This window comes from Campylobacter sp. BCW_4332, assembly GCF_001763175.1.
GTDB classification, from domain to species: Bacteria; Campylobacterota; Campylobacteria; order Campylobacterales; family Campylobacteraceae; genus Campylobacter_D; species Campylobacter_D jejuni.
In genome coordinates this window covers 1-53,729 of sequence record NZ_MJYF01000046.1, presented here as the reverse complement: position 1 = coordinate 53,729, position 53,729 = coordinate 1, and the positions used below count along the sequence as shown (strand labels likewise).

53 protein-coding genes, 2 tRNA genes and 1 pseudogene are annotated in these 53,729 nt (G+C 30.4%); 18 read left to right on the top strand and 38 right to left on the bottom strand.

Translation table 11 applies throughout. The features are described from left to right. Window positions 1-388: 388 nt before the first annotated feature. The 13 genes from hypA to AJN64_RS05060 all read right to left on the bottom strand — a co-directional run bounded on the left by hypA (window position 389) and on the right by AJN64_RS05060 (window position 13,371). Complete coding sequence (hypA, locus tag AJN64_RS05120) at window positions 389-733, bottom strand: hydrogenase maturation nickel metallochaperone HypA (protein WP_002864538.1); 345 nt, start codon at window positions 731-733, stop codon at window positions 389-391. Beyond that, window positions 733-1,707 (bottom strand): hydrogenase expression/formation protein HypE, encoded by a 975-nt coding sequence (gene hypE / locus AJN64_RS05115; protein ID WP_002872365.1) that lies wholly within the window; start codon window positions 1,705-1,707, stop codon window positions 733-735. The genes hypA and hypE overlap by 1 nt, the downstream gene beginning before the upstream one ends. Beyond that, window positions 1,704-2,795, bottom strand: a complete 1,092-nt coding sequence (gene hypD / locus AJN64_RS05110) for a hydrogenase formation protein HypD (protein ID WP_002799859.1) — start codon at window positions 2,793-2,795, stop codon at window positions 1,704-1,706. The genes hypE and hypD overlap by 4 nt, the downstream gene beginning before the upstream one ends. Further along, on the bottom strand, window positions 2,779-3,060 hold the full coding sequence (locus AJN64_RS05105; protein WP_002776342.1) for a HypC/HybG/HupF family hydrogenase formation chaperone: 282 nt from the start codon (window positions 3,058-3,060) through the stop codon (window positions 2,779-2,781). The genes hypD and AJN64_RS05105 overlap by 17 nt, the downstream gene beginning before the upstream one ends. Continuing rightward, complete coding sequence (gene hypB / locus AJN64_RS05100) at window positions 3,060-3,803, bottom strand: hydrogenase nickel incorporation protein HypB (protein WP_053872554.1); 744 nt, start codon at window positions 3,801-3,803, stop codon at window positions 3,060-3,062. The genes AJN64_RS05105 and hypB overlap by 1 nt, the downstream gene beginning before the upstream one ends. 76 nt (window positions 3,804-3,879) lie before the next feature. Beyond that, window positions 3,880-6,069: a carbamoyltransferase HypF gene (gene hypF / locus AJN64_RS05095; RefSeq protein WP_070292764.1), complete on the bottom strand. Its 2,190-nt coding sequence runs from the start codon at window positions 6,067-6,069 to the stop codon at window positions 3,880-3,882. Next, on the bottom strand, window positions 6,050-7,570 hold the full coding sequence (locus AJN64_RS05090; protein WP_053872556.1) for a hypothetical protein: 1,521 nt from the start codon (window positions 7,568-7,570) through the stop codon (window positions 6,050-6,052). The genes hypF and AJN64_RS05090 overlap by 20 nt, the downstream gene beginning before the upstream one ends. A 41-nt stretch (window positions 7,571-7,611) precedes the next feature. Continuing rightward, window positions 7,612-8,259 (bottom strand): M48 family metallopeptidase, encoded by a 648-nt coding sequence (locus AJN64_RS05085; protein ID WP_053872557.1) that lies wholly within the window; start codon window positions 8,257-8,259, stop codon window positions 7,612-7,614. Next, on the bottom strand, window positions 8,235-9,551 hold the full coding sequence (locus AJN64_RS05080; RefSeq protein WP_053872558.1) for an MATE family efflux transporter: 1,317 nt from the start codon (window positions 9,549-9,551) through the stop codon (window positions 8,235-8,237). The genes AJN64_RS05085 and AJN64_RS05080 overlap by 25 nt, the downstream gene beginning before the upstream one ends. Before the next feature lie 78 nt (window positions 9,552-9,629). Then, window positions 9,630-10,370: a phosphate ABC transporter ATP-binding protein PstB gene (pstB, locus tag AJN64_RS05075; RefSeq protein WP_053872559.1), complete on the bottom strand. Its 741-nt coding sequence runs from the start codon at window positions 10,368-10,370 to the stop codon at window positions 9,630-9,632. Further along, window positions 10,367-11,455: a phosphate ABC transporter permease PstA gene (gene pstA, locus AJN64_RS05070; RefSeq protein ID WP_044780021.1), complete on the bottom strand. Its 1,089-nt coding sequence runs from the start codon at window positions 11,453-11,455 to the stop codon at window positions 10,367-10,369. Before pstA ends, pstB begins: the two co-directional genes overlap by 4 nt. Further along, complete coding sequence (pstC, locus tag AJN64_RS05065; protein WP_053872560.1) at window positions 11,452-12,366, bottom strand: phosphate ABC transporter permease subunit PstC; 915 nt, start codon at window positions 12,364-12,366, stop codon at window positions 11,452-11,454. The genes pstA and pstC overlap by 4 nt, the downstream gene beginning before the upstream one ends. Window positions 12,367-12,375: 9 nt before the next feature. Further along, window positions 12,376-13,371 (bottom strand): substrate-binding domain-containing protein, encoded by a 996-nt coding sequence (locus AJN64_RS05060; RefSeq protein WP_070209859.1) that lies wholly within the window; start codon window positions 13,369-13,371, stop codon window positions 12,376-12,378. Window positions 13,372-13,551: 180 nt separating this feature from the next. On the opposite strand from AJN64_RS05060, the gene ctf reads away from it, so the two are divergent. Genes ctf through AJN64_RS05040 form a run of 4 tightly spaced genes read left to right on the top strand, consistent with a single transcriptional unit; the run spans window position 13,552 to window position 17,650 of the window. Continuing rightward, the gene (gene ctf / locus AJN64_RS05055; RefSeq protein WP_002825034.1) at window positions 13,552-14,055 is read left to right on the top strand and encodes a non-heme ferritin; all 504 of its coding nucleotides are present in this window, start codon (window positions 13,552-13,554) and stop codon (window positions 14,053-14,055) included. Between the two features lie 42 nt (window positions 14,056-14,097). After that, window positions 14,098-15,474 carry an MBOAT family O-acyltransferase gene (locus AJN64_RS05050; protein WP_070292763.1) on the top strand — a complete coding sequence of 459 codons (1,377 nt, stop codon included), beginning with the start codon at window positions 14,098-14,100 and terminating at the stop codon, window positions 15,472-15,474. Further along, window positions 15,475-16,485: a DUF459 domain-containing protein gene (locus tag AJN64_RS05045; RefSeq protein WP_044780017.1), complete on the top strand. Its 1,011-nt coding sequence runs from the start codon at window positions 15,475-15,477 to the stop codon at window positions 16,483-16,485. Next, a complete protein-coding gene (locus AJN64_RS05040) occupies window positions 16,472-17,650 on the top strand; it encodes an SGNH/GDSL hydrolase family protein (RefSeq protein ID WP_070292762.1) in 1,179 nt (392 codons plus the stop codon). The genes AJN64_RS05045 and AJN64_RS05040 overlap by 14 nt, the downstream gene beginning before the upstream one ends. Before the next feature lie 2 nt (window positions 17,651-17,652). Here the strand turns inward: AJN64_RS05040 and AJN64_RS05035 are convergent, their stop codons facing one another. The 5 genes from AJN64_RS05035 to ppk2 form a co-directional block, all read right to left on the bottom strand. Further along, window positions 17,653-19,023, bottom strand: coding sequence for a TolC family protein (locus AJN64_RS05035; protein WP_053872565.1), 1,371 nt, complete (start codon window positions 19,021-19,023; stop codon window positions 17,653-17,655). A gap of 1 nt (window position 19,024) precedes the next feature. Next, window positions 19,025-20,950, bottom strand: coding sequence for an ABC transporter permease (locus AJN64_RS05030; RefSeq protein WP_053872566.1), 1,926 nt, complete (start codon window positions 20,948-20,950; stop codon window positions 19,025-19,027). Beyond that, window positions 20,950-22,122 carry an efflux RND transporter periplasmic adaptor subunit gene (locus AJN64_RS05025; protein ID WP_002871376.1) on the bottom strand — a complete coding sequence of 391 codons (1,173 nt, stop codon included), beginning with the start codon at window positions 22,120-22,122 and terminating at the stop codon, window positions 20,950-20,952. Before AJN64_RS05025 ends, AJN64_RS05030 begins: the two co-directional genes overlap by 1 nt. A 78-nt stretch (window positions 22,123-22,200) precedes the next feature. Further along, a complete protein-coding gene (locus tag AJN64_RS05020) occupies window positions 22,201-23,391 on the bottom strand; it encodes a M20 family metallopeptidase (protein WP_053872583.1) in 1,191 nt (396 codons plus the stop codon). An 8-nt stretch (window positions 23,392-23,399) separates the two neighbouring features. Then, window positions 23,400-24,281, bottom strand: coding sequence for a polyphosphate kinase 2 (gene ppk2, locus AJN64_RS05015; RefSeq protein ID WP_053872584.1), 882 nt, complete (start codon window positions 24,279-24,281; stop codon window positions 23,400-23,402). Window positions 24,282-24,374: 93 nt separating this feature from the next. On the opposite strand from ppk2, the gene AJN64_RS05010 reads away from it, so the two are divergent. The 3 genes from AJN64_RS05010 to AJN64_RS05000 are packed head-to-tail and all read left to right on the top strand — an operon-like array spanning window position 24,375 to window position 28,137. Next, window positions 24,375-26,078 (top strand): protein-disulfide reductase DsbD family protein, encoded by a 1,704-nt coding sequence (locus tag AJN64_RS05010; protein ID WP_070209854.1) that lies wholly within the window; start codon window positions 24,375-24,377, stop codon window positions 26,076-26,078. Then, entirely contained in the window at window positions 26,075-26,743 is a 669-nt protein-coding gene (locus AJN64_RS05005) for an MOSC domain-containing protein (RefSeq protein WP_070209853.1), read from the top strand. Before AJN64_RS05010 ends, AJN64_RS05005 begins: the two co-directional genes overlap by 4 nt. 50 nt (window positions 26,744-26,793) lie before the next feature. Then, the gene (locus tag AJN64_RS05000; RefSeq protein ID WP_070209852.1) at window positions 26,794-28,137 is read left to right on the top strand and encodes a sodium-dependent transporter; all 1,344 of its coding nucleotides are present in this window, start codon (window positions 26,794-26,796) and stop codon (window positions 28,135-28,137) included. Here AJN64_RS05000 and AJN64_RS04995 read toward each other — a convergent pair. From AJN64_RS04995 to peb4, 5 genes are all read right to left on the bottom strand, one after another. Further along, the gene (locus tag AJN64_RS04995) at window positions 28,129-29,004 is read right to left on the bottom strand and encodes a 1-aminocyclopropane-1-carboxylate deaminase/D-cysteine desulfhydrase (protein WP_053872869.1); all 876 of its coding nucleotides are present in this window, start codon (window positions 29,002-29,004) and stop codon (window positions 28,129-28,131) included. The genes AJN64_RS05000 and AJN64_RS04995 overlap by 9 nt on opposite strands. After that, window positions 28,991-29,944: an OmpA family protein gene (locus tag AJN64_RS04990; protein ID WP_002852313.1), complete on the bottom strand. Its 954-nt coding sequence runs from the start codon at window positions 29,942-29,944 to the stop codon at window positions 28,991-28,993. The genes AJN64_RS04995 and AJN64_RS04990 overlap by 14 nt, the downstream gene beginning before the upstream one ends. Next, the gene (locus AJN64_RS04985) at window positions 29,941-31,383 is read right to left on the bottom strand and encodes a MotA/TolQ/ExbB proton channel family protein (protein WP_053872868.1); all 1,443 of its coding nucleotides are present in this window, start codon (window positions 31,381-31,383) and stop codon (window positions 29,941-29,943) included. Before AJN64_RS04985 ends, AJN64_RS04990 begins: the two co-directional genes overlap by 4 nt. 94 nt (window positions 31,384-31,477) lie before the next feature. Then, window positions 31,478-32,542: a class II fructose-bisphosphate aldolase gene (fbaA, locus tag AJN64_RS04980; RefSeq protein ID WP_053872867.1), complete on the bottom strand. Its 1,065-nt coding sequence runs from the start codon at window positions 32,540-32,542 to the stop codon at window positions 31,478-31,480. Beyond that, window positions 32,542-33,363, bottom strand: coding sequence for a peptidylprolyl isomerase PEB4 (gene peb4 / locus AJN64_RS04975; RefSeq protein WP_002931939.1), 822 nt, complete (start codon window positions 33,361-33,363; stop codon window positions 32,542-32,544). The genes fbaA and peb4 overlap by 1 nt, the downstream gene beginning before the upstream one ends. Window positions 33,364-33,443: 80 nt before the next feature. On the opposite strand from peb4, the gene nth reads away from it, so the two are divergent. Genes nth through AJN64_RS04950 form a run of 5 tightly spaced genes read left to right on the top strand, consistent with a single transcriptional unit; the run spans window position 33,444 to window position 36,071 of the window. Continuing rightward, window positions 33,444-34,070, top strand: a complete 627-nt coding sequence (nth, locus tag AJN64_RS04970; protein WP_044779333.1) for an endonuclease III — start codon at window positions 33,444-33,446, stop codon at window positions 34,068-34,070. Then, on the top strand, window positions 34,067-34,717 hold the full coding sequence (locus AJN64_RS04965; protein ID WP_044780003.1) for a DNA/RNA non-specific endonuclease: 651 nt from the start codon (window positions 34,067-34,069) through the stop codon (window positions 34,715-34,717). The genes nth and AJN64_RS04965 overlap by 4 nt, the downstream gene beginning before the upstream one ends. Before the next feature lie 10 nt (window positions 34,718-34,727). After that, window positions 34,728-35,360 (top strand): trimeric intracellular cation channel family protein, encoded by a 633-nt coding sequence (locus AJN64_RS04960; protein WP_002861298.1) that lies wholly within the window; start codon window positions 34,728-34,730, stop codon window positions 35,358-35,360. Window positions 35,361-35,418: 58 nt separating this feature from the next. Next, entirely contained in the window at window positions 35,419-35,859 is a 441-nt protein-coding gene (locus AJN64_RS04955) for an EexN family lipoprotein (RefSeq protein ID WP_070277248.1), read from the top strand. Then, on the top strand, window positions 35,850-36,071 hold the full coding sequence (locus AJN64_RS04950) for an EexN family lipoprotein (RefSeq protein ID WP_083271918.1): 222 nt from the start codon (window positions 35,850-35,852) through the stop codon (window positions 36,069-36,071). Before AJN64_RS04955 ends, AJN64_RS04950 begins: the two co-directional genes overlap by 10 nt. Here AJN64_RS04950 and cmoA read toward each other — a convergent pair. From cmoA to AJN64_RS04900, 10 genes are read right to left on the bottom strand one after another with little or no spacing between them, the layout of a single operon-like run. Then, window positions 36,061-36,771 carry a carboxy-S-adenosyl-L-methionine synthase CmoA gene (gene cmoA / locus AJN64_RS04945; protein WP_083271917.1) on the bottom strand — a complete coding sequence of 237 codons (711 nt, stop codon included), beginning with the start codon at window positions 36,769-36,771 and terminating at the stop codon, window positions 36,061-36,063. The genes AJN64_RS04950 and cmoA overlap by 11 nt on opposite strands. Further along, window positions 36,758-37,612 carry a bifunctional riboflavin kinase/FAD synthetase gene (locus tag AJN64_RS04940; protein WP_070292759.1) on the bottom strand — a complete coding sequence of 285 codons (855 nt, stop codon included), beginning with the start codon at window positions 37,610-37,612 and terminating at the stop codon, window positions 36,758-36,760. Before AJN64_RS04940 ends, cmoA begins: the two co-directional genes overlap by 14 nt. After that, complete coding sequence (locus AJN64_RS04935; protein ID WP_070292758.1) at window positions 37,578-38,339, bottom strand: TlyA family RNA methyltransferase; 762 nt, start codon at window positions 38,337-38,339, stop codon at window positions 37,578-37,580. Before AJN64_RS04935 ends, AJN64_RS04940 begins: the two co-directional genes overlap by 35 nt. Beyond that, entirely contained in the window at window positions 38,336-39,340 is a 1,005-nt protein-coding gene (locus tag AJN64_RS04930; protein WP_083271919.1) for a hypothetical protein, read from the bottom strand. Before AJN64_RS04930 ends, AJN64_RS04935 begins: the two co-directional genes overlap by 4 nt. Further along, the gene (gene ligA, locus AJN64_RS04925) at window positions 39,321-41,264 is read right to left on the bottom strand and encodes an NAD-dependent DNA ligase LigA (RefSeq protein ID WP_070292756.1); all 1,944 of its coding nucleotides are present in this window, start codon (window positions 41,262-41,264) and stop codon (window positions 39,321-39,323) included. The genes AJN64_RS04930 and ligA overlap by 20 nt, the downstream gene beginning before the upstream one ends. Beyond that, window positions 41,265-42,407 carry a dihydropteroate synthase gene (gene folP / locus AJN64_RS04920; RefSeq protein WP_070292755.1) on the bottom strand — a complete coding sequence of 381 codons (1,143 nt, stop codon included), beginning with the start codon at window positions 42,405-42,407 and terminating at the stop codon, window positions 41,265-41,267. A 1-nt stretch (window position 42,408) separates the two neighbouring features. After that, on the bottom strand, window positions 42,409-43,008 hold the full coding sequence (locus AJN64_RS04915) for a DNA polymerase III subunit delta' (RefSeq protein ID WP_002855117.1): 600 nt from the start codon (window positions 43,006-43,008) through the stop codon (window positions 42,409-42,411). Between the two features lie 5 nt (window positions 43,009-43,013). Further along, window positions 43,014-43,550 carry a HobA family DNA replication regulator gene (locus AJN64_RS04910; protein WP_002861289.1) on the bottom strand — a complete coding sequence of 179 codons (537 nt, stop codon included), beginning with the start codon at window positions 43,548-43,550 and terminating at the stop codon, window positions 43,014-43,016. Then, window positions 43,551-44,753, bottom strand: a complete 1,203-nt coding sequence (locus AJN64_RS04905; RefSeq protein ID WP_002854935.1) for an aspartate kinase — start codon at window positions 44,751-44,753, stop codon at window positions 43,551-43,553. Between the two features lies 1 nt (window position 44,754). Beyond that, window positions 44,755-45,225, bottom strand: a complete 471-nt coding sequence (locus AJN64_RS04900) for an RNA pyrophosphohydrolase (RefSeq protein ID WP_002861288.1) — start codon at window positions 45,223-45,225, stop codon at window positions 44,755-44,757. Window positions 45,226-45,325: 100 nt separating this feature from the next. Between AJN64_RS04900 and hemW the strand changes: the two genes are divergently transcribed. From hemW to queA, 4 genes and pseudogenes are all read left to right on the top strand, one after another. Continuing rightward, on the top strand, window positions 45,326-46,393 hold the full coding sequence (gene hemW, locus AJN64_RS04895; protein WP_002861287.1) for a radical SAM family heme chaperone HemW: 1,068 nt from the start codon (window positions 45,326-45,328) through the stop codon (window positions 46,391-46,393). Between the two features lie 58 nt (window positions 46,394-46,451). Then, window positions 46,452-46,867, top strand: a pseudogene (gene tatB / locus AJN64_RS04890) (Sec-independent protein translocase protein TatB). Continuing rightward, window positions 46,860-47,597: a twin-arginine translocase subunit TatC gene (gene tatC / locus AJN64_RS04885; protein WP_002861286.1), complete on the top strand. Its 738-nt coding sequence runs from the start codon at window positions 46,860-46,862 to the stop codon at window positions 47,595-47,597. The pseudogene tatB and the gene tatC overlap by 8 nt, the downstream one beginning before the upstream one ends. Further along, window positions 47,590-48,618 carry a tRNA preQ1(34) S-adenosylmethionine ribosyltransferase-isomerase QueA gene (gene queA / locus AJN64_RS04880; RefSeq protein ID WP_002861285.1) on the top strand — a complete coding sequence of 343 codons (1,029 nt, stop codon included), beginning with the start codon at window positions 47,590-47,592 and terminating at the stop codon, window positions 48,616-48,618. The genes tatC and queA overlap by 8 nt, the downstream gene beginning before the upstream one ends. Here the strand turns inward: queA and lpxD are convergent. From lpxD to AJN64_RS04855, 5 genes are read right to left on the bottom strand one after another with little or no spacing between them, the layout of a single operon-like run. Continuing rightward, the gene (lpxD, locus tag AJN64_RS04875) at window positions 48,607-49,572 is read right to left on the bottom strand and encodes a UDP-3-O-(3-hydroxymyristoyl)glucosamine N-acyltransferase (protein WP_044779344.1); all 966 of its coding nucleotides are present in this window, start codon (window positions 49,570-49,572) and stop codon (window positions 48,607-48,609) included. The genes queA and lpxD overlap by 12 nt on opposite strands. After that, entirely contained in the window at window positions 49,569-50,033 is a 465-nt protein-coding gene (gene ilvN, locus AJN64_RS04870) for an acetolactate synthase small subunit (RefSeq protein WP_070292754.1), read from the bottom strand. The genes lpxD and ilvN overlap by 4 nt, the downstream gene beginning before the upstream one ends. After that, the gene (locus tag AJN64_RS04865) at window positions 50,030-51,730 is read right to left on the bottom strand and encodes an acetolactate synthase large subunit (RefSeq protein WP_002881862.1); all 1,701 of its coding nucleotides are present in this window, start codon (window positions 51,728-51,730) and stop codon (window positions 50,030-50,032) included. The genes ilvN and AJN64_RS04865 overlap by 4 nt, the downstream gene beginning before the upstream one ends. 17 nt (window positions 51,731-51,747) lie before the next feature. Then, complete coding sequence (locus AJN64_RS04860) at window positions 51,748-52,191, bottom strand: GatB/YqeY domain-containing protein (protein ID WP_070209841.1); 444 nt, start codon at window positions 52,189-52,191, stop codon at window positions 51,748-51,750. 11 nt (window positions 52,192-52,202) lie between these two features. After that, complete coding sequence (locus AJN64_RS04855) at window positions 52,203-53,222, bottom strand: bifunctional 3,4-dihydroxy-2-butanone 4-phosphate synthase/GTP cyclohydrolase II (RefSeq protein ID WP_070292753.1); 1,020 nt, start codon at window positions 53,220-53,222, stop codon at window positions 52,203-52,205. Between the two features lie 92 nt (window positions 53,223-53,314). On the opposite strand from AJN64_RS04855, the gene AJN64_RS04850 reads away from it, so the two are divergent. Beyond that, window positions 53,315-53,389, top strand: a tRNA-Gln gene (locus AJN64_RS04850). Window positions 53,390-53,422: 33 nt separating this feature from the next. Next, window positions 53,423-53,498, top strand: a tRNA-Met gene (locus tag AJN64_RS04845). The last annotated feature ends 231 nt before the right edge of the window (window positions 53,499-53,729 follow it).

Below are 53,729 nucleotides of genomic sequence, written 5' to 3'. Positions count from 1 at the left end.
AAATAATATTTTTACTCAAATATTTTTCTCCTTCCTTATTTAAAATGATTTATTTTGAAATTAATTTCATATTATTTATTTTTTAATAATAATATAAAATATAAAAATAAAATAGCGGAATAATAAAATATTTGAACTTAAAGTATAATTAAATACTGATTATTATATAATTATAAAATTTCAATTTAAATTTTATTTTATAAAAAAATTTATTTAATGAGAGTAAATTTATATGAAATATTGTAAATATTTTTGTATTTATAAATTTTTATTTAAAATTATCATCTTTGGTTTTTATATTCTAGATAAAAATTTAAAATTTTTGATTTTGTATTTTTTAGATATTTTATCTATAGGTTAACCATACTTAATCAAGTATCACAATATATTATTTCATCACAAGTCGCATAAGGTGTAAGTCCTCACCTTGTATGATTTTGTATTCTATACTTTGACATTTAGGACACTTAAAAACATTTTCTTCTAAAATACTTGTTTGATCGCATTTTAAGCATAAAATTTCAAGCGGAGCAAGCTCTATAAAAAGTTTAGCATTTTTGCAAATATTTGAGTTTTCTTTAAAAGTTTCAAAACAACGCTTAAAAAGATCCACTTCTATACCGCTTAAACGCCCGATTTTTACATAAATTTCTTGCACATTGTAAGCCTTATTGTTTAAGGCATTTTCTTCGCAAAGTTCGATTAAAGATTCTACTATACTTAATTCGTGCATTAGCAAATTCTTGGTAAAAGTTCGCCTTTAGGACTTTCTAAAAAGCGTTTTGCTCCATAAGCGTTTTGTAAGATCACGCGTGCTTTTTTCTCTTCTAAAACTTCTCCTATAATACTCGCATTTACATTGTATTTTTTTAGAATTTCCAAGGCTTTTAACTCATCTTCTTTTTCCACACAAAGTATGAAAGTACCTTCATTTGCAAGCTCATAAGCTTCATAACCAAAAAGCTCGCAAAGTCCTAAAACCTCATCTTGAACGATGATTTTTTCTTCAAAGATCAAAAGATCATTTCCACTTTGCTTTGCCCACTCATTTAAAACCGCACTAAGCCCCCCGCGAGTAGCATCTCTCATTGCTACAACCTTTATATCTTTTTCTAAAAGCTCTAAAACCTCTTTATCTAAAGCCTTGCAATCACTTTTAATATCAGCTTCTAGCTCATTTCTTTTGATTAAAACACTAGCTCCATGCCTTCCTATATCGCCTGAAAGAAGTATACTAAGCCCTGCTTTGATATTTTTACTTTCTTTTTTAGAAATAATTTCACCTAAGGCCGTAGTGTTGATATAAATTTCATCTGCCTTACCCTTAGGAACGACTTTAGTATCGCCACAAACTAACATAACTCCACATTTTTCACATTCTTCTTTAATGCTTTTTAAAATGCGTTCTAGTTTTTCTAGCTCAAAACCTTCTTCTAAGATAAGTCCTAAGCTTAGATATTTTGGCTTAGCACCCACCATCAAAACATCGTTAATAGAACCACAAACACAAAGTTTGCCTATATTAACCTCTTCATCTAAAAAAATCGGACTTAAAACAAAAGAATCCGTGCTTAAAGCCAAATTTCCCAAAATCGCCGCATCATTATTTGCGTTTAAAATTTCATTATCAAAGATCTTAAAAAGCTTAGTTAAAAGCTCATTCATCTCTTCTCCGCCACCTCCGTGGGCTAAGGAAATATTTTTCATGCATTCACCTTTGAGTATTTATAATACGCCGCACAAGCACCCTCGCCAGAAACCATACAACTTCCTATAGGACTTCTTGGCGTACAAGCCTTACCAAAAACCTTACAATCATAAGGCTTGGCCAAACCTCTTAAAATTTGCCCACAAATACAGGCTTTGCTTTCATTTTTACTTTGCACCGCACAATCAAATTTTTTACTTGCATCATAGGCGCTAAATTCTTCTTTTAGCTCCAAACCCCCATCTTTAATAAGTCCTAAGCCACGAAATTCAAAATCACACACTCTAAAGTATTTTTTTACTAAATTTTGCGCTTTAACATTGCCTTCTTTGCTTACGGCTCTTTTGTATTGATTATACACTTTAAAAGTGCCTTCATTGCTTTGTTTTATGATATTTAATACACTTTCTAAAATATCAACTGGCTCAAAACCACTCACCGCTATAGGGGTTTTAAACTTTGCTGCCAAAGGCTCATAAATACCATAACCTGTTATCACACTCACATGAGAAGGGCCTAAAAAAGCATTGATTTTTACATTTTCATCATTCATGATCGCTTCTACAGGTGCTGGAACTGTGATATGATTGATATGAAAAAAGACATTATTTATTTTTTCTTCTATAACCTTTTGAAGAAGTAAAGCACTCATAGGCGTAGTAGTTTCAAAACCTATAGCAAAAAAGATGATATTTTTGTTTAAATTTTGCTTAGCAATTTCCAAAACTTCAAGTGGAGAATAAAGTGCTCTAACATCAGCCCCTTTAGCTCTTAAATCAAGCAGAGAAATTTCACTTCCAGGCACTCTTAAAAGATCTCCTAAAGTACAAAAAATCGTATCTTTCATGGAGGCTAACTTGATAGCTGTATCAATGCGAACTCTTGGCATAACACAAACAGGACATCCTGGTCCATGGATGAAGTTAATTTCTTTTGGCAAAATAGAAGGCAGGGCATATTTCATAATACTATGTGTATGCCCACCGCAAATTTCCATGATGTTAATAGGATTTTTAAGTTCTTGTTCTATGAGTTTTTTTAAAGCTAAAATGCTTTCTTTATCTCTAAATTCATCGATGAAATTCATTTAAACCCAAATCTCCCTCATCGCTTTTTATCTCTCCGCTATTCATTTTTTCTACTATTTCTTGATAGGTTTTAATGCTTTCTAGTGCAGCTTCTTTATCGATTTTTTCCATAGCAACTCCTACATGGATTAATACATAATCGCCTTGTTTTAAAGGCTCATCAATCAAATCCAAATTAACTTTTCTTTTCACACCTAAAGTTTGTACTAAAGCATTATTTAACTCATCGATTTCTAAAATTTCAGAAGGTATGGATAAACACATTAAAAAAGCTCCTTTTTAAGTTTAAGCACCTTATACCAAAGCTCCATATTGGTGCCATTTTTTGCATCAAGAGTGATAATATCTGCTCTAGGATTTAATTCTTTAATCAACCTAGTCGCCTCTTTAACATCAAAATCAAAATGATGAGCTAAATCTGCCTTTGTGATTAAAACTATATCAGCCTTTTTGAACATCACAGGATATTTTTGCGGTTTATCACTTCCTTCAGTTACCGAAAGCAAAACCACATTTAAATGCTCTCCTAAATCATAGCTTGCAGGACAAACTAAATTTCCAACATTTTCTATAAAAAGCAAATCCACATCATCAATTGCCAAATGATGCAAAGCCTCATGCACCATAAAAGCATCCAAATGGCAGCTTTGCCCTGTAGTGATTTGATATGCCAAAGCTCCGGCATTTTTTACTCTTAGAGCGTCATTATTGGTTTCTAAATCCCCTTCAATCACAGCGATTTTAAGCTCATTTTTCAAAGCCTTGATCGTACTTTCTAAAAGCGTGGTTTTTCCACTACCTGGAGAACTCATTAAATTGATACAAAGCGTGTTAGCTTCATTAAAATGCGCTCTATTGTGCTTAGCTTCTTCGTCGTTTTTGCTTAAAATTTTAGAAATCACTTCTATGGTTTTACTCTCTTTTAAGCTTGGATTTTCATGGTGGTGATCGTGATGATGATCGTGCGTATGGCTTGAATTTATAGAACAGCCGCAATCTTTACACATTTTCTTTCCTTATATATTTTTTGTTTCATTTTAACCTTAAAAGCATTAAAAAATTATGAGTTTTTGAATATTTGCTTTATTTTTCTAAATTTAAAAAATGCACCATTTGTCCTAAGGCTATGGAGCTATCATTGCAAGGATATTTTAAAGGTACAAAAAAATCAAAATTTTTAGCTTTTAAAATTTCAAGTAAGGTTTTGTTTTGAAAAACTCCTCCACTTAAAAGCACTTTTAAATCATAATCTTTGCTAAAATCTATGATAAAATTTGCTAAGGCATTAAACATACCTGTAATTGCCTTAGTTTTTTCATCTTGTAAAGCCCCTAGGATTAAATTTTTAAAATTAACCTGCCCTTTTTCTACAAAAAGCTTATAAGAAAAATCAAGATTCTTATCATAAAAAGCTTCACACATCAAGCCAACTTGAGCTTCATAAGAACTTTTTTCTAAGTTAAAAACAATACTTCCAAAAGCATCGATAATGCGTCCTAAAGAGCTTGTTTGCAAGTTAGAATGTGAATAAATTTTTTTAAGATTTTCAAGTTTGATTTTTGGAATTTTTGTTAAAAAATCCTTAGCCTTATCTTCTAAATCATAATGAAAAATAAGACTTAGAGCCAAATTTTGTATATTTTTAATATCACTATTTATAAGAGTGAAATTTTCAAAATGTGCAATTCTTTCATATTCTTTTAAATTTCCTACAAAAACTTCTCCACCCCAAATTTTGCCATCTTCGCCATAACCTGTTCCATCACAAATAAAAGCTAAAGCCTTTTCATCTTTTGCAAAATTTTCTTCGTATTCAAAATAAGTCGCACAAAAATGCGCATAATGATGAGAAATTTTAATCCTTTCTTCAAATTCTTTTGCATAGCTAAAATGCGGGTGTTTATCGCACAAAATCGCATCAAATTTCAAATCATAATTTTGTTTAAAAAATTCTAAAAGTTTAAAAAATCTCTCATGTACATCAAGACTTTTCAAATCCCCTATATAAGGAGAAATTAAAAGTTTATTTTCATAAAAAATCACAAATTCATTTTTAAGCTCCGCTCCCAAAGCTAAAAAAGTGCCTTTTTTATTAAAATTTCTTTCCAAATAAAAAGGATTTAAACCCCTTGAAGTACGCAAAAACATAGTTTTACCATTTACCACTTGAGCTATGCTATCATCACTTGCGTTGATAATTTCTCTATCATAATCCAAATAAAAATCAAAAACTTTATCAAGTTTTTGACACAAATTAAACTCATCTTTAATGATACTTTCTCCGCTTAAATTTGCACTTGTTGCCACAAGACTTCCTTTAAAATACTCAAAAAGCAAAAGATGTAAAGGCGTATAAGCTAGCATAATACCGATTTTATCAACATCAGGTGCGATTAAAGAAAAGGCTTTTTTTGCCTTTAAAATCACAATAGGAGCTAAAACCCCACCAAGCAAAGCCTCTTCTTTTTCATCTATAAAGGCAAGTTCTTTAGAACTTTGTAAATCTTTACACATCAAAGCAAAGGGTTTTTTAGGGCGATTTTTTCTAAGTCTTAGAGTTTTTAAAGCTTCTTCATTAAAAGCATCGCACATGAGATGAAAACCGCCCATGCCTTTTATGGCTAAAATTTTACCTTCCTTTAAAAACTTCGCACTTTGCATAAAAGCTTCTTGATCTTTGGCTAAAATTTCACCCTTTGGATTTTTAAGAAAAACATTGATTTTGCATTTAGGACAACTAATAGGCTGAGCATGAAAACGCCTATTTTTAGGATCTTCGTATTCACTTTTGCAAAACTCACACATCAATAATTCTTGCATGGAAGTATTAATCCTATCATAAGGAAGACTTTTTATAATACTAAAGCGTGGCCCACAATGCGTGCAAGTGATAAAAGGATATAAAAAGCGTGGATTTTTTTCATCAAAAAATTCTTTTTTACACTCCTTACAAAGCGCAAAATCACTTAACATAGGCGTGCTTTTTGTATTCTCTAAAGAAGGAGTAATGCTAAAATTCTCATAGTTTGAAATAGAAATTTGCGTCATTATAAGCTTATCTATTCTTGCTAAAGGTGGAAGATGATTTTTTAAATTTTCTATGAAATTTTCACATTCTTTTTGAGCACAAGCAAGGATGATTTCTACCCCAAAACCATCATTTCTTACCTCTCCAAAAAGCTTTGATTTCAAAGCTAGTTCATAAACTAAAGGGCGAAAACCCACCCCTTGAACTAGACCTGAAATTTTGATCTTATATCCTAAGTGGCACATCGCTTAACTGACAATTTTTAAGATGTTTTAAGGTATTTTTAAGTAAAGATTTATGTTCAAACAAAGATCCACTTATAAGCGCTAAATCACTTTGCTTTTTCTCTCTTAATCCATCATAAGTATCACGCAAGAAATAAGCCAAACTCTCAACCGCTCCATAAGCGATATTAGCACTATCTACACCTGCTAACATAAAACTCATAGTAGATCTTAAAGTTCTTGTATAATCAAAACTTTTATCTTCTTTCAAGCGATAATCAATCTTTACTCCACGAGGCATTTTTGACTCATCAGCAATTTTTAAAAGCTCACTAGCACTCTCTTGTAAATTTTTACCTAAATTTAGCACTCTGCCTACCAAGCCAAGCAAGGAATAAAAATTGTTTTGAAGCTCAAAATTTTCATCTAAAAGAGGAAATTCCTTGCTAAAATTTTCTAAAAGCCTTGCACCAATTTCATCTTTTTTAATCTCTTCATAAAGCTCTTTGCTGTGTTTTGGTAAAGAAAGTTTAAGCAAATTAAGCTCTTTGTTAATAAGCAAAATATCTTCATAATCTTTGCTAAGCTCTAAAATAAAAGCTTTTTCTTTATAACGGCTTACAAGATAAGAAATTCTTGCCATATTTTTATCTTCTTTAGAAAAAATAAGCTCTCTTGCCTTAGCATTGATAAATTCAAAGCCTTCCAAAACCACCACTTGCTCATCTAAAGCACTGATATAAAAATCTTTTTGGTATTCTTCTATTTTTTTTACGCTTAAAAATTTATATTCATTTTCAAAAAGTTTTAAACCTAAAGCAAAGCAAAACAAATCTCTAGCAAGTCTGATTTTAAAATCATTAAAATCAAGATTGTGATTTTTTCTAAACATGGCATTAAGTCTTAGCTTCATCAAAGGTTTTTCTAAACTTGCAAGAAGTTTTAAATTTTCATTTGAACAAACAAAAACTGAATTTATAGCCTTAATATCACAAGGAAGCAAAAAATCTCCTATAAATTCGTTCTTAAACAAAGAAAATTCATAAATGCCATTTTTATCTTTTAAAAAAATCTTTTTTTCTTGACTTAACAAATCAAAAGCAAGATTTAAAAAAGTATTGAAATTTTCTTCATTGATTTTTTCAAATTCTGATAAATTGCTTGAAAATTCACACTCACAAAACACGCCCCATTCGTTTTTGTTTAAAAGTTTTTTTTCTTGATAGGCATTAGAATTTAAATGAGTAATATAAGAAAATTTCGAAAATTCTTTATCTTCTGGTATACAAGGGTTAAAACCCTGCCCCACTTTTACATCAAATTTTTTCAAAAAAACACTATGACTCATGAAATTTAAAGAATCACAAAAAGTCTTTAAATTTTCTTCATCTGCATCAATAGAAAAATGATAGGTATTTTCTTCTTTACTAAGGGTGTAGTTATAATTTTTCGCATAAAAACGCAATAAATATTCAAAAATATCATTATCCGCATTATAAATAAAATCAAAATCCAAAGTCATATTATGCCTTTTTTGAAAAATAAACTATAAATATAACATTTCTAACTTAAAAATTCTTTCTCTCTTTGTCTAAAATCACTCATAAAATGCTCCATAAAAGAGTAAAATTCTTTGCTGTGATTGGGGAATTTTAAGTGGCTTATTTCATGCAAAATCACATATTCAATAGCCCTTAAACTCTTTTGAATGAGTTTTAAATTTAAGTTAATATAAGCTTTATTGTGATTACATGAACCCCAACGCGTTTTCATATTTTTAATACTTAAATGCGTGTAAAATAAACCTGTTTTTTGGCTCCATTTTTTAAGATAAAAAGTAAAAATCTTTTTGGCATTTTGTCTTAAAAATAAATCTAATTTTGCTTTATTTTGACAAAGAATTTTATCTTTATCAAAATAAGTTTTTTTAGCATTTTCATCAAATATAATTTTATATTTTTTAGCTAAAAAGATTAATTCATCATCTTTTAAAACTTTTTTTTCAAATCTTTTTTTTGCCTCATTTATCCAAGAACTTGATTTATCTAAAAACTCATAAACACTTTTAAAAGTGCAAAAATAAGGAATGCTAAGAACAAATTCACCCCTTTCATTTAGCCTTAATCTTAAAGTTTTTATGCGTTTTTTAGAATAAAAATAACACTCATCTTTATAAGTAAATGATTTTAAACTAGAGCTTTGCCTTGCCATTTTTTACTTTTCCATCTGTATGAATTTACCATTCCACGCAAAAACTCATCTGCACAAAATCCTATCCAAACCCCTAAAATTCCAAGATTAAAATGAAAACAAAGCACATAACCCACAGGCAAAGATACCCCCATCATAAAAACAAGTCCGCTAAAAAATGGAAACTTAGCATCGCCACTTGCACGTAAGGAATTAACCATGACTATATTGAAAGTTCGTGAAATTTCAAGAAAGATTGAAAGGGCAAATAAAGGTATCATTAAATTTTTTAACTCTTCTTTAAGTCCTAAAATTTGCATAGTAAAATCTTGGCAAAGATAATTCAAAAGTGCCACTAAAGCACTTGCCACCACACTAAAATACAAAGCACGCCAAGCATGTTTATAAGCGATATTTTCATATCTAGCACCGACTAATTTACCTACTATGATTTCATTAGCTATGCTTGTAGCTTGTCCTATAAGCATGATAAGCATTGAAATTTGAAAATAAATCGTTTGCACACTCAAACTTGCTTCGCCTAAGCTTGCTACAAAAGCAAAAGCTATAGTGTATTGGACTATCCACAAAAGATTTTCCCCTGCTGAAAATCCACCTATATTTAAAACCTTTTTTAATACCTCTTTTTCAAGTTTTATCATTTCTTTGATTTTAAGATGGATTTTAAGCTTATAAAAAAGTATCACAAGTAAAGCCGCTATAGCAACAATACGAGCAAAAATATTGCTAAGCCCTACTCCAAAAAGTTCTGATTTTGTATAATGCAAAACATAATAATTTCCACAAATCACCACTATATCCATCAAAAAGCCTATAAGCATGACCCAATAAGCCATATTATAAACCCTTACAATAGCAGCTAAAACAATTCCTATGGCATCAAAAAACAAACAAATTGCAAGCATATGCAAGTAAATTTCGCTATCTTTGAGCAATTCTTGTGGGATTTTTAAAAGATAAAGCAAATACTTCCCATGCCATAAAATAAGCGCGCCACACACAAAGCCTAAAAGTGCATTTAAAAACAAACTTTGATGAATCACTTTTCTTGCTAAAACATGATCTTTTGCACCAATAGCCTGAGCTATCACCACACTACAACCCACACTTAAAAATGAAAAAATAGTGATAAAAAGATCTAAAATTTGATTTCCAGCCCCCATAGCACCGACAAGAAAATTAGAATAATGCGACACCATAGCGGTATTGATAATCACGGTTAAATACTTAGAAAGCAAGTCCCAAAATATAGGAAAACTAAGCCTTGTTAAAGAGAGTTGTTTTTTTGCCATAATTAATGCCTTACAAAGATAAAAGGCAAATTTTAACAAATTTTTCTTAAAATAAAAAACCGCTAAAAAGCGGCTTTATTATCCAAAAGCACCGCTTAGATAAGCCTTGGTTTTTTCTTGTTTTGGATTTTCAAAAAATTCTTTACTTTCACCAAATTCTATAAGCTCACCTAGGTGAAAAAATGCAGTATAATCAGCCACGCGTTTACCTTGTTGCATATTATGCGTAACCATGATCATAGAAAGATTATGACTTAGCTCTTTTAAGAGCTCTTCTATAACACCTGAGCTAATAGGATCAAGTGCGGAAGTTGGCTCATCTAAAAGCAAGAGCTTAGGTTTTATTGCTAAAGCTCTTGCGATACAAAGGCGTTGTTGTTGTCCGCCTGAAAGAGCTAGAGCATTTTGCCTTAATTTATCTTTAACCTCTTCAAAAAGTCCTACTTTTTGCAAACAATCCACCACCAAAGCTTCTTCTTCATCTTTATTTTTAATCATACCATGAAGTTTTGGTGCATAAGAGATATTTTCATAAATGTTTTTTACAAAAACATTAGGTTGTTGAAAAACCATGCCTACATTTTTACGCAAAGCTACTACATCTTGATTTTTAACATCTTTTCCTTCAATTTCTACCAAACCATCGATTTTTGCGATTTTATCATTCATTCTGTTAAAACAACGCAAAAAAGTGGATTTACCGCATCCTGAAGCACCGATGAGTGCGGTAATTTTGTTTTGCTCTATTTGCATATTGATATCAAATAAAGCTTGTTTTTTTCCATAAAATAAATTTAAATTTGTTGTTTTTGCTATCACTTTAATTTTCCTTGAAAATATTTTCTTAATAATATCGCACTAAGATTTAACACGACTAAAAGTCCTAAAAGCACAATAATACCCGCTGCTGTTCTTTCTAAAAATGCACGCTCTGGCATAGCTGACCATGAGTAAATTTGAGCAGGCAAAACGCTAGTTGGATCAAAAATCGAACTAGCTACATCAGGGATAAATGCTATCATACCGATAATCATCAAAGGTGCAGTCTCGCCTATAGCCCCAGCTAAAGTCAAAATAGAACCTGTTAAAATCATAGGCATAGCCAAAGGCAACATAATACCTTTTACCATTTGAACCTTTGTCATACCTAAGGCATAAGCAGCATTTTTCATGTTAATGTCCACACTTTTTAAAGCCGCTTTGGTTGAAACAATGATAATAGGTAAACTCATGATCGCCAAAGTAAGCCCACCCACTAAAGCACTTGATCGAGGCATTCCAAAAAGATTGATAAACACTCCAAGTCCTAAAAGTCCAAACAAGATACTTGGAATACTTGCAAGGTTGTTAATACACACTTCTATAAAATGTGTAAGGATATTTTGTGGCGCAAATTCTTCTAAATAAATTGCTGCTGCAACGCCTATAGGAACACTCACAACCATACAAACAAGCATAACAAGCAAAGTCCCTACAACTGAAGATAAAATTCCTGAATTTTCAGGAGATTTTGAGTCCCCATTTAAAAAGAAATTGCTATTAAATTTAAGCTCTATATCGCCTTTTTGCACAAGATCATCGACTAAAGTTCTTTGTTTTTCACTAAGGCGATTATATTTTTGCTTCATATATTGATCCACTTCTGAATTTGCCAAAAGCCAAGTTTTTTCAGTGATTTGCCCTGTTCTTATTTTTCTTTGCTCAGCACGAGATAAAAGATCATAAACAGGAGAATTTCTATTAGCCTCTACAAAAATATAAGTTTGCTTAAAAGCTCCAATTCCAAGATAACCCACACTTCCTAAAAAGATACAAAGAAAAATTAAATTAATATAAAGCCCCATTTTACAAAGTCTTTTAAAAGACTTTGAAGCTTTTTGTCTTTTTTTAAAAAGTTTTTTCATAAATTTTTCCTTTTGTGAAAGCGATTAATGAGATAAACGCTAAACATATTGATGATTAAAGTGATGATAAAAAGCACCAAACCTAAAGAAAAAGCACTCAAAGCTAAAGAACTATCAAAAGCTTGATCTCCGCTTAAAGCTTCTACGATTTTTACCGTTACTGTTGTCATATCTTCTAAAAAATTCATCGTTAAATTTGGACGCAAAGAAGCTGCCATTACCACTATCATAGTTTCGCCTAAGGCTCTTGAAAGTCCTAAAAGACAAGCTGCAACTATACCAGGAATAGCCTCAGGTAAAATCACAGCAAAAACCACTTCTTTTTTTGTCATACCTAAAGCATAAGCGCCATTAATCCTTTTCTCGCTTACTGCTTCAATGCAATCTTGAGATAACGAAGCCACTATAGGCACTATCATGATCCCCATGATAAAACCTGCGCCTAAAGCACTTTGAAAACTTGCTTGTATGCCAAATAAAGAAAAAAACCACACTATAAAAGGCGCTACGACTATAGCTGCAAAAAATCCAAAAACAACAGTAGGAATCCCTGCAATGATTTCTAAAATAGGTTTTAAGTAATTTTTAGATTTTTTGCCAGCAAAAACACCTAAATATATAGCACACATAACCCCTAAAGGTAAAGCCGTTAGCATAGCAATCAATGAAATATAAAAAGTTCCCCAAAAAAGCGATAGCGCTCCAAAAACACCTTGTTTGCTCGTGCCATCTGCATTCATAAAAGCTGCATCAGCTGCCCACTGACTTGAGAATAAAAAGGTAGCAACACTTTCTTTTTGAAAGAATTTTAAAGCTTCAATTAAAATTGTAAGCATGATAGCAAAGCTTACTATCACGCTTACAAAAGCACATAAAAAAAGTGCAAATTTGATTATTTTTTCTTTTAGCAAAGTTTTTCCTTAAAAAACTTTTCCAGCTTTTACAAGCTCATCATTTAAAATTTTTCTATCTTCTATATGTTTTTGAGAAGCTTTTAATTTATCATCGCTTAAAGGAACAAGTCCTATTTTTTCAAGTTCTCCGCCACTTTTTGCCAAATCATCACTCATGTAAATTTTTGCAAAATCAAAGGCTTCTTTTGGATTTTTCTTAGCATTGATATAAATAAACAAGCTTCTTGCAAGTTCGTATTTTTCATCTGCAATATTTTCTTCACTTGGTGTAACACCATCGATAGTAGCGACATTGATTTTATCTGAGTTGCTCACTAAAAAGCTATAACCAAAAATTCCAAAAGCATCTTTATCAATAGTAAGTTTTGAAACGATTAGATTATCATTTTCACCGCTTGGGATATAAGCACCATCTTGACGCAAAGTTTTATACTCGCCTTTATACTCAGGAATTTTTTTAGACACATCACTCATAACAAGCTCTTCTATAGTATCTCTTGTTCCTGAACTTGATGGTGGACCATAAACACTAATTTTACGATTTGGTAAATTTTTATTGATTTGATTCCAGTTTGTATAAGGATTTGGTATAAGTTTTCCATTTTGTGGAATTTCTTTTGCCAATGCTAAGAAAAGTTCTTTTTTTGTGATATTTAATGGAGCATTGGTTTTATTTTGAGCTAAAACTATACCATCATAACCTATCATAATCCCTACTATATCAGTTACTCCTGCTTTTTTGCAAGTTTCAAATTCACTTAATTTCATAGGTCTTGAAGCATTGGAAATATCAGTAGTTCCTTCACAAAATACCTTAAATCCACCCCCTGTTCCCAAGCTCTCTACTATAGGAGTTTTTGTATTTTTGATCGAAGCATATTCTTCAGCTACAAAAGAAGTAAAAGGATACACAGTCGATGAACCTGCGATTTTTAAATCTGCTGCATTTAAAGCACCACAAAGTGCAAGACTTGCCACACTTAAAGATAGAATTTTTTTCATTTTTTCTCCTTAACTTTAAAAAAAGTAATGGAAGTTTAAAAAAACTTGGAAACATTTTGGAAACATTTTTTATTTTGTGTTTTTCTTAAATATAATTTTTAACTATCAAAAAATTTAGCTTGTTTTTAAAAAAATAATATATCATTACAAAACATTTTAAATTTTAATAAGGAGATAAGAATGCTTTCTAAAGAAGTTATAAAATTACTCAATGAACAAATAAACAAAGAAATGTATGCAGCAAACTTATATCTTAGTATGAGTTCTTGGTGTTATGAAAACAGTCTTGATGGAGCTGGAGCCTTCTTGTTTGCACATGCAAGCGAAGAAAGCGATCATGCTAAAAAGCTTATCACTTATCTTAATGAAACAGATTCTCATGTAGAGCTTCAAGAAGTAAAACAGCCTGAACAAAATTTCAAATCTTTACTTGATGTTTTTGAAAAAACCTATGAACATGAGCAATTTATCACAAAGTCAATCAATACTTTAGTTGAACACATGCTAACACATAAAGACTATTCTACTTTTAATTTCTTACAATGGTATGTAAGCGAACAACACGAAGAAGAAGCACTTTTCCGCGGCATAGTTGACAAGATTAAATTAATCGGAGAACACGGAAATGGACTTTATTTAGCTGATCAATACATCAAAAATATTGCATTAAGTAGAAAAAAATAATCTTTGCCCTATTATGGGCAAATCTCGCTTTGGATTGAAGGTATGACTTATTTTTCTCTAGAATTTAGTATTTTAATGATAGCTTTTTTTGCTATTTATTGGACTTTTAAAAATGATTATAAAATACAAAATATTTTAATTTTAATTTTCTCTTATATTATTTATATTTTAATCAATCCTTATTTCGCCTTAGTTTTATTTATATATACCTTTTTTATACACTATTTTGCCTTGCTTATTTTTGTGCGTCGCAAGCGTTATATTTTCGCTACTTGTATGGCTTTTATTGTTTTAAATTTATGTTTTTTTAAATACTTTCCTAGCATCAAAGGAAGTATTGATGAGATATTAGATTTTTTCGGTTTAGAATTTTTAAATATTGATTTAGTATTTCCAATAGGAATTAGTTTTTATACCTTTACTTCTATCACTTATCTTGTAGAAGTTTACCAAAAACGCCGTTTAGAAAGCTTTTTAAATTTAGCAACCTTCTTATCATTTTTTCCAACACTACTTTCAGGGCCTATTATGCGAAGTTCTTTTTTCTTTGAACAAGCCTATCAAAAACGCGAATTTAAACATGCAAATTTAATCATCATCTTGCTTGTTTTTGGTATAGTTAAAAAAGTTTTAATAGCCAATTACCTTGGAATTTATGCTAAAAGTATTTTAGACTTTCCACAATCTTATAATTTCATACAACTTTTAAGCGCAATTTACGCCTATGCGATTCAAATATACTGCGATTTTAGCGGATATGTTGATTTAGTTTGTGCTTTTGCTTTAATGTTAGGTTTTACCCTTCCACTTAACTTTAACATGCCTTATCTTGCAAAAAATCTAAAAGATTTTTGGGCTAGATGGCATATCAGTCTTTCAACCTTTATAAGAGATTATATCTATATACCTTTAGGGGGCAATAGAAAAGGAATGCCACGCACTATAGTTAATATACTCATCGCTTTTATACTTTCAGGTATGTGGCATGGTAATACACTTGCTTTTATTGTTTGGGGTTTATTGCATGGTATTGGCATAGTTTTTATACATTTGCTAGCTTTAAGCAAATTTAGTTTACAAAAAATTCCAGCTTTAGGAAGATTTTTAACCTTTCAATTTATATGTTTTACTTGGATTTTCTTTTACTATAGCAAAAATCTAGAAGATGCAATAGAATATTTTAAAGCTTGTTATTATAATTTCTTCCAAATTCCATCTTATAATGATATTTATATGTTGGTTGCTTTTGGGGTTCTTTTTATGATCTATCCTTTATTTATTAATTTTAAAGAATATTGCATTAAGATTTTAAACCTTACTCCATTTTTACTAAAACCTTTTATCATAGCTTTTATTTTACTTTTGGTTTTTGCTTTTATGCCAGATGGAATTCCTGATTTTATTTATTCGAGTTTTTAGATGAGTGCAGTTAGATTTTTCTTCATTTTGATTATAGTGCTTGGCTTGGTTGTTGTAGTTATGAATCAGAGCATTAGCTCTTATATAGAACAAAAATATCACTTTGCATTCTATCCCCATAATGATCTTTTAAAAGAAGCCAATGGCTTCAAAATTAAATTAGAACAAATTCGTGCAATTTTAAGCAACGAACCCTTGCCTCAAACCAATGAAGAAGATACAAATCAAGAAAGTAAATCAACAGATGAAAACTTAAGTAAAATAGATAAAGTTTTAAACACTTTAGAAAATGATGAAAACACTTCTCATAAAGAAACAAATCTAACCTTAATCCAAGATGCAAATATTAGTTTTATCGACAATACCAAATTAGAGCTACAAAATGGAGATGAGTTTTTATTTATCGGAGATTCTTTAATGCAAGGTGTTGCAATAGCCTTAAATAGAGATTTAAGAAATTTAAATCTTAAGGTAACCGATCTTAGTAAACAAAATACAGGCCTTTCTTATAAATCCTATTTTAACTGGTCAAAAGCAACCAATGAAGCTTTTGTTAAAAACTCAAATATTAAATATCTTGTTGTTCTTCTTGGTGCTAATGATCCTTGGGATATTAAAAAAGGAGGAAATTACCATCGTTTTGGCTCCCCTTCTTGGATAGATATTTATACAAATCGTGTAGATGAAATCATTAAAATCGCTAAAAAACATAAAGCCAAAGTTTTTTGGTTTGAAATCCCTCCTGTAAAAAAAGAAGATTTGAACAAAAAAATACAAGTGCTCAATAAAATTTACAGCAATGAAATTCTTAAAAATAAAGAAATTTTTATCAACACTAAACTATTTTTTAGTGTCAATGATGAATACTCAGCTTATATAAAAGATGAAAACAATAGAAGTATAAAAGTAAGAACAGATGATGGGATTCACTTTACCCCAAGTGGTGCAAGAGAAATGTCTAAACTTTTATTAGAACACATAAAACTTAAGGAAGAAAATGCTAGTAAATAAATTTAAAATTATCTTATTGTTTTTTATTATTTTTACTAGCTCTTATGCACAAAATTTAAATACAAATGACACAATAGATTCCATACTCAATCAAAACAAAAATCACTCTGCTTTAACAAGTTATGTATCAAAAAAAGATCTTAAAAATCTAGAAAAAAAATTAGAAAAAAATCAAAACATAGGAATTAGAATTTATGGAGATTCTCATATGGCGGCTGATTTCTTTCCGCGTGTCATAAGAGGATATTTAATCCGCTCTAACTCTATAGGTTTTGCCTATCCTTTACAGCCCAAATATCAACAAAATCTTAATCTTGTTTATTCTTATAAAAACTTTGAAATTTTAAACTCAAGAAATCCTACTAATGCTGGACATAATTTTCCACTAGGTGGGATAATAGCCAAAGCAAAAATCAAAGGTGCAAAAATCAACCTTGATACAACCTTAGATAAAAAAAAATTCAAGATAGGATTTTTATTTAAAACCAAGCAAAATACCAATGCTTTTAGCATCAAAGATGCAAAAAACCAAAGCTATGAGTTAAGAACTACACAAATTAACAAATGGTCTTATAAAGAACTAGAACTTGATCTTCCTTTGCAAATTTCAGCCTTACAAAAGGATGCTGAGCTAGGAGGATATTTCATCACAAATAAAGATAATAATATTTTCTTAGATACCATTGCAATCAATGGTGCCAAAAGTGATTTATGGCTCTCTTGGAATCAAGCAGTTGTAAAAAAAGAACTAGAACTTTTACACAATGATTTAATTATTCTTGCCTATGGTTCTAATGATGCACTCTTTAAAGGGTTTGAAAAACAAAAATTCAAAAATAATTTAAAAAAATGGATTAGCATTTTAAAAACTTACAATAAAAACGCTGTTATCATGCTAATCTCTCCACCAACCGTAGTTCAAAAACAGGGTAAAAACTATAAGCTTGCTCCTGATTTTTTTACCATACGCAAAGCATTATATGAAGTTGCTAAAGAAGAAAAAACTCTTATCTTTGATATGCATCAGTTTATGCAAGATAGTGGGGGAAAAAACAAATGGATAGAACAAAAGCTTTCGCTCAATGATGTACATCTTACTATAAAAGGCTATGAGCTGATGGCTAAAAAGTTACTCGAGGATTTAAAAAATATCATCGATTATTAAATTTAATACTTAGGAAATTCTAAGTTTTCATCATTAAAACTTAAAGCTGTGATTTGATAGTAAGAATTAATAGTTTTTAAAAGATTAAATCTAGCTCTTAAAAATTCTTGCTGGGTAGAATTTAAAGTATTATTTGCATCCAAATAATCTTTTAATTCGCTTTTTCCTAAAATATATTTTTCATAATACGCCTTAGCGATAAGCTCTTGTTTAATGTTAATATTTTGCAAATTTTGCAAAAGCAAGGTGTCGCCTTGATAATCTTTATAATTCAATGCAAATTCATTCATCGCACTTTGTAAAGCTTGCTCATAAGAAATTAAAAGTTGCTCATAAGTAAATTGAGAAATTTTGATATTTTGCTTTACCCTACCATAATCTAAGAAAGGTAAAGAAATCTTAACATTGCCACTTAAAATTTCAAATTTAAAACTATCATCGATTTTTTTATCCCTTCCGCTTAATGCTCCACCTAAAGAAATACTAGGCACAATAGATTTTTGCATGGAAGAATAATCCTTAAAGGCTGATTTTAAGCTATTGAGTTTAGACCTCACATCTGCACGGTACGCTAAAGCTTTTAAAGGTATATTAAAATCAGGACTTAAGGTTTTAAAATCATTTAAAGATAAAGTTTTAAAATACTCTATGTAAGCAAAACCTTCTTGCTTTGCCAATAAATCTTGTAAATTTTTTATGAGTAAATTACGATTTTGATCATTGCTTAATAAATTTTGTTTAGCTCTTAATAAGCTTTGTTCTATGTTTAAAAGATCTAATTCTTCTATTTTTCCAAGCTTGTATTTATAACTATAAAGCTCTTTCATTTGTTCTAAATTTGAAAGATAGACTCGAAGCAATTTATCTACATCGTTAAAATAAGCCAGCTCAAACACATCATTTAAAGCTGTATTGATCATACTTATTTTTAAATTTTCAAGATCATAAGCACTTGCTTTTGCACTAAATTCACTCGCACTTGCGCTATCTCTTAATTTGCCATAAATATCAAGTTCATAGCTTAAATTTAAAGAATTATTGAAATTTTTACTTTGTTTGCCTGAATTTAAATCTTTATCCACACCAAAACCCAAATTTCCACTTAAAGTCGGATATAAATCATAATCAATCAAATCAGCTCTAGCCAAAGCTGAAAGCAAAGTTTTTCTAGCAATATTAATATCACTATTATTCAATAAAACAAAATTTAGAAATTCATTTAATTTTGCATTATCATAAGATCTATACCAATCATAAGTGAGATTTAAATCTTTCATTTGTTCTTGAGTTAAATCAACTTCTTTAGGCAAGCTAAGTTTTGCACCACAAGCGCTCAAGAAAAATGCTAAAAAAATGCTAAGTATTATTTTCACTTTATTCCTTTGATAATGCACTAATAGGATTTAAATTTGCTGCATTTCTTGCAGGGAAAAAACCAAAAATCACACCGATAAACATAGAACTTAAAAGTCCTAAAAGCACAGAATAGGCATTTAAAATCATAGGAAAATCTGTACTTAAAGTATTAAAAGCAAAAATAACAAAAATCGATAAAATCACACCTAAAATCGCCCCTATGGTACAAATCATAACTGCTTCGATTAAAAACTGCATCATAATATCTTCTCTTCTAGCCCCAATAGCCATTCGTATGCCAATTTCTCTCGTTCTTTCGCTTACAGAAACAAGCATGATATTCATCACTCCTATACCCCCAACAATCAAAGCAATCACAGCCACACAAGCAGTAAGTATGGTTGTAGTGCGTTTATTTGCTGTAATAGCTTGCTTAAAGGTATCAGAATTAAAAGTAAAAAAATCCTTTTGTCCGCGTTTAATTTCTAAAATTCTTATAATAGCATTTTCAGCCAAAGTTGAACTCACATCATCTTTAACCTTAACTATGATTTCACGCAAATTTCTATCTCCTGTAAGCTTATTCATCAGTGTTGTATAGGGTATATAAAGACGCACTACATTATCTTCTATAGGTTTGTCTGTATCTTTTTGTAAAACTCCTATGATCTTAAAAGGTTGAGAATTAAAAAGTACCACACGACCTAAAATATTTTCACTTTTTTCATCAGGAAAAAGATTTTTTTTAGCGTTAAAATCTAACACAGCAACATTGGTACTATTTTTTACATCATCATTATTTAAAATTCTTCCCGCATCTATCCTTAAACCTTCTATGGCAAAATTATTTACCCCCACTCCTTCAGCTCTTGCACTTAAAGAAATATTGGTATAAGTTGCTACACCTGAAGTATTTGAGTGAGCATCAACTGCTTCTAAATATTCTAAAGATCTTAGCGTTTCTAAATCACTAAAATTAAGCCTTGTTTTACCCGAACGCAAATCCCCAAATCCTTTTCCAGGACGAATTTCAATAGTATTTGTTCCAAGTCTTGCAATGGATTCAAGCACCTTAGCTTGAGAGCCCAACCCCAAAGCTACAACACAAACTACAGAAGCAATACCTATGATGATTCCAAGCATAGTTAAAATAGAACGAAGTTTGTGTGCAAGTATGGAAGAATAAGCTATCTTAAAACACTCAAAGGCTTGATTTTTAAGCAAAGTAAGTGTTTTTTTCTCTTTAGACATTGTTTTTAAAGTGAGTTTTTCTTGAGCTTTTTCCTTTTTAGTATCGCTTAAAATTTCTCCATCTTTAATTTCTATAACCCTTTTAGCTTGTGCTGCAATTTTTGGATCGTGAGTTACTAAGACTATAGTATGACCTTGCGCGTTAAGTTTTTGTAAAATTTCAAGCACCATAATACCGCTTTTACTATCCAAAGCTCCCGTTGGCTCATCAGCCAAAATAAGCTCTCCACCATTGATTAAAGCTCTTGCTATAGAAACGCGTTGTTGCTGCCCTCCGCTTAATTCATTCGGTTTAGAATCTAACTTGTGAGCTAATTCTAAATCATTTAAAAGTTTTTTAGCGTTTTGACTTCTTTCTTGTAAATTTTTTCCCGCATAAACTGCAGGTAAAGAAACATTTTCTTTAGCGCTAAGCAAGCTTAAAAGATTATATCTTTGAAATATAAAGCCTATTTTTTCACGCCTTAATCTTGCTTTTTCATCGTTATTAAGTTTAGTGACTTCATACTCATCAAAAACATAAGTTCCACTACTTGGCGTATCTAATGTTCCTATGATATTTAAAAGTGAAGTTTTACCACTTCCACTTTGTCCTATAATAGCAACAAATTCACCTTTTTCTATACTTAAACTTACATTTTTTAAAATGGCATTTTCGCCTATATTTTTGCAAATATTTTTAAGAAAAATCATTAAAATCTCAACTTCATTTTAGGAGCTAAGCCATCAGCACTTGAGCTTACTATCAATTCTTCATTTTCATTTACACCTTCTAAAATTTGAGTATTGATAGAATCTTTAATACCAAGTTTAACATATTTTTTAACAGCTTTTTGATTTTCTAAAATTTCAACATAATAGCCTTTTGGATCACTTTTAATTGCATAAGTTGGCACTGCTAAAACAGCCTTTGCACTTGCTACAACAATTTCATTTTGTATACTCATACCAATACGCAAAAAATCATCTTTATTGGCTACATAAAATTTTGCGTAATAATAAATAGCATTTGATGAGCTTGAGCTTGAAGAACTCGAACTTGATGAGCTTGAGCTTGTACTAGAATCACTCACTTCAGTATCAGCTGGATCTATACTTGCAATCTTAGCATGATAAGTTTTTTGAGGATCATTAAGCAAAGAAAAATCAAGCTCTGTTCCTACTTTTATCTTACTCACATCAGCCTCTGCTATTTCCATCCTTACTTCCATTTCATCTAAATTAGCTATACGGACTATAGTAGGAGTGTTTTGATTAGCATTAACTGTTTGTCCTTCATCTACAGCTACATTAATCACAACACCATCCATAGGAGCAGTAATGGTTGTATAACCTAAATCTTTTTGTGCATTTTTAAGAGTGATTTCAAGCTGAACTACTTGAGCATTAAGCTCTGCAACATTGGCTTTTAAAGTATAATAATTATTTTTTTGAGTTTCTAAATTTTCAAGAGAACTTGCTTTAGCTGCATAAAGTTTTTGCTCTCTTTGATATTGCTTACTTGCAATCTCAAGAGCAACTTTTTTACTCTCTAAATTAGCCTTAGCGCTTTCAAGCTGAGCTTTTGTAATATCTAAATCGTTTTGTTGTTTATCTTTGTCAATTTGAGCGATCAAATCACCTTGCTTTACATGAGTTCCCACATCGACATAAAGTTTTATAATTTGTCCGCTAACTTGAGCACCTACATCGACTTGATCTTTGGCATATACCTTTCCTACTGCCTCTATGGTTTGAGATATATCTTTTTTTTGTATTTTTTGAGTTAAATAGCTGATTTTTTCATCATTATTAAAAAAAATAAAATAAGCCCCAACACTTCCAAGTATTGCAATTAAAATGATTAAAACAATCTTCTTTTTCATAATAACAAATCCTAAAGAAAAATCAAGATTAAATTTTACTCATTTTTTGTGAATTTTTTGTGAATTTTTAATTCTATTTTATAAATTTAAAAATTCTAAAGCCATCATCACATCACCCTGCATTAAAACTTTTAAATTTTCATCATCCCAACAAAAAGTAGAACTATGGTGCAAAGCTGGATGATTTAAATCCTTTGAAATTCCAACAAATACATAAGCTCCCATTCTTTCTCGTGTTAAAAAAGCAAAATCTTCAGCCCCCATGTCAGGTTTAGAAGAAACAATGATATTTTCTTCTCCTAAGACCTTTGCAAAAGCTTTTCTTGCTATTAAAGCAGCTTTTTCATCATTAATCAATGGAGGAAATTCTTTAGTATATTTAAGCTTATAATCTCCACCATTAGATTTTGCTGTAGCAGCAGCCACTTCTTCTAGAGAACTTTTTAAAATATCTTGTATTTTATCATTTAAAAAACGCACGGTTCCTTTTAAATAAGCATTTGCAGGAATAACATTATAAGTAGCTCCTGCACAAATTTGACCTACGGTAATCACCCCTGCTTCATAAGGGGCTAAACGCCTAGAAACAACACTTTGTATATTATTTACAAATTGCGTTGCCATAATTATAGGATCTATGCAAGTGTGCGGATGAGCTCCATGTCCTCCTCTGCCAATAAATTCCAAATCAAAAATATCCGTTCCAGCCATCATTTCGCCACTTACAATTTGAGCAGTATTTTCAAGCAAAGACCCCCATAAATGACAACCAAAAACCGCATCAACATAAGGATTTTCCAATACACCTGATTCTATCATAGGTTTAGCTCCACCGCTTCCCTCTTCTGCGGGCTGAAACATAAACTTAATCGTGCCACAAAATTCATCTTTGAGCTCATTTAATATCAAAGCAGCTCCCAAAAGTCCTGCTGTATGTCCATCATGTCCACATGCGTGCATCTTACCATCAATTTTTGAAGCATAACTTAGATTAGTTTTTTCTTGTACAGGCAAAGCATCCATATCCGCTCTTAAAAGAACGCATTTTGGTTTTTTCTGACTCTTCTTTTTTCCTTCTATAATAGCTAAAATTCCTGTTTTTGCAATATTTTTTTGATATTTAATGCCAAACTCATCTAAAATTTTACACACTAAATGAGCTGTATTTTCTTCTTCAAATTCAAGCTCAGGATGCATATGAATTTGATGTCTTAAATCAACTACTTTATCATAGTACTTTAGTGCTAAATTTTCAACCAGCTTATGCATTCTTTTCCTTAATCTAAATCTTTTATTTTCTCATCTGCTTTTTTACTGTCAAGTTTTTCCAAATTCGCCTCCATTTTTCGTATTTCTTCTTCTCCACTACGCACTAATTTTGCATCAATTTTGGAAAAATCTCCAGTTTTTTTATTTGGATATTCTACCTTAGAAAGTATAAAACGCAATAAATTTAATCTTGCTTTTTTCTTATCATCTGAAGAAATAATAGTCCAAGGACAAGTTGGAGTATTAGATGCTAAAAGCATAGAGTATTTAGCTAAAGTATATTTATCCCATAATTCTTGTGATTTTTGATCTACAGGAGATAATTTATATTGTTTAAGTGGATCACTTCGGCGTTTTTCAAAACGTTTTTTTTGCTCGTCTTTTGATACTGAAAAATAAAATTTAAAAAAAATAATATCACTATTTGAAATCATATTTTCAAACAAAGACACTTCTCTTAAAAAATCTTTATGTTGTTGCGGTGTACAAAAACCCATAACCGGTTCTACTCCTGCACGATTATACCAAGATCTGTCAAAAATCACAATCTCACCGGCCGAGGGCAAATGTGCTATATAACGCTGAAAATACCACTGTGTTTTTTCCACATCACTAGGTTTTTCAAGAGCCACAACGCGGCAACCACGCGGGTTTAAATGCTCAATCAAACGTTTAATCGCCCCACCTTTTCCAGCTGCATCGCGTCCTTCTATAAGTATAAGAACCTTTAAACCCTTGGCTTTAACATGATTTTGAAATTTCAAAAGCTCAATTTGCAAATTCTTTAAATCTTTTTCATATTCTATTGTACTTTTCTTTCTTTTAACAGAAATATAAATTTCATTCTTTTTAACAGCCCCTTGTGTTTTTGAAGAATTATTTTCTTGCATTTTCAAACCTTTATAAAGTATTTAAAGTAAATTTATCATAATAAATTATAATTGAAGCTAAAGATAAAGGAAAAATAAGTTTTTAGGAAATTTATGCGTATTTTTGGTATTATTTTATTAAGTTTTTGCTTATGTTTTGCTTCTATATTGTCTTTAAATGAAGCTTTTAATGTAAAATCAAACTCTTATAATAGTTCTATCTCAATTGATATTGAACTTGGAAAAGATATTTATCTTTATTCTAATAAACTTAAATTATATATAAATGAAAAAGATATAAGTTCTTTGATTAATCTACCTCAAAGCTCTACAAGAGGCAATGAAAATGTTTATTATCAAAAATTAAATTTAGCTTTGCCAAATTTACTACTAGAGCACTTTGCAAAAAATACTACAAATTTAATCAAACTCGAATTTCAAGGTTGTTCTGAACAAGGCTTGTGTTATAATCCTCAAACTTGGTACTTTGATCTCATTTCTAAAAAAGATACTTTTGAAATTTCAAAACCTTATAAAGCTCAAAAAACAGATAAAAAAACTAAAATTGAATCTGAAGAAAGCTCTATAGCAAATTTTTTAGCAACAGATAACTTTTTTTGGATTTTACTAAGTTTTTTTGGCTATGGACTTTTACTCTCCTTAACACCTTGTATTTTACCTATGATTCCGATTTTATCTTCTCTTATCATAGCAAAAAGTAATGCTAAATTTTCAAAAAAACATAGTTTTTTTCTCTCTTTTATCTATGTTTTTTTCATGTCTTTAGCCTACGCTATTGCTGGAGTTATAGCAAGTTTTCTAGGAGCAAGTATTCAAGGAATTTTACAAAAACCTATTATTTTAATTCTTTTTGCTCTAATTTTCATAGCTTTTGCTTTTGCTATGTTTGGAGCTTTTCGTTTCGAATTACCATTAAGATTTCAAACCTTTATACATAAAAAAAGCGAAAAAGGAAAGGGAGTTGTAGGTATAGCTATTATGGGATTTTTATCTGCTTTAATAGTAGGTCCTTGCGTAGCAGCCCCTTTAGCAGGTGCTTTAATTTATATAGCCAATACAGGCAATGCTTTATTAGGTGGTAGTGCGCTTTTTATCATGAGTTTTGGCATGGGTATACCTTTGCTTTTCATAGGCTTAGGATTAGGTTTTATTAAACCTAGTTTTTGGATGGAAAAAGTAAAAATTTTCTTTGCTTTTGTTATGTTGGCTATGGCTATTTGGATACTTTCTAGAATTATTGAAGAAAATTACATTTTAATTGCCTATGGAATTTTAGGTGTATTTTTTAGTGTTTTTATGGGAATTTTTGAAAAAAGTTTTACAATAATTTCTAAAATTAAAAAAAGTATTTTAATTCTTATTTTAGCTTATTCTCTAAGTATTTTCCTAGGGGGACTTTTTGGGGCTAAAAATTTCTTAAATCCTTTAAATTTCAATACTATATCTGCCTCAAAACCTGCTTTAAGCTATGATTATATCAACAATTTTGAACAATTAAAGCAAGAAATACAAACAAATACAAAGCCCATAATGCTTGATTTTACTGCATCTTGGTGTGAAAATTGCAAACTTTTAGATGAATTGACCTTTAGCGATGAAAGAATCATACAAAAAATGCAAAATTACAAACTTATCAAAGTTGATGTAAGCGAAAATAATAATGAACAAATTAAAACCATGAAAGAATTTAATGTTTTTGGCCCACCTGTTTTAATTTTCTTTGAAAATGGAAAAGAAAAATTAAAAATCACGGGTTTTATCAGTGCTGATGATTTATTAAAAAAACTAGAACCATGAAAATTCAAAGTTTGCAAATAGGGAAAATTAAAAACTATAAAAATTTCCAAAGCGCATTTATTAAAGATACTTACCTAGAAGAAACACAAATTGATTTTCTAGGTATTTTAGATGATCAAATAGCTGATAAAATTCATCATGGAGGCTACCATAAGGCTATTTTTGCCAACTCTTGTCAAAACTATCCTATATGGGAAAGATTTCTTAATAAAAAGCTAAATTTTGGCTCAATGGGTGAAAATTTGAGCATCGATGGGCTTTGTGAACAAAATGTTTGCATAGGTGATATACATCAAATTTCAAATGCAATACTGCAAGTAAGCGAACCTAGAAAACCTTGTGTAAAAATTTCTAAAATTCACAATAATCCAAATTTTACACATGAAATTTTTAAAACGGGCTTGAGTGGATGGTATTATAAAGTTTTACAAGTTGGACAAATACGAAAGCATGAAAATATTAAAATTTTAGAAAAAAATTCTACTTCACTTAGTGTATTTGAACTCAATCAACTTTTTTACTCCCCGCATCAAATTCTTAAGCAAAATCTGAATTTATTAGATAAATTAGAAAAATTAAACTCTCTCATATCTCAAAATTGGCACGAAACGATACACAAACGCTTAAAAAATACTTACGATATAAGCTATATGGATAGCTTATAAGTTTTTAAAGTTATTTTTAGGTAAAATAATTCTTTTTCGAAAGGATAATCATGCAAAGACAAACATGGAGTAGCACACTAACTTATATTCTAACAGTTGCTGGAGCAACCATAGGATTTGGAGCAACTTGGCGTTTTCCCTATCTTGTAGGAGAAAATGGTGGCGGTGCTTATGTATTAGTTTTTTGTATAGCTATGATTATCATAGGCATTCCTGTTATTTTAGTTGAAAATGTCATAGGCAGAAAAGCGATGACAAATAGCGTAGATGCTTTCAAACAAAAATGGCAAAGTATTGGATATATGGGACTTTTAGGAAGCTTTGGCATAATGGCTTACTACATGGTACTTGGAGGATGGGTTTTAGTTTATATTTGGGAATTAACCCTAGGGAATTTTAGTCTTGCCAATGTAGTAAGCAAAGAATTTACTCATCAGTTTTTTAACGACAAAATAGCCTTCAATCCTTTAGGAGTTGGTATTTTTACCACTGTTTTTGTAATTATTAATTATATTATTTTAAAAAGAGGCATTATAGATGGTATAGAAAAATCCGTCAAATTTTTAATGCCCTTATTATTTATCTGTCTTATTGTTGTTGTGGGACGCAATTTAACCCTTGATGGAGCTATAGCTGGAGTTAAATTTTATCTTGAACCTGATTTTAGTAAAATTTTATCATCAAAACTTTTAATCGATGTTTTAGGGCAAGTCTTTTTTGCTTTATCCCTAGGTTTTGGGGTGATGATAACACTTTCATCTCATCTTAATAAAAATGAAAATATGGCAAAAACCGCTATTTATACAGGGGTTTTAAATACCATTATAGCTGTTTTGGCTGGTTTTATGATTTTTCCAGCACTTTTCTCAGCAGGACTTGCTCCAGATAGCGGGCCTTCTTTGGTTTTTGAAACTTTACCTATAGCATTTTCTCATATCCATTTTGGTACCATTGTGTGTATTTTATTTTTTGTCTTACTCTTGATTGCAGCTTTAACCACAAGCTTGCCAATTTATCAAGTTATTATTAGCGTATTAGAAGAAAAATTTAAATATTCTAAAAATCTTTCTATTAACCTAACTCTAGGGTTTATCTTCATACTTGGCAATCTTCCTTGTATTCTAACTTATGGGCCTTGGCGTGATATTGTTATCATCAAAGGAAAAAACATTTTTGATAGTTTTGATTTCATTAGTGGAAATATTTTGTTTGTTTTAACTGCATTTTTTTGCTGCATTTATGTAGGTTGGATTTTAGGCAAACAAGAAAGTCTAAAAGAACTTAGCAATAACAATACACTTAAAAGTTCATGGTTTGGAATTTGGTTTTATTATGTAAAATATATAGTACCTTTGATTATTTTAATCATTTTTATCTATGGAATTTTAAACTAATTTTTTAAATTTATATCTCTCTAACATAGTGGAATTTCCTAAAATTCCACCTTGATGTATATAAAGCAATGGTTTTTTCCACTCTTGTTTTAATGCTATACTTAATCCTAAAATATCATACAACAAGTCAAATTCTATATTGCACTTTAACTTTAAATCCATGTAAAGCTCATAAAATTCTTTATACGGTCTAGCAAAGTGATATTTTTTATCACTTGTTAAAAATTCTAAATTTGAAAAATCATAGCTTGGATCTAATGTTAAAATTTGTTTTTTAAGATATTTAATATCACCTACACAAGCGCAAGTAAATACTTTAAATTTAGAATACTTTGCCAAAAAAGCTGCCGAAGTGCCTGTACCCGAAGGTAAAAAAATATCAAAATCAAGCTTTAAACTTTGACTTTGCATTTGAATTTCTTGAGCAAGCTCCATATAGCCATATTGAGCTTCTAAATTAGCCATGCCTTGTTCTATAAAAATATCATCTTTTTTACACAAAGACAAGGCAAATTGCTTTAAGGATAAAGAATGGATATTTTCTACAAAATCAACACCATTTTCTAAAGCTAAAGCATAGTTTCCACAAGGATTATTCTTAAGAAAAGTAGAAATTTTTTCACAAGCAAAAACAAGCTTATATGATCTTTGTTTAGCAAAAATACTTAATGCCGCCAAAGCATTACTTTGGCTTCCTCCATAACTTATAAAAGATTGATTTTTAGGATATCTTTGATGGATATAAAAAGCAAGTTTCCTAGCTTTATTTCCATTAATTTCTCCTAATAAATCATCTCTTTTAATATAAAATTCAAATCCGTTAAAATTGATTTTTTGTATAGGACTAATTGTTTTAATGAAATTCAAAGAATTTTTCTACATCTTTTAAAGCATTATCATTTTTAATGCTAAATTTTATCTCTATGCGACGACTCTTATCCTTATCTTCAACTCCGTTGACAAACACAGGATCTGAAAAAGAACGTCCACTTGCCATTAAAAGCTTTTGAAGCTTATCACTCTTATAAAAAGTATAGATAAAATTCATCACCTCATAAGCTCTTTTTTGCGACAAATCTAAATTATAAATATAAGATCCATCACTATCAGTATGTCCTTCAATAATGATATTTTCAATGTTAGAAAAAATTTTTGGATCTTCAAGAATAGCATCAAAATATTCGCTTAAGATTTTTCTCAAACTTGCCTTTGCTTCATTTTTTAACACATAAGAATCTTTATCAAAAAGTACTTCAGCAGGCAAAGAAATAGATCCTGTCTTTTCATCTATAGTGATATTATTATCAAGTTTGCTTTGCAATTCCTTGCTTAAATTTTCACGAATCAAACCAAGATTTTGCACCTTTTCTTTAGCTTTTTGAAAATCTTCTTGTAAATTTTTAAGCTCTTCATCTTTTTTCTCTAATTGACCTAGTAAAATCAAAATTTGCTTATCTTTATTATCTAAAGTTGAGTTCAAATCTTTACTTAACTGCTTGTAATTTGTAATATTAGCCTCTAATTCTGCTTTTTGAGAATTAGCAAGATTTAAAGCACTAGAAGCATTGTTTAAATCAGAACTTAGTTTAAACACTATAGCTTCTTTATTTCTAAGCTCTTCTTTGCTCTCCTCTAAGCGTGCCTCTTGTTTATTGAGATTGTCTTTAATTTCTTTTAAATCACTTTGAGTTAAAACATATTTTACAACAATAGCACCTATTAGCAAAATAAAAACAAACAGCAATCCTGCCATTAAATCAGCATAAGCTATCCAAAAATTGCTATCTTCTTTTGACTCATTTTTCATTTATTTTCTTTATCTTCATTTTTTAACTCATCATTGCTTTCTTGCTTAGATATTTCTGCTTGAATTTCATCTTGATTTTCTTCAGTCTTAGACTCTGAAAAATCTTCTATTTGTTTGGTTTCATTTTCTTTATTTTGATTTCCATCCCCAGAAAGCTTACTCATCATTTGACTTGTTTCTTCATCAAGTGCTTTCATTTCTTTTTTAAGCTCATCCATCATTTTGATTTTAGCATCGATACTTTTTTCTTCTTCATATACTTCCTTAAATTTATGCATACCTTCAAACAAGCTTGCTTTAAATCCCTCAAAAACCTTTTCTTGACTTTCCAACATTGCTTTTTCATAAAGTTCAAAATTTTTGCCAAAACGCTCTACTTTTTCATCGAATGCACTTAGCGTCTTATCAAGATGATGAATTTTATCACTACTGATATCGAGCAAGCGATTATATTGTTCTGACATTCTTGTATTGATTTCTTTCAAATTTTGATTGAGCAAACCTATGCCATTTAACATTTCACTATAAAGCTTTCCAAGATCGCGTTGATCTCTTTGTGCTTTACTAAGCTCACCCATGGTTTGTTTGATGTGTTCACTACTTAATCTAATAGCTTTTTCTTCTACATTTAGCATATCTTGAAAAATGCCAAATTTTCTATCAATAGCATGATCAAGCTCTGCAAAAAAATCATCATTGCTAACTTGTTTAAAAATTGCTCCAATTTTTTCAAAATGTTGCAAACTCTCAGTTAAATATCTTTGATCAAGCTCTTCTTTTGTCCAAAAAAATCCACTTGTAGCGTTTTTTTGACGATTTAGTAAACGATCTATTTTACTTTTACCATATTTTTCAAAAAACATCCACCATAATGCAAGAAAAATTCCATAAATTGAAACATAAAAAGCAGTTCCTACTCCACTTAACAAATCTGCAATTTCTTGTTCTAAAGCGGCTGTATCACTAGAACTAAAATTTGGCATTGAAAAAGCTATGCTGATAAAAGTTCCTAAAATTCCCATCATTGGAAAAATTGCCGAACCTATACTAGCAAAATTCTCATTTCTTGCACCTTTAATATATGTATAAGCAAAGTCATCAAAATTGGCATTTGATTTCGTGTCTTTCCCTATGGCAAGAAAATGCCTCATAATATGTCTTTTTAAAGCCTGTTTAAATTCATCTTTTTGTTGTTCAAAAATACTATACGCATACTCAGCACTATGTCTAGCAAAAATCAATGCTGTAAAAAAAATCACACCTGTCATAATAACCGTATGTAATTCAACCTTAAAGTCAATTACATTAAAATAACCTAATAAAATCAAAATATAAAGAAAAGCTGGAATAAAAATAATTTTAAAATAAACCAAAGAACCTCTTGCATCTTTGCCTTCAGGCAAAACAAGTTCTGAAATTTCATCTGATTTAATATCCATGAAACCAATACCTCATTAAAAATTTTATTTTAAAGATTGCTACTTAATTTGATAAAAATTTTTAAAACAAAATAAAACTAAGCCTTTAAAATGCTTAGTTTTTGTTTATACAGTTTAAATCTTCAAAAGCGACTTCAAGACGCTTTATCATGCTTTCTTCACCACTCCTTAACCAAACACGCGGATCATAGTATTTTTTATTTGGCTTGTCATCACCTTCTGGATTTCCAATTTGTCCTTGCAAATAAGCCCTATTTTTAAGTTCATATTCACGTACCCCATCCCAAAAAGCCCACTGGGTATCTGTGTCAATATTCATCTTGATTACGCCATAGCTTACTGCATCTTTAATATCTTTTAGCTCGCTACCGCTACCACCATGAAATACAAAATTTATAGGTTTATCATTTTTTAAAGCAAATTTATCTTTTACAAATTTTTGCGAATTTTTTAAAATTTCAGGTTGTAAACTAACATTTCCTGGCTTGTAAACTCCATGTACATTTCCAAAGCTTGCTGCGATTGAAAATTTATCACTAATTTTTCCAAGTCTTTCATATGCAAGTGCTACATCTTCTGGTTGGGTATAAAGCTTGGAATTATCAATGCCTGTATTATCCACTCCATCTTCTTCACCACCTGTACAACCTAGTTCTATTTCAAGTGCGACACCTAAAGCATCAAGTTTTTGAAGATAAACTTCACAAGTGTTAAGATTTTCTTCTAAACTTTCTTCGCTAAGATCAAGCATATGAGAACTAAATAAAGCTTGTCCATGGGTTTTTTTATATTGTGCATTTGCCTCAATAAGCCCATCAATCCAAGGCAAAAGTTTTCTTGCAGCATGATCAGTGTGTAAAATCACAGGTACACCATAAGCTTTAGCAAGTAAATGCACATGTTTAGCCCCACTAATTGCACCTAAAACTTCTCCATTAGGACAATTTTTTCCTGCATAAAATTTTGCCCCACCATTTGAAAACTGGATAATAACTGGAGAGTTAACTTTTTTTGCAGCTTCTAAAACTGCATTAATAGAATCAGTTCCTACAACATTAACAGCAGGGATAGCAAAACCCTCTGCTTTAGCATAATCATAAACTTTATTAAGCTCATCTCCGCTAATCACCCCTGCTTTTACAATGTCTAAAACACCCATTATTTATATTCCACTTTAGCACTATTTAAAAGATCTTGGCCTTTTTGATTGATAACTTTTTTAAATTCTTCAAATTTAAGTCCGTTTTCAATACCTTGTTTTACTTCATCAAATTTGATTTGACCTTTAGCCTGCGAATTTTCTTTTAAGATTACATGATAGCCAAAATTCGTTTTTATTGGAGTTGTAGTAATAGTACCATTTTTAAGTGCAAAAGCAGCATCTGTAAAAGGCTTTACCATAGTTGATTGATCAAACCAACCAAGCTCACCACCTTGGTTTTTTGAACCTGGATCAATTGATTTCTCTTTAGCAAGCTCACTAAATTTAGCATCTAGTTCTTTACCTTTTAAACCTTTAAGTTCGTTAATAATATCCTTAGCTTCTTTTTCTGTCGCTACTAAGATATGTTTTGCTTGCACTCTCGCAGGTTTTACGTATTTGTCTTTATTTTGATCATAAAAAGCTTTAACTTTAGCCGCATCAATTTTAATTGTATTTAAAATTTTCTCTTGATAAACATTAACAAGTATTGCATCTTTTGCACGATCAAGTTCTTTTGTGTATAAAGGATCTTTTTCTAAATTTTGTTTTTTAGCATCTTGCAAAATTAAGTCTTGCATAATATACTGCTGAATAAGAGCTTTTTTTTGATTATCTGGCAAAGTTTTAAAATCCTGTCCTCTAAGCATAGGGGCAAAAAATTCACTTACTTCTGTATCACTAATGCTCTTGCCATTAACAGTGGCTACTGTAGCTGCATTTACATTTAAAGCTACACCTGCAATCAAAGCTGCTGCAACTAAAGAAATTTTTTTCATTGGGTTTCCTTTTTAATAAAATGTATATAAAATCGATTATATCTAAACTTGGTTTAAAGCTAATTAACTAAAATTAAAAAATGAAAAGAAATTTAGAAATCAAAGAGCTTTTTTTAAAACATTTTGAGAAACCTGTAACAGAACTTAAATTTTCAAATTTATACGAACTATTAGTCTGTGTGATGCTTTCAGCCCAATGCACTGATAAAAGAGTTAATCTCATCACTCCTGATCTTTTTAAAGCTTATCCTGATATCAAATCTCTTGCAAATGCAAATTTATCAAGCCTTAAAACCTACATACAAACTTGTTCATTTTTTAATAATAAAGCACAAAATCTTATAAAAATGGCAAAATCAGTTTGTGAAAATTTTGACGGAGAAATTCCCCTTGAAGAAGAGAAATTAAAATCCTTAGCAGGCGTGGGACAAAAAACCGCCCATGTGGTTTTAATAGAATGGTGTGGAGCAAATTTCATGGCTGTAGATACTCATGTTTTTAGAGTTTCTCACCGCTTAGGACTTAGCAAAGCAAAAACTCCAGAAGCTACAGAAGAAGATTTAACACGCATATTTAAAGATAATCTTAACTATCTTCATCAAGCCATGGTTCTTTTTGGACGCTACACTTGTAAAGCTAAAAAACCTTTATGTAAAGAATGTTTTTTAAATCATCTTTGCAAAAGTAAAGATAAGGAACTTAAATGAAAATTTTCATCTTTTTACTCGCTATATTTCTTAATATTTTCGCCTTAGAATCTTACGAGCCTAGTGCTGTTTTTTCTTCTTATTTTAACAACATAAATTGCTCGCAAATCTTAGATAAGTTTTTTTATCTAAATTGCTATGATTATAAACTCAAAGGTACAAAAGCCGTTGCTTATAAAGTAGAAGCTTCAAATTTAAAAAATAAACAAATTAAAAAACGCCCTCGCTTTGAAGATGATACAAATATTCCTAAAAAATACCGCACTACTTGGAGTGATTATAAAAACAGCGGCTACACGCGAGGACACACTGCACCCAATGCTTCTTTTAGCTTTAGTAAAGCTGCCCAAAATTCAGTATTTTTAATGAGTAATATTACCCCACAAAATGCGCAAATAAATAATATAATTTGGAATGAAATCGAACAAAGAGAAAGAAATTTGGCTTTAAAATTTCAAAGTATTGAAGTTTTAAATTTAGTACTTTACGATAAAGAACCACAATACATTAAAAACCGTATTGCTATACCAAGTTTTTATGTAAAAATTATTAAAACTCCGAAATTTAAAGAATGCTATCAAGTACCAAACCACGAAGTAAATGATGAAAATATTAAACAGTATCAAATAAATTGTGATAAATTTTAAGGTATAAATTATGGAGATAAATGCTCTTACAATAACCACTCTTTATATCATAGGTATTTCCGCAGAAGGAATGACAGGGGCTTTAGCTGCAGGACGCCATAAAATGGACCTTTTTGGAGTTATTTTTATTGCTCTCGTAACAGCAATTGGAGGTGGAAGCATACGAGATGTGCTTTTAGGACATTATCCTTTAACTTGGGTTAAACATCCTGAATATATTATTTTAATCTGTTTTTGCGCCCTTATAGCCACAAAAATTCCACGTGTAGTAACCAAACTTGAAACTTTATTTCTAACTCTTGATGCTATAGGACTTGTTGTTTTTAGCATACTTGGAGCTCAAATAGCCATAGATCAAAATCATGGGTTTATCATAGCCGTTGCTGCTGCTGTAATTACGGGTGTTTTTGGTGGAATTTTAAGAGATATTTTATGTATGAGAATCCCTTTGGTATTTCAAAAAGAAATTTATGCAGGAATTGCCATAATTGCAGGAGCAATCTATTATTCTCTAATAATGTGGCTTGAGCTTAATGCTCTAGTTTGCACACTTTTAACTCTTTTTATAGGAGTTATTGCAAGGCTTTTAGCTATCAAATATCAATGGTCTTTACCTATTTTTTCTTATAATGAAGAAAAATAATTTATCGTTGCTTTATACAAGTTTGCTAAGATGCTAAAAATTTTTAGGAGATTGATAAATGCAAAGACTAAGTATTTTACTTACAATTTTAATAATTATTAATATAACAGCTTGCGATAGCAAAACAGAAAATTACTACAAAAATCATCCTAGCGAAGCAAAAGAAAAAGCAAAAGAATGCAAAGAAAGCGGAACTCTTAGCGAAGATTGTATTAATGCATTAGAAATTGGTATTAAGCCAACAAATGAAGAGAGTAAATACAGTCCAAACACACCAAAAAAATCTGATAATCAGATATTAGAAGCTTTAAAACAAAATGATTTAAAAAAAGAAAAAATCACAAAAGATATTAACCAAAGTTCAGAAAATAATGAAAGTATTATAATGCCGCCCATAGCAGAAACACCTTCTGAAATTTATCCTTCCAAAACAACAGAAAACAATCAAAGTTCTATCTTTAGTGATGATATTAATATAACACAGGAAAAATTACCATGAAAATAACTCTTTTTTTAAGCCTTATTGGTATATTTTTTGCAGCATGCGAACAAACCAAAAGTGTAGAATATTATCAAAATCACCCTGAAGAAGCAAAAAAAAGAAGTTTAGAATGCAGACACAAAGCTATCATCAGTCAAGATTGTGTTAATGCATATAAGGTAGGTTTTCCAAAAGATAAATGGGAAGAAGAAAATATTTCTAATCCTTAAAAGCTATGAAAGTTTCAAAATTTGCCCATTTAAAAATACTTTCTGTTTTCTTAAAACCTGCCTTTTCTAGCATGTTTAAATTTTCTTTTTGACTATAAGGAATTAAAACATTTTCTAAAGCTTCTCTTTTGGCTGCAATTTCAAATTTAGAATAACCTTGTTTTTCTTTATAATCTGCATAAAGTTCTATGATATTTTTAGACAAAAAAGCATCTTCATAAAGGATTTTTTCACTCATAATCAAAATGCCTTTAGAGTTTAAATTTTTATAAATTTTATCAAGCAATTCTTGTCTTTTAGGAGGGCGAATAAACTGCATAGTATAATTTGCCACAAAAACATCGCAAGTAAAAAAATCAAATTCGCATAAATTAACTTCAAAAAAACTTATATCAAGTCCATAAGCTTTAGCTTTTGACTTTGCAACTTCAAGCATAGAAGCAGAATTATCCACGCCAAAAAGTTTAAAATCCTTTCTTAGATTTGCCAAAAAAATCAAAAAATTAGCACTTGAGCAGCCCAAATCACAAACACTTGCATTTGTAGGTAAAATTTTAGCCAATAAATTGCCACAAAGTTCTAAATTTTCTCTATAAAATGGTACAGAACGATTGATCATATCATCAAAAACACTAGCCACGCTTTTATCAAATTCAAATTGTTTTTTAGGGCTTTGTTTAAAAAGTTCATCTTTCATCATTTTTCCTTAATAATTCTCTAGCTTGCTCTATGTCTTTGGCAATTTGATTTTTAAGTTTTTTTAGATCTTGAAATTTTTGATTCTCTCTTAGAAAAGATATAAACTCAAGTTCGAAAAACTCCCCTTGTGCGAAATTTTCACCCAATTCTTCTAAAATATGACTTTCTATAGCAAAATTTTCATCGCTTGACCTTATACCTAAAAAACTCACACTTTTATAAATTTTTCTTTGACTTTTTAACAAAGTAGCATAAACACCATTTTGAGGTAAAAAATAGCCTTTACAATCTAAATTTATAGTCGCAAAAAGTTCTTTAGAGCCCAAACCTTGTCCTTTAATCATCTCCCCTTTGATACTATAATCTCTTCCTAAAAATTCTTTTGCTTTTTGCAAATTTGCTTTTGATAAAAAATCCTTAATTAAACTTGCATGAACACCTATTCCGCCTATGCTAAATTCATCAACTATTATAGTTTTTATCCCACTTAAAAACTCAATATCTTTAGCATTATAAGCCCTATTTTTCCCAAAAGAAAAATCATATCCCACCACTATAAATTTTAAATTGACAAATTCTTTTTTCAAAAAGCTTAAAAAATCTTTACCATCTAAAGATTTTATACTTTCAAAATCCACTTCTATAACTTTTTTTCCTGAGATTTCTTCTTTTTGACGATTTGAACAAAGAAATTGACCCTTAAATTTATTAATAACTAACAAAGCCCCATTCTCATCTAAACATTTTACAAGTTTTAGATGTCCTAAATGCATACCATCAAAACAACCTATGGCTAAAGAAGTAATATTAATTTTTGATATAGTAGTAAAAATATTCAACATTACCTTCCTTTCCTTTAATGCTTGATTTTTGCGTATTTTTTAAAAGCCAACCCAATTTAGCACATTCTTTTTCAAAATCCATTCTTGCTTTTAAGATTGCTTTGTCATCTTTTAAAACACCCTTTTTATCTCTTTTGATATTTTTTCCCACTTCAAACTGAGGCTTAAAAAGTAAGATAATTTCCTTTAAAGCTAAATTATCGATATAATAAAGTAAATTAATAAGAGAAATAAAACTCACATCACAAGTAATAAGTTCAAATTTTTCTTCACTTTTAAAAGCTCTAAGATCTATATTTTCATGCAAGATAATTTTTTCATTTGCTCTTAAACTTGGATGGAGTTGATTACTACCCACATCAAGAGCAGTGATTTTTAAAGCCTGATTTTCAAGTAAAATTTGTACAAAACCACCCGTACTAGATCCTATATCAAGACAATTTTTATGTTTTATTTCAATATCATTTTCTTCTAAGAAATTTTTTAATTTTAAAGCTGCTCTTGAAACATAAATTTCACTTAAAAGATCCAATTTTAACTCATCAGCTAAAAGTATATCTTCAGGATTTAAATCTTGCGTTTTTTTTAAATTTTCTAAAAAATTTTTCACATCAAAAGAAGCTTTAAAACTTTTACCATTAAGCAAAACCTCTTCATTTTCTATAAGCTCTAAAGCTTTATTTCTACTGATATCTAAACGCTTTGAAACAAAAAAATCAAATCTCATTTTAAACTCTCATTTATTCTTTTTTCCAAGTCTTCTTTTTCTTTAGAAAACCACCAAATGCCTATTCCAAAAGCATTTTTTTTAAAAATTTCTCTAAGATCTTTAAGATCTTTTTCAAAAAGATCTTTTTCTTTTTGAATTAAACTTAAATTATGATCTTTTAAAAAATCAAAATTATTCATCCATAAAAGTATTTGTTCTTGTTCAGATTTTAAGGCATTATTTCTTTGCTCTTTTAAAAAATAACTTGCTAAAACCATGATAAAACACAAAAATAAAACAATTATTTTTATCTTTATTTTCAAAACAAAATTAAAAACAAAAGCCAAAAGAGAACAAAACATAAAAAAATTAAAAAAATCAAAAATAAAATTTAAAACCCTAAATCCCAAATATCCAAAATAAGAAAAAATAAAAAATTTTAAATTTGAAACAAAATACAATAATTCAGATAAAAAATCAAAATAAACAAAAGAAGCACTCTTATAAGCAATGATTTTCCTAGAAAAAAGTTCTAAATTTAAAATTTCATTGTAAGTAAAAAAAAGCCCATAAAATGCATAAAATAAAGCAGTAAAAAAACTAGCGATAACAACTATTCTAAAATCATTATAAGCATTATCTACAAATTGCAAATGTAATTCTTTTTTTAAAAATATCATCAATAAAGGCAAAATTATAAATATAAAAACAAAATCAATTTTTTCAAGATTTAAAAAATTTAAAAATAAAGAAATAAGTCCAAAAATCGCCAAGAAAAAACTAAAAATATAAAGATAAAAATCCCCCATACTAATACGATAAAACAAACTTCCCTTAATCAAAGTAGCTTCTTTTATAATATTTTTTCTAAGCTTTAAAAATAAAAAGAATTCCCAAAAAAGTGTTAAAAAAATAGGAATTAAAAAAAATAAAGAAAAAACAGTCCTTTGCCAAGTTAGTAAAAAGCCAAAAAGGCTTAAAAGCGTTAAAATATAAGAACTATTCTTTAACAAGCTCATTAAAAGCACTTTCATCTATACATTTTACTTCAAGCTCTTTAGCCTTACTCAGCTTAGAACCTGCCTCTTCTCCAAAAAGCACATAGTCAGTCTTTTTAGAAACTGAGCCACTTACCTTACCCCCAAGCTTTTCTATCAAAGCCTTAAACTCATCTCTTGAGCGTGAAAGAGTACCTGTAATTACAAAAGTTTTACCAAAAATCACACCATCGCTTTTGATTTCAAGTTTTTCTATTTTCAAATTTAAAAGCTTGTAAAACTCATCAATTCTTGTACGATTAACACGCGTAAATTCGCAAAGACTTAAAGCCATTTGCTCTCCAAAACCTTCTAAATTGGCATAAGCTTCAAAGCTTTGCTTGTGCCACTCTTTACCAAAACTTAAACTTAATTTTTTAGCCGCAACCTCGCCAATATGCTCTATCCCTAAAGCTGTGATAAAACGAAAAAGCTCACATTCTCTTGCTTGTTCTATAGCATTTAAAAGATTGTTAATTTTCTTTTCCTTAAAGCCTTCCAAACCTTCAAAATCACTAAATTTTAAATGAAAAATGCTCTCAAGCGTAGTGATTTTTTTGTGTTTGTATAAAAGCTCTACTATATTTTCTCCAAGCCCGTCGATATTAAGACATTTTTTAGAAACAAAATGAATGATAGAATTTACAAGTCTATCCTCACAATCTATATTTTGACATTTTATTAAAGTTCCTTCATCTAAAAGCTCACTTTGGCAAGTAGGACAAAGCTTAGGGCGTGAAATTTCCATCTCTAAACCTTCTCTACGATCTTTAAAAACCTTAGTGATTTTAGGGATAACATCGCCACTTCTTATCACGCTTACAAAATCATTGATTTTAACATCAAGTCTTGCAATCTCATCAAAATTATGAAGGGTGGCTGATTTTACTATAACTCCATCTAAATTTACAGGCTCTAAAACCGCCACAGGAGTGATCACCCCGCTTCTTCCAACTTGTAAATTTATCCCTATTAAACGCGTGGTTTTTTCAAGTGCAGGAAATTTAAAAGCTGCCATAAATTTTGGAAATTTTACCGTATAGCCTAATTCTTCACAAAGTGCAAGATCATCAACTCTTACCACCATTCCATCCATCATCATAGGCTTTTTTTCTCTTAAAGCTAAAAGCTCATCATAAGCTTTTAAAACCTCATCTAAATTAACACAAAGCTTAATAAAATCATCTTTTAAAAAACCGAGCTCTCTGATAAATTGCATCACCTCACTATGTTTGGTAAAATTTAAGGTATTTTCCCCTACTCCCCAAGGATAAAATTTCAAATTCCTTTCTTTGGTGATGCTTGTATCAAGCTGCCTTAAACTCCCACTTGCAGCATTGCGTGGATTGGCAAATAAACTTTGATTTAAAAGGGCTCTTTTTTCGTTGATTTTCTCAAAATCATCTTTTAAAATCACCACTTCTCCACGAATTTCTATCCTTTCTTTATAGGCTATATTTTTAGGTATATTTTCTATCTCAAAAACATTAAGCGTTATATCCTCACCCACTTCGCCATCGCCCCTAGTGGCACCACTTACTAATTTACCATTTTCATAAAGCAAATTTAAACTCGCTCCATCAAATTTAGGCTCTATAAAAAAGTTTTTTTCACATTTTGCGCGTTTTGCCCAAGCTCTAAGCTCACTCTCATCAAACACATCTTCCATCGACCACATACGTTTTAAATGAGCTATTTTTTTAAACTCGCTTTGTATAGCAGGAGCTATTTTTTGCGTTGGAGAGTCTTTTGAAATTTCATCTTTATTTTGTTCTTCAAAAACTCTTAATTCTCTGATTAAAGCATCGTATTCTTCATCGCTAGCCAAGGGTTCATCTTTTTCATAATATGCCCTCATCCACAAATTGGCTAAAGCAACTTTTTCTAAATACTCTTCTTTTTTCATCTAAACTCCTATATTATCCATTGCCTGCGCTAAAGCAAAAAGTTGTTTATGCTCATATAAATCATGCACTCTTATAATACTAGCACCATTTTCAAAAGCCTTTAAATGCAAATACAAAGTTCCCGCTAAACGATCTTTAATCTCGCTTTGAAAATACGCATTAATCACACTTTTACGACTCGCACCTATAAGTAAAGGTTTATTAAATTGCAAAAAATGTTCTAAGTGTTTGATTAAAATCATATTATGCCCTGCACTCTTTCCAAAACCAATACCTACATCTAAAATACTTTCTTTTACTCCAAAACTTTCTAAAAGCTCAAGTTTTTCTTTAAAAAACAAAGTCATCTCATCAAGCAAATCTTCATAAAAAGGATTATCTTGCATGTTATTTGGATTGTTTTGCATGTGCATTAAGCAATATTTTGCCCCATATTTACTTGCAAGTTTGGCTAGATTAAGATTTCTTAAACTTGTAATATCATTAATGAGTTTAAAACCCTTATTTAAAGCATATTCTAGACAATATTCATCAAAACTATCTAAACTAAAAATTGCTTGTTCGTAATAATTTTTCTCATAAATTAAGTCAAGTACTTTTTTCAGTCTTTTAAATTCCTCTTCCTTGCCACAATACTCACTCCCAGGTCTTGAACTAACCGCACCTATATCGATATATTCAGGCTTTAAAGCAAGAAAGTCATTAAGTCTTTTTTCAAAGTCTTCTTCACTCACACGACTTTTTGCATTAAAACTGTCTTCATTGACATTAATCACTGCCATAAGCTCGGCTTTTTTCGGTTTTAAAAAATCTTTTTGCAAAAAAAGAGCCAAATTTTTAAGTCCAAAATCTTGAAGTTTTTCTTTGACAACAAGCTTTTGAATTTGCTCTTTACTTGCCATTAAAAGCGCATTTGAATGAGTGATTTTTGCAGTAATTACTTCTTTATGAGTAATAAGTTCAGCTCCTACTCTTAAAGCATCTTGTTTTAAAATATTTGCCGCAGGAGTAGAAATATCTTTGATAAAAATAAAATGAATTTTTGTTTTTTCACTCATAATCTTTTGTCCCATTTTATGAGGGTTTATGAAAGAACAAAGCAAATTAAAATCGGTGTTTGGATTGATTTTAAACAATTTCATTTTATTTCTTTGTATAGTAATTTAGCAAAAGAGTAGCCAAAAGCACCCCGCTTTTAGAATTTAATTTTGCAAGCTCATAACTTTCATAAAAAAACTCTAATTCCTCAGCGTTAAAATCTTTATATTTCACACATTCTTTAGCAAGTAATGCAATTTGATCCATAAGTTCATTTTTATCCAAATTTTCATTTTTTTGCAAAAAATCAAAAAGCATTCTTAAATCCATTCTTTTAAGATCTAAATCAAGTTTTTTAACTTCCTTTTCAACTTTTCTTTTTTCACAAATAAGACGTGATTTTATAGTAGGTAAAAGTAAATTTTTAGAAGGTATCACAATAAGAAATTTAATATTTTTTGGAGGTTCTTCAAGAAGTTTAAGTAAAAAATTTTGTGCTTCTATCCTATAAGAATCCGCCATTAAAACAATAATTTTTTCTTCGGTTTCTGCGATATAGCTTTCTTTTTCAACTGCTCTTGCATCATCAAGTAAAAATTCATTTTGTGGCATAAAAAATCTTAATTTCTTAATACCAAAATTATTAATCATTTCTTCTTTAATACCTAAAAAATCTTCACTGATAATAATCTTACTAATAAACAAAATATTTATCCTAATTGCACCTTGGAAAATAATATTGCATCCAAACTTACATCAAAAAGTTGATATAAACTAATAAGCTTGATATCCAAGTCTTTATCTTTAGAATTTAAATAAAAACTATCTTGTAACTGCTCATCAAAAAGCCACAATAAACTATCATCTCTTGATTTAGCGATTAAAGATTTATTATCAGAAGCACTTCCTATATAAAAATACACATAACCATTAGGAAAAGAAATGTCAAGCAAGTCATTAAGTAAAGCTATATCTTCTGAACTTTGTACTTTCTTCTTGCATAAAGAATTTAACGACACAAAAGGAAGCATAGGACGAGCGGCTTTTGAATTTATATTTTTTAAAAAATACTCTTCATACCAAGATCTTTGTTCATCACACATTAAGACAAAAGTGCGTCCTTCTAAAAGATATTTAAGTCTTGCAGCCATCAAAGGAGCCCATTCTAAACGACGCGACTCCAACCATGCCATAAAAGCTCCGCCATTGCGGATATTTTCAAGAGTAAAACTTAAAAAATCACTCATTTATTTATCAAGTCCATAGCACTCATGTAGTGCTCTAACTGCAAGTTCTCCGTATTTTTCATGAACTATCATCGAAATTTTAATTTCGCTAGTAGAAATCATACCGATATTAATCCCCTCATCAGCTAAAGCTTTAAAAGCTTTACTTGCCACTCCTGAATGTGATTTCATGCCTACGCCGACTATAGAAACTTTTACTACAGCACTATCACTTTCTATAGTTGTTTTTGAGCTTAAAATTTTTTGCATAGCATTTTTGGCTAATTCAAGTTCATTTTGAGGAACCGTAAAACCCAAATTTGTAGCGCCATCAACTCCAACATTTTGTATAATCATATCTACATTAATATTTTCATTTGCTAAAACAGAAAAAATTTCAGCTGCGATTCCAGGCTTATCTTCTACATTTCTTAAAGTCACTCTTGCTTGATTTTTATCCAAAGCAATACCACTTACTAAAGCTTGTTCCATTCCATCTTCCTTTGTTATCATTGTTCCTTCGTTATTGTTAAAACTACTTCTGGTTACTAAGTTAACATTTAATTTTTTTGCAAGCTCTACAGAGCGATTTTGCAAAACTTTTGCACCCAAACTTGCAAGTTCAAGCATTTCTTCATAAGAAATTTTATCTAATTTCTTTGCCTTTGGTTCAATTCTTGGATCTGTTGTATAAACCCCATCAACATCGGTATAAATTTCACACAAATCCGCATTTAAGGCACCTGCTACTGCCACAGCACTTAAATCGCTTCCGCCACGCCCTAAAGTAGTTACATTACCTTCCTCATCTACACCTTGAAAACCCGCTATAACGACTATTTTACCATTTTGAAGTTCTGATTTTATCGCTTTTGTATCAATATGATGAATTCTTGCCTTTGTAAAAACACTATCTGTAATAATTCCTGCTTTTCTCCCAGAAAATGATATAGCAGGATAACCCTTTTCGTTTAAAGCAATAGAAAGTAAAGCGCTTGTTACACGCTCTCCACTGCTTAAAAGCATATCCATATCTTTACCATTAGGGGTTTTACTAAAATATTCAGCTTGCTCGATAAGAGTATTTGTCACCCCACTCATTGCAGATACTACAACAACAAGTTGATTACCCTGTTGCGCACTTTGGATAACCCTATTGGCTACTGCTTCGATACGCTCAAGTGTTCCAACACTTGTTCCACCATATTTTTGAACTATAAGCATTTTAGATATAACCTTTCTCTTCAAAATATTTGATCACTTTAACATAAATATTTTTTTTGAAATGATTAATCATTTCAAAAATTTGTTTAACACTCACAAATTGATAATCATCAAATTCAGGATGCTTGGTATTGATATTGATTGTAGCACCGTGTTTTAAACGCACTAAAAAATATTTTTGAATCTGCCCATCATAAGGATACATTTTTTTAACAATTTTACTCGGAAAATCATAACTCAACCATTCTGGATACTCAGCAATGATTTCAACCTCATCAGTGCCTATCTCTTCTTTTAGTTCTCTAAATAAAGCGTTTTTGACACTTTCACCTTTATCAATACCTCCTTGTGGAAATTGCCAAATATTATCCATATCACTTCTTCTAGCTATAAAAATCTTACACTCAAAAGGATAAGAACTTGACAAAATAACAGCTGCAACATTTGGTCTATAATTTTTCTCGTTTTCCACAATATTTTTCCTTAATTTAAAGGAAATAATTTTAACCTAAATCAAATCAAATTTTTATTAAAATACATTAAAAAATTTAATATAATATTTTAGGGTTTTTATGCATTTTTATATCCATATTCCATTTTGTGAAAGCAAATGTAATTATTGCGCTTTTACAAGTTTGAAAAAAAATGATTATGAAAAAGCCTATTTTAAGGCTTTAAAAGAAGATATTGTTTTTCAATTAAAACAATTTAACATTCAATCAAATCAAATTAAAACCTTATTCATAGGCGGAGGAACACCAAGTTGTGTTGATGCGTATAATTATGAAGATATTTTTAAAATTTTATATCCCTTACTAGATAAAAATGTAGAAATTTCATGCGAAGCTAATCCCAACTCAGCAACATTAAATTGGCTTAAAAATATGAAAAATATAGGAGTTAATCGCATTTCTTTTGGAGCTCAAAGTTTTCATCCTAAAAAACTTCACTTTCTTGGAAGAATTCACAATCAAGAAATGATTATCAAAGCATTAGAAAACGCAAATAAAATAGGTTTTAAAAATATCAATTTAGATCTTATTTATGATACAAAATTAGACAATAAAAAAATGCTTGAATTTGAACTCTTATACTTAAAACAAATCAAGGCTTTAATCACACACCTTAGTGCTTATAATTTAACCATAGAATCAAACACAGCCTTTGCCAAAAAAGAACATTTCAAAAAAAATGCTCCTAATTTAATGAAATTTTTCATCAAACAACTCCTAGAACTTGACTTTTTTCAATATGAAATCAGTAATTTTTCAAAAACCAAAGCCCAAATTTGCAAACATAATCTTGCTTATTGGCAAGGAAAAAACTACCTAGCTTGTGGATTAAGTGCGGTAGGATTTTATGAAAACAAGCGTTTTTATACAGCAAAAAATTTAAAAAATTACATAGAAAATCCCACTTTTAGATCTATAGAGCAGCTAAGTTTTAAAGACTTGAATTTAGAACACCTATTTTTAGGACTTAGAAGTATAGTGGGGATTGATGAAACAAAACTCAATCAATGGCAAAAAAACAAAATAAATATATTATTAAAAGAAAAAAAACTTTTTTACAAAAATAAAAGATATTTCAATCCTAATTTTCTCATTAGCGATGAACTTGCTTTATATCTCTCATCTTAAATTTAAGTTTTTTAAGTAAAATATTTATTTAAAATATCAAATCAAAGAGTAATGATTAATGAGTTTTGGTGAAATTATAGTTATTTTAGTTGTAGCGATTTTAGTCTTAGGACCTGATAAACTTCCAGAAGCTATAGTACAAATAGCAAAAATTCTAAAGGCTGTAAAACGCAACATAGATGATGCAAAATCAAGCATAGAAAAAGAAATACGCATCAATGACTTAAAAGAAGAAGCTAAGAAATACAAAGATGAATTTTCAAGCACTAATGAAAACATACGCAAAAAACTCAGTTTTGAAGAATTTGATGACCTTAAAAGAGATATTTTAGATAAAACAAAGGTAGATTTAACCTTTGATAGCAGAGATGATAACACAAAAAATAACCTTAGCGGACAAAATTTAAATACAGAAGAAAAACCAAATCTTAGCAAATTAGAAACACAAGATAAAACGGAAAAATAAATGTTTGAAGAATTAAGACCTCATTTAATAGAACTTAGAAAACGCCTTTTTATAAGCGTTACTTGCATTGTAGTTATGTTTATTGTATGTTTTGCTCTACGAAGCTATATCTTAGATATTCTAAAAGCTCCACTTATAGCTGTTTTGCCCGAAGTAGCCAAACATGTGAATGTAATTGAAGTACAAGAAGCCTTATTTACTGCAATGAAAGTTAGTTTTTTTGCAGCCTTTATCTTTTCTTTACCTGTAATTTTTTGGCAATTTTGGAAATTTGTAGCTCCGGGACTTTACGATAATGAAAAACGCCTTGTGGTGCCTTTTGTTAGCTTTGCAAGCATTATGTTCGCCTTAGGGGCTTGTTTTTGTTATTTTGTTGTAGTGCCTTTGGCTTTTAAATTTTTGATTAATTTTGGTTTAAATGAAGATTTTAATCCTGTGATTACCATAGGAACTTATGTAGATTTTTTTACAAAAGTTGTTGTGGCTTTTGGCTTAGCTTTTGAAATGCCTGTAATTGCCTTTTTCTTTGCTAAAATCGGGCTTATAGATGATAGTTTTTTAAAACGCCATTTTCGCATAGCTGTTTTAGTTATTTTTGTTTTTTCAGCCTTTATGACTCCACCTGATGTTTTATCTCAATTTTTAATGGCAGGACCACTTTGTGGACTTTATGGACTTTCTATTTTAATTGTTCAAAAGGTAAATCCTGCCCCAAAAGATAAAGAAAGTGATGAATAAAGACTTACTTCTTTCAAGCTATGATTACACTCTAGCTAATGAACTCATAGCTAACTATCCTGCAAATCCAAAAGAAGATGCTAGGCTTTTGGTTTTTGATCGCAAAAACAAAGAAATTTTTCACACTACTTTTAAAAATTTACAAGACTTTTTACCCAACTGCGCGATTTTTTTCAATGATACTAAAGTTATTAAAGCAAGAATTTATGGTAATAAAGCAAGCGGAGGAAAAATAGAGCTTTTCTTGCATCAACCTTTTTTAAATTCTCACAATCCACTTTTTCTAGCTCAAATTAAAGGGCGTGTTAAAAAAGATGAAATCTTATATTTTAGGGAGGATTTAAAAGTGCGCGTTGTAGAACTTTTAGATGATGGTCTTCGAAAAGTTCAATTTTTTCAAAATGATAAAACCTTAGACACCTCAAATCTTTACAACCTGCTTGACAAGATAGGACATATACCCTTGCCTCCTTATATTAAAAGGGAGGATGAAAAAAGTGATTTGAAAGATTATCAAAGTATCTTTGCAAAAAATTTAGGCGCGGTAGCTGCTCCAACTGCAAGTTTACATTTTAGTGAGACTATGCTTGAAAATTTAAGAAAAAAACACGAAATTTATCATTTAACCTTACATGTAGGAGCTGGAACCTTTAAAAGCGTGGAATGTGAAAATATACAAAAGCATAAAATGCATAGCGAATTTTTTAATATTCCGCAGCAAGCATGTGAAATTATAGATTCAAAACAAGCTATTTTAGGCGTAGGAACAACGGTAACAAGAACTATAGAATATTACGCAAGAACTAAAACAAAAAATGGTTTTTGTGATCTTTTTTTACACCCGCAAAATCCACCTATAAGACAAAATCATCTTTTGACCAATTTTCATTTACCAAAATCTACTCTTATCATGCTAGTTTCAGCTTTTATCGGTAGAGAACAGTGTTTAAAACTTTATGAACTTGCCATAAAAGAAAAATATCGCTTTTACTCTTATGGCGATGCGATGCTAATCTTGTGATTTTTCTTTAAAATTTATTGCTATTTTAGCTTGAAGTTTTAGCCAATCTTTTTGAAGCATGATAGGAAAACCACCATAAACGCGCCCGCCTTCTAAATTTTTACTCACACCGCCTCTTGCAGCTATAGTACTAAAATCGCCTATTTTTAAATGTCCACTCGTTGCACTTTGACCACCCATAATAACATTGCGCCCTAACTCACTTGAACCTGAAATTCCAGTTTGTGCTACAATGATACAATTTTGACCTATATTGCAATTATGTCCGATTTGAACTAGATTGTCTACCTTAGTGCCTGCTTTGATAATAGTACTATCAAAAACTGCTCTATCTATAGTTGTACAAGCCCCCACTTCTACAAAATCTTCTAAAATCACATTGCCATTATGATAAATTTTATAATGTTCGCCGTTTTTATTGTGCGCATAACCAAAACCATCGCTTCCTATTACACAATTGGCAAGCAAATGACATTTTTTACCAATTTTAGTGTCATTATAAATCACTACATTAGGATGGATAATACTCTCATCACCAATGCTGACATTATCGCCTATATAAGCTCCTGCCATAATGATTACATTATCACCTATATTTACATTATCACCTATATAGACATTAGGCATAATTCTTGCGCTTTTTGCGATATTTTGCACTTTTTCTTTAGCTGTGCTTATCAAAGGCTTAGCAAAAAGCTTGCTTAAAAAAGCAAAATTCAAATGTGGATTTTGAGTAATCAAAGCTTTAGTATCTTTAGGCACTAAATTTTCATATTCTTTAGATACTAAAATAGCAGCAGCTCCTGTGTAAGGTATATCTTTGGTATTTTTCTCACCATCACAATAAGTAAGCTCTGTAAAATTTGCTTTCAATAAAGAATTTAAAGCACTGATTTCTATATCCTCACCTTTATACTCCAAGCTTAAAAATTCTGCTATTTCACTTAATTTCATTTAATCTCCATCAAAACAGATCCACTGCGAACTATATCACTAGGATTGTATTTTTTAATTGTTTTTAAAAAATTATCAATGCGATTTGCATCATCAGCAACCATTAAAAACAAAAAATTCTCATTGCTATTTGCAATAGTACCATTATAAGCTTTCAAAACGGCATCAAGTCCACCTAAATTTTCATTTAAAGGAATTTTCACTAAAGCCATTTCTTTATCAATAAATTCTTCACTTTCTATCACTTTATAAGTAGGAATAAGCTTATGAAGTTGTTTGACTATCTGCTCAAAAGTTCTTTCATTTCCTGAAGTGACTATATTAATACGCGAAAATTCTTTATTTTCCAAAGGTGCTACTGTGAGCGAGTCAATATTATAACCTCTTCCTGAAAAAAGTCCTACTATACGAGATAAAACCCCATGCTCATTTAAAACAATTACCGATAAAATCCTTCTCATTGTCTATCCTTTGCCTTTGGTAAAATCATATTATAAATCGCACTTCCTGCAGGCACCATAGGTAAAACATCTTCAAAGCGATCAATTTTTACATTTAAAAGAGAAGTTTTATCACTTTTTAAAGCTTGGTTAAAAGCTTGAATGAATTCTTCTTTGCTTGAAATTTCATAACCTTCGCAACCAAAGCCTTGAGCAATTTTGATAAAATCAGGCTGAGTGCTTAAATCTGTTTGTGAAAAATGCTCTTTATAAAACATACTTTGCCATTGTCTTACCATACCTAAAAAGGCATTATTTAAAATAATATTTATAGTTTTTATACCATACTCACGAGCAGTCATAAGCTCTTGGATATTCATTAAAACCGATCCATCACCTACGAAATTAATCACCACTTCTTCATCCACAGCAAGCTTTGCACCCAAAGCAGCAGGCAAAGAATATCCCATAGTTCCTTGCCCTCCACTTGTTGCAAGCTGTCTTGGATAATTAAAAGGATAAAACTGTGCTACCCACATTTGATGCTGACCCACATCGGTAATAATCCTTGCATCAGGAGCCATCTTCGCACATTCTTCAATTACCCATTGCGGTTTTAAAACCTCATTACTATCTTCATAAGAAAGTGGATAAAGTTCATTATAACGCTTTAAAGTTTCGTGCCATTCTTTAAAAGTTGTATTGAAATTTTCCTTTTTAAGCTCTTCTAAAAGCTCTTTAAGAACTTCTTTAATATCTCCTACTATAGGATAATGCGCATTGATAATCTTTGAAATAGAACTAGGATCAATATCAACATGAACTATAGTCGCATGTTTGGCAAATTCACTTGTTTTTCCTGTAATCCTATCATCAAATCTCGCTCCTACGCTCACAAGCAAATCACACTCACTTAAAGCCATATTAGCAGCATAGCTTCCATGCATGCCTGCCATTTTGAGATTAAAAACATCATCACTTCTTAAAGTTCCAAGCGCCATCAAGGTTTCAACTGCTGGAATTTTTGTAAATTTTACAAGCTCTCTGATTTGCTCACTTGCATTAGAACTGATACAACCTCCACCCAAGTAAAATAAAGGTCTTTTTGCTTCTTTTAAAAGCTCTGCAAATTTTTTAATTTGTTTTGAGTTACCCTTATAAACAGGCTTATAAGTTTTCATAGAAATTTCTTTAGGATATTCCCAAAGTCCCAAAGTTGCACTTACATCTTTTGGCACATCTATATGCACAGGCCCAGGTCTACCACTCCTTGCTATATAAAAAGCCTCTTTTAAAATGCGTGGAAATTCTTCTATACAAGTAACTAAATAATTATGCTTCACACAAGGTCTTGAAATACCTACTGCATCAATTTCTTGAAAAGCATCTGTGCCAATAAGAGAATTTGCTACCTGCCCTGAAATCAATATTAAAGGGATAGAATCACTATAAGCCGTAGCTAGGCCTGTAATAGTATTTGTAAAACCTGGTCCGCTTGTAACTATAGCCACGCCCACTTCTCCGCTCATTCTTGCGTAAGCATCAGCAGCATGCAAAGCCGCTTGTTCATGACGCACTAAAATATGTTTAAAATACTTTTGATTGTAAATTTCATCATAAATATTAAGCGCAGCGCCTCCAGGATAGCCAAAAACAATTTTAACATTTTCTTCTTTTAAAGCCTCGCAAATCATTGCTGAACCGCTTAACTCTTTCATAATAACACTCCAAAAAATTATTGTAAAAGCTCTTTAAGTGCTAAATTAAGTCTTTTGCCATCAACACTCGCACCTAATTTTATTTTAGCTTCTTTCATTACCAAACCTTGTTCTTTTAGTGAACTTACACCCAATTCTTCTATAAGTTGTTTTAAGGCTAAAATTAACTCCTCATCACTTAGTTGTTTAGGCAGATAAATTTCAAAAAGACTTATTTCATTTTGTTCTTTTTGTGCTAAATCTTCACGATTTGCCTTAAGATAAAGTTCGATTGCGTCTTTGCGTTTTTTGATTTCACTTGCAATGATTTTATAAATTCTTTCATTATCTAATTCTATTCTTTCATCCACTTCTATTTGCTTAAAAGCTGCATTTAGAGTTCTTAAACTATCTCTTTTAAAATCATCTTTTTGTTTCATTGCCTCTTTGATATCGTTTAAAATTTGTTCTTTTAAAGTCATTTTTTTCCTTTTTAGTTAAAATTACAAGCTTTAAGATTTAAACCAAAACCTTCTAAGCCTATATAGTCTTTATCACAACTTTGAGATAAAAGTTTAATTTCTTCTATACCAAAATATCTTAAAATCTGTGCTCCTATACCATAGTTTTTGTATTGAGTAGTACTGGATTTTTCTCCTTGCATAAAAACTATAACGCCACCATTTTCACTAAGAAATTTGATTTGCTCTAAAAGTTTTGAAAATTTATCTGAAGTTAAAAGCTCAAAATCACTACCACTGATATGAAATTTAACATTTTCACATTTTTTGATATCTTTAAAGCAAAAAGCTATATGTTGGGTTTGATTATGATCGCTAAAGATAAATTTTTCTGCTTTAAAGCCTGCTAAAACACTTTGACTTTTTTCTTCAAGCTTAATAAGGCTTTCATGTTTTAGGCGATATTCTATAAGATCGCTTACGGCTATCATGTTTAAATCATGCTTTTGGCAAAAAAATTCTAGATCTTCTCTTCTTGCCATATCTCCATTATCTTTTACGATTTCACAAATCACACAAGCACCTTTTAATCCTGCTAATTTGCAAAGATCAACCGTGCCTTCTGTATGACCTGTGCGTTCTAAAACCCCACCTTTTTTTGCGATTAAAGGATTGATATGCCCTGGTCTTACAAAATCACTCGCTTTAGCATTATCATCGGCAAAAATTTGTATAGTCATATTTCTTTCATAAGCACTAACTCCCGTTGTAGCATCTTTTGCATCTACGGTTATAGTAAAAGCAGTTTCGTGGTTTGAAGTATTTTTAGGCACCATTAAAGGAAGTTCAAATTTTTTTGCCAAAGTTTCATCTAAAGCTACGCAAACCACACCACGAGCTTCTTTTATCATGAAATTTACTTTTTCTTGGGTGCTAAATTGCGCAGGAAAGATTAAATCACCTTCATTTTCTCTATCTTCTGCATCTACCATAACAAGCATTTTTCCTGCTTGCAAATCCTTAATCGCTTGTTCTATGCTAACAAATTTCATCTTTATTTCCTTAAAATTTTTAAAATTATAACTTAAATTGCTTGACAAATAAATTAAAATTCATTATAATCACACTTTTAAAAAATATTTATTGGGGTATCGCCAAGCGGTAAGGCAACAGGTTTTGGTCCTGTCATTCAGGGGTTCGAATCCCTTTACCCCATCCACTTCTTATTTTATATTTCAAATATCTTATGTGTCGCGAAGTAGAGCAGTGGTTAGCTCGTCGGGCTCATAACCCGAAGGTCGGGAGTTCAAATCTCCCCTTCGCAACCAAATGTATTAATCTTCAATCCTCTTCACTTCTTTTTAATCGTATTAAAATAATTTAAAATGATTGTATTGTTATAATCTTTGTTGAGTTTTTAAAATACTTTAAAAGAATGATTGCAATCTAAAAAGAGTTTAACAACCTTAAAAACATCCATCCTAATAATTTTAAAATTATCAGGATGAAATTTTTAACAAGTAGGAGAGTAAACTAATTAAACTAAGGTATGATCTTTT

Excerpts from the sequence above, each read along its gene's own strand:
- AJN64_RS04990 (WP_002852313.1), bottom strand. The coding sequence starts at position 29,944 with ATGAAAAATGAGTCAAAAGAAGATAGCAATTTTTGGATAGCTTATGCT.
- AJN64_RS05090 (WP_053872556.1), bottom strand. The coding sequence starts at position 7,570 with ATGACTTTGGATTTTGATTTTATTTATAATGCGGATAATGATATTTTT.
- hypD (WP_002799859.1), bottom strand. The coding sequence starts at position 2,795 with ATGAATTTCATCGATGAATTTAGAGATAAAGAAAGCATTTTAGCTTTA.
- tatC (WP_002861286.1), top strand. The coding sequence starts at position 46,860 with ATGTTTGAAGAATTAAGACCTCATTTAATAGAACTTAGAAAACGCCTT.
- AJN64_RS04935 (WP_070292758.1), bottom strand. The coding sequence starts at position 38,339 with ATGAGATTTGATTTTTTTGTTTCAAAGCGTTTAGATATCAGTAGAAAT.
- AJN64_RS04910 (WP_002861289.1), bottom strand. The coding sequence starts at position 43,550 with ATGAGTGATTTTTTAAGTTTTACTCTTGAAAATATCCGCAATGGCGGA.
- nth (WP_044779333.1), top strand. The coding sequence starts at position 33,444 with ATGAAAAGAAATTTAGAAATCAAAGAGCTTTTTTTAAAACATTTTGAG.
- cmoA (WP_083271917.1), bottom strand. The coding sequence starts at position 36,771 with ATGATGAAAGATGAACTTTTTAAACAAAGCCCTAAAAAACAATTTGAA.
- AJN64_RS04960 (WP_002861298.1), top strand. The coding sequence starts at position 34,728 with ATGGAGATAAATGCTCTTACAATAACCACTCTTTATATCATAGGTATT.
- AJN64_RS05080 (WP_053872558.1), bottom strand. The coding sequence starts at position 9,551 with ATGGCAAAAAAACAACTCTCTTTAACAAGGCTTAGTTTTCCTATATTT.
- hypE (WP_002872365.1), bottom strand. The coding sequence starts at position 1,707 with ATGAAAAATATTTCCTTAGCCCACGGAGGTGGCGGAGAAGAGATGAAT.
- hemW (WP_002861287.1), top strand. The coding sequence starts at position 45,326 with ATGCATTTTTATATCCATATTCCATTTTGTGAAAGCAAATGTAATTAT.
- AJN64_RS04855 (WP_070292753.1), bottom strand. The coding sequence starts at position 53,222 with ATGAAATTTGTTAGCATAGAACAAGCGATTAAGGATTTGCAAGCAGGA.
- hypA (WP_002864538.1), bottom strand. The coding sequence starts at position 733 with ATGCACGAATTAAGTATAGTAGAATCTTTAATCGAACTTTGCGAAGAA.
- AJN64_RS05045 (WP_044780017.1), top strand. The coding sequence starts at position 15,475 with ATGAGTGCAGTTAGATTTTTCTTCATTTTGATTATAGTGCTTGGCTTG.
- fbaA (WP_053872867.1), bottom strand. The coding sequence starts at position 32,542 with ATGGGTGTTTTAGACATTGTAAAAGCAGGGGTGATTAGCGGAGATGAG.
- AJN64_RS05105 (WP_002776342.1), bottom strand. The coding sequence starts at position 3,060 with ATGTGTTTATCCATACCTTCTGAAATTTTAGAAATCGATGAGTTAAAT.
- AJN64_RS04940 (WP_070292759.1), bottom strand. The coding sequence starts at position 37,612 with ATGTTGAATATTTTTACTACTATATCAAAAATTAATATTACTTCTTTA.
- AJN64_RS05030 (WP_053872566.1), bottom strand. The coding sequence starts at position 20,950 with ATGATTTTTCTTAAAAATATTTGCAAAAATATAGGCGAAAATGCCATT.
- AJN64_RS05020 (WP_053872583.1), bottom strand. The coding sequence starts at position 23,391 with ATGCATAAGCTGGTTGAAAATTTAGCACTAAAGTACTATGATAAAGTA.
- AJN64_RS04965 (WP_044780003.1), top strand. The coding sequence starts at position 34,067 with ATGAAAATTTTCATCTTTTTACTCGCTATATTTCTTAATATTTTCGCC.
- AJN64_RS04905 (WP_002854935.1), bottom strand. The coding sequence starts at position 44,753 with ATGCTTATAGTTCAAAAATATGGTGGAACAAGTGTTGGAACACTTGAG.
- AJN64_RS04955 (WP_070277248.1), top strand. The coding sequence starts at position 35,419 with ATGCAAAGACTAAGTATTTTACTTACAATTTTAATAATTATTAATATA.
- peb4 (WP_002931939.1), bottom strand. The coding sequence starts at position 33,363 with ATGAAAAAAATTTCTTTAGTTGCAGCAGCTTTGATTGCAGGTGTAGCT.
- AJN64_RS05040 (WP_070292762.1), top strand. The coding sequence starts at position 16,472 with ATGCTAGTAAATAAATTTAAAATTATCTTATTGTTTTTTATTATTTTT.
- AJN64_RS05060 (WP_070209859.1), bottom strand. The coding sequence starts at position 13,371 with ATGAAAAAAATTCTATCTTTAAGTGTGGCAAGTCTTGCACTTTGTGGT.
- AJN64_RS05050 (WP_070292763.1), top strand. The coding sequence starts at position 14,098 with ATGACTTATTTTTCTCTAGAATTTAGTATTTTAATGATAGCTTTTTTT.
- pstA (WP_044780021.1), bottom strand. The coding sequence starts at position 11,455 with ATGAAAAAACTTTTTAAAAAAAGACAAAAAGCTTCAAAGTCTTTTAAA.
- AJN64_RS04985 (WP_053872868.1), bottom strand. The coding sequence starts at position 31,383 with ATGGATATTAAATCAGATGAAATTTCAGAACTTGTTTTGCCTGAAGGC.
- ligA (WP_070292756.1), bottom strand. The coding sequence starts at position 41,264 with ATGAAAAAAGAAGAGTATTTAGAAAAAGTTGCTTTAGCCAATTTGTGG.
- AJN64_RS04930 (WP_083271919.1), bottom strand. The coding sequence starts at position 39,340 with ATGAGCTTGTTAAAGAATAGTTCTTATATTTTAACGCTTTTAAGCCTT.
- hypF (WP_070292764.1), bottom strand. The coding sequence starts at position 6,069 with ATGTGCCACTTAGGATATAAGATCAAAATTTCAGGTCTAGTTCAAGGG.
- lpxD (WP_044779344.1), bottom strand. The coding sequence starts at position 49,572 with ATGAAATTAAGTGAAATAGCAGAATTTTTAAGCTTGGAGTATAAAGGT.
- hypB (WP_053872554.1), bottom strand. The coding sequence starts at position 3,803 with ATGTGTAAAGATTGCGGCTGTTCTATAAATTCAAGCCATACGCACGAT.
- ppk2 (WP_053872584.1), bottom strand. The coding sequence starts at position 24,281 with ATGCAAGAAAATAATTCTTCAAAAACACAAGGGGCTGTTAAAAAGAAT.
- folP (WP_070292755.1), bottom strand. The coding sequence starts at position 42,407 with ATGAAATTGTTTAAAATCAATCCAAACACCGATTTTAATTTGCTTTGT.
- ctf (WP_002825034.1), top strand. The coding sequence starts at position 13,552 with ATGCTTTCTAAAGAAGTTATAAAATTACTCAATGAACAAATAAACAAA.
- AJN64_RS04860 (WP_070209841.1), bottom strand. The coding sequence starts at position 52,191 with ATGACTTTAAAAGAACAAATTTTAAACGATATCAAAGAGGCAATGAAA.
- ilvN (WP_070292754.1), bottom strand. The coding sequence starts at position 50,033 with ATGAGAAGGATTTTATCGGTAATTGTTTTAAATGAGCATGGGGTTTTA.
- AJN64_RS05010 (WP_070209854.1), top strand. The coding sequence starts at position 24,375 with ATGCGTATTTTTGGTATTATTTTATTAAGTTTTTGCTTATGTTTTGCT.
- AJN64_RS05005 (WP_070209853.1), top strand. The coding sequence starts at position 26,075 with ATGAAAATTCAAAGTTTGCAAATAGGGAAAATTAAAAACTATAAAAAT.
- queA (WP_002861285.1), top strand. The coding sequence starts at position 47,590 with ATGAATAAAGACTTACTTCTTTCAAGCTATGATTACACTCTAGCTAAT.
- AJN64_RS05085 (WP_053872557.1), bottom strand. The coding sequence starts at position 8,259 with ATGGCAAGGCAAAGCTCTAGTTTAAAATCATTTACTTATAAAGATGAG.
- AJN64_RS05000 (WP_070209852.1), top strand. The coding sequence starts at position 26,794 with ATGCAAAGACAAACATGGAGTAGCACACTAACTTATATTCTAACAGTT.
- AJN64_RS05025 (WP_002871376.1), bottom strand. The coding sequence starts at position 22,122 with ATGAAAAAGAAGATTGTTTTAATCATTTTAATTGCAATACTTGGAAGT.
- AJN64_RS04865 (WP_002881862.1), bottom strand. The coding sequence starts at position 51,730 with ATGAAAGAGTTAAGCGGTTCAGCAATGATTTGCGAGGCTTTAAAAGAA.